The 45720-nt window shown below is 62.1% G+C and carries 42 protein-coding genes, 2 tRNA genes and 1 pseudogene; 23 read left to right on the forward strand and 22 right to left on the reverse strand.

The annotated features are described in order from the left end of the window. Together Q0X85_RS01340 and Q0X85_RS01345 are read right to left on the reverse strand one after the other, a co-directional pair. Nucleotides 1-1717, reverse strand: a 1717-nt coding sequence (locus Q0X85_RS01340; RefSeq protein WP_297767968.1) for a VWD domain-containing protein, incomplete at its 3' end; no start/stop codon positions are given. Between the two features lie 155 nt (nt 1718-1872). Then, nucleotides 1873-5634, reverse strand: a complete 3762-nt coding sequence (locus Q0X85_RS01345; RefSeq protein ID WP_297767970.1) for a VWD domain-containing protein — start codon at nt 5632-5634, stop codon at nt 1873-1875. 501 nt (nt 5635-6135) lie between these two features. Here Q0X85_RS01345 and Q0X85_RS01350 point away from each other — a divergent pair. Next, entirely contained in the window at nt 6136-7080 is a 945-nt protein-coding gene (locus Q0X85_RS01350; protein WP_297767972.1) for an ABC transporter substrate-binding protein, read from the forward strand. A 93-nt stretch (nt 7081-7173) separates the two neighbouring features. Here the strand turns inward: Q0X85_RS01350 and Q0X85_RS01355 are convergent, their stop codons facing one another. From Q0X85_RS01355 to argH, 5 genes are read right to left on the reverse strand one after another with little or no spacing between them, the layout of a single operon-like run. Beyond that, entirely contained in the window at nt 7174-9786 is a 2613-nt protein-coding gene (locus tag Q0X85_RS01355) for a TIGR02302 family protein (protein ID WP_297767977.1), read from the reverse strand. Nucleotides 9787-9823: 37 nt separating this feature from the next. After that, on the reverse strand, nt 9824-11089 hold the full coding sequence (lysA, locus tag Q0X85_RS01360; protein WP_297767980.1) for a diaminopimelate decarboxylase: 1266 nt from the start codon (nt 11087-11089) through the stop codon (nt 9824-9826). A gap of 49 nt (nt 11090-11138) precedes the next feature. Next, nucleotides 11139-11447 (reverse strand): DUF2834 domain-containing protein, encoded by a 309-nt coding sequence (locus tag Q0X85_RS01365; protein WP_297767982.1) that lies wholly within the window; start codon nt 11445-11447, stop codon nt 11139-11141. Next, nucleotides 11444-11629: an argininosuccinate lyase gene (locus Q0X85_RS01370; protein WP_297767984.1), complete on the reverse strand. Its 186-nt coding sequence runs from the start codon at nt 11627-11629 to the stop codon at nt 11444-11446. The genes Q0X85_RS01365 and Q0X85_RS01370 overlap by 4 nt, the downstream gene beginning before the upstream one ends. Further along, the gene (argH, locus tag Q0X85_RS01375; protein WP_297767987.1) at nt 11626-13017 is read right to left on the reverse strand and encodes an argininosuccinate lyase; all 1392 of its coding nucleotides are present in this window, start codon (nt 13015-13017) and stop codon (nt 11626-11628) included. Before argH ends, Q0X85_RS01370 begins: the two co-directional genes overlap by 4 nt. A gap of 24 nt (nt 13018-13041) precedes the next feature. Between argH and Q0X85_RS01380 the strand changes: the two genes are divergently transcribed. The 7 genes from Q0X85_RS01380 to yihA all read left to right on the forward strand — a co-directional run bounded on the left by Q0X85_RS01380 (nt 13042) and on the right by yihA (nt 19269). Then, nucleotides 13042-13608, forward strand: a complete 567-nt coding sequence (locus tag Q0X85_RS01380; protein ID WP_297767990.1) for a TlpA disulfide reductase family protein — start codon at nt 13042-13044, stop codon at nt 13606-13608. A 125-nt stretch (nt 13609-13733) separates the two neighbouring features. Further along, a complete protein-coding gene (locus tag Q0X85_RS01385) occupies nt 13734-14291 on the forward strand; it encodes a Panacea domain-containing protein (RefSeq protein WP_297767993.1) in 558 nt (185 codons plus the stop codon). 250 nt (nt 14292-14541) lie between these two features. After that, nucleotides 14542-14664 carry a hypothetical protein gene (locus tag Q0X85_RS01390; RefSeq protein ID WP_297767996.1) on the forward strand — a complete coding sequence of 41 codons (123 nt, stop codon included), beginning with the start codon at nt 14542-14544 and terminating at the stop codon, nt 14662-14664. 198 nt (nt 14665-14862) lie between these two features. Then, on the forward strand, nt 14863-15732 hold the full coding sequence (gene ttcA / locus Q0X85_RS01395) for a tRNA 2-thiocytidine(32) synthetase TtcA (RefSeq protein ID WP_297767999.1): 870 nt from the start codon (nt 14863-14865) through the stop codon (nt 15730-15732). A 308-nt stretch (nt 15733-16040) separates the two neighbouring features. Beyond that, the gene (gene yidC / locus Q0X85_RS01400; protein ID WP_297768000.1) at nt 16041-17876 is read left to right on the forward strand and encodes a membrane protein insertase YidC; all 1836 of its coding nucleotides are present in this window, start codon (nt 16041-16043) and stop codon (nt 17874-17876) included. After that, complete coding sequence (locus Q0X85_RS01405; protein ID WP_297768003.1) at nt 17876-18619, forward strand: MOSC domain-containing protein; 744 nt, start codon at nt 17876-17878, stop codon at nt 18617-18619. Before yidC ends, Q0X85_RS01405 begins: the two co-directional genes overlap by 1 nt. Beyond that, nucleotides 18619-19269 carry a ribosome biogenesis GTP-binding protein YihA/YsxC gene (gene yihA / locus Q0X85_RS01410; RefSeq protein WP_297768005.1) on the forward strand — a complete coding sequence of 217 codons (651 nt, stop codon included), beginning with the start codon at nt 18619-18621 and terminating at the stop codon, nt 19267-19269. Before Q0X85_RS01405 ends, yihA begins: the two co-directional genes overlap by 1 nt. A gap of 51 nt (nt 19270-19320) precedes the next feature. Here the strand turns inward: yihA and Q0X85_RS01415 are convergent, their stop codons facing one another. Further along, the gene (locus Q0X85_RS01415; protein ID WP_297768007.1) at nt 19321-19974 is read right to left on the reverse strand and encodes a peroxiredoxin; all 654 of its coding nucleotides are present in this window, start codon (nt 19972-19974) and stop codon (nt 19321-19323) included. A gap of 133 nt (nt 19975-20107) precedes the next feature. On the opposite strand from Q0X85_RS01415, the gene Q0X85_RS01420 reads away from it, so the two are divergent. From Q0X85_RS01420 to Q0X85_RS01435, 4 genes are read left to right on the forward strand one after another with little or no spacing between them, the layout of a single operon-like run. Further along, nucleotides 20108-21550 carry an aldehyde dehydrogenase family protein gene (locus tag Q0X85_RS01420; protein WP_297768009.1) on the forward strand — a complete coding sequence of 481 codons (1443 nt, stop codon included), beginning with the start codon at nt 20108-20110 and terminating at the stop codon, nt 21548-21550. 4 nt (nt 21551-21554) lie between these two features. Next, complete coding sequence (locus tag Q0X85_RS01425) at nt 21555-22313, forward strand: glycosyltransferase family 25 protein (protein ID WP_297768012.1); 759 nt, start codon at nt 21555-21557, stop codon at nt 22311-22313. After that, nucleotides 22310-23152 (forward strand): alpha-1,2-fucosyltransferase, encoded by an 843-nt coding sequence (locus tag Q0X85_RS01430; RefSeq protein ID WP_297768016.1) that lies wholly within the window; start codon nt 22310-22312, stop codon nt 23150-23152. Before Q0X85_RS01425 ends, Q0X85_RS01430 begins: the two co-directional genes overlap by 4 nt. Nucleotides 23153-23198: 46 nt before the next feature. After that, on the forward strand, nt 23199-24245 hold the full coding sequence (locus Q0X85_RS01435; RefSeq protein ID WP_297768018.1) for a phosphotransferase: 1047 nt from the start codon (nt 23199-23201) through the stop codon (nt 24243-24245). A 122-nt stretch (nt 24246-24367) separates the two neighbouring features. Here the strand turns inward: Q0X85_RS01435 and Q0X85_RS01440 are convergent. Both Q0X85_RS01440 and Q0X85_RS01445 read right to left on the reverse strand, forming a co-directional pair. Then, nucleotides 24368-24454, reverse strand: a tRNA-Leu gene (locus Q0X85_RS01440). Nucleotides 24455-24556: 102 nt separating this feature from the next. Next, nucleotides 24557-25882 (reverse strand): peptidoglycan-binding domain-containing protein, encoded by a 1326-nt coding sequence (locus Q0X85_RS01445; RefSeq protein WP_297768021.1) that lies wholly within the window; start codon nt 25880-25882, stop codon nt 24557-24559. 69 nt (nt 25883-25951) lie between these two features. Here Q0X85_RS01445 and lipB point away from each other — a divergent pair, with 69 nt between their 5' ends. Both lipB and Q0X85_RS01455 read left to right on the forward strand, forming a co-directional pair. Beyond that, nucleotides 25952-26635, forward strand: a complete 684-nt coding sequence (lipB, locus tag Q0X85_RS01450) for a lipoyl(octanoyl) transferase LipB (RefSeq protein ID WP_297768023.1) — start codon at nt 25952-25954, stop codon at nt 26633-26635. A 96-nt stretch (nt 26636-26731) separates the two neighbouring features. Beyond that, nucleotides 26732-27121, forward strand: coding sequence for a c-type cytochrome (locus Q0X85_RS01455; RefSeq protein WP_297768026.1), 390 nt, complete (start codon nt 26732-26734; stop codon nt 27119-27121). Nucleotides 27122-27194: 73 nt separating this feature from the next. On the opposite strand, the gene arsB is transcribed toward Q0X85_RS01455, so the two are convergent. Genes arsB through Q0X85_RS01475 form a run of 4 tightly spaced genes read right to left on the reverse strand, consistent with a single transcriptional unit; the run spans nt 27195 to nt 31310 of the window. Continuing rightward, nucleotides 27195-28202: an ACR3 family arsenite efflux transporter gene (arsB, locus tag Q0X85_RS01460; protein ID WP_297768028.1), complete on the reverse strand. Its 1008-nt coding sequence runs from the start codon at nt 28200-28202 to the stop codon at nt 27195-27197. Further along, nucleotides 28199-29467, reverse strand: coding sequence for an organoarsenical effux MFS transporter ArsJ (arsJ, locus tag Q0X85_RS01465; protein WP_297768031.1), 1269 nt, complete (start codon nt 29465-29467; stop codon nt 28199-28201). The genes arsB and arsJ overlap by 4 nt, the downstream gene beginning before the upstream one ends. Beyond that, nucleotides 29464-30462 carry an ArsJ-associated glyceraldehyde-3-phosphate dehydrogenase gene (locus Q0X85_RS01470; RefSeq protein ID WP_297768032.1) on the reverse strand — a complete coding sequence of 333 codons (999 nt, stop codon included), beginning with the start codon at nt 30460-30462 and terminating at the stop codon, nt 29464-29466. Before Q0X85_RS01470 ends, arsJ begins: the two co-directional genes overlap by 4 nt. After that, nucleotides 30459-31310, reverse strand: coding sequence for a helix-turn-helix domain-containing protein (locus Q0X85_RS01475; protein ID WP_297768035.1), 852 nt, complete (start codon nt 31308-31310; stop codon nt 30459-30461). The genes Q0X85_RS01470 and Q0X85_RS01475 overlap by 4 nt, the downstream gene beginning before the upstream one ends. A 182-nt stretch (nt 31311-31492) precedes the next feature. Between Q0X85_RS01475 and Q0X85_RS01480 the strand changes: the two genes are divergently transcribed. Together Q0X85_RS01480 and Q0X85_RS01485 are read left to right on the forward strand one after the other, a co-directional pair. Further along, complete coding sequence (locus Q0X85_RS01480) at nt 31493-31822, forward strand: BrnA antitoxin family protein (RefSeq protein ID WP_297768038.1); 330 nt, start codon at nt 31493-31495, stop codon at nt 31820-31822. A gap of 248 nt (nt 31823-32070) precedes the next feature. Continuing rightward, nucleotides 32071-32448 carry a DUF4189 domain-containing protein gene (locus Q0X85_RS01485; RefSeq protein ID WP_297768040.1) on the forward strand — a complete coding sequence of 126 codons (378 nt, stop codon included), beginning with the start codon at nt 32071-32073 and terminating at the stop codon, nt 32446-32448. A gap of 628 nt (nt 32449-33076) precedes the next feature. Here the strand turns inward: Q0X85_RS01485 and Q0X85_RS01490 are convergent. The 4 genes from Q0X85_RS01490 to ettA form a co-directional block, all read right to left on the reverse strand. Beyond that, nucleotides 33077-33652: a super-infection exclusion protein B gene (locus Q0X85_RS01490; protein WP_297768043.1), complete on the reverse strand. Its 576-nt coding sequence runs from the start codon at nt 33650-33652 to the stop codon at nt 33077-33079. A gap of 102 nt (nt 33653-33754) precedes the next feature. Further along, on the reverse strand, nt 33755-33973 hold the full coding sequence (locus Q0X85_RS01495; protein WP_297768046.1) for a CopG family antitoxin: 219 nt from the start codon (nt 33971-33973) through the stop codon (nt 33755-33757). Further along, complete coding sequence (locus Q0X85_RS01500) at nt 33960-34265, reverse strand: BrnT family toxin (protein ID WP_297768049.1); 306 nt, start codon at nt 34263-34265, stop codon at nt 33960-33962. The genes Q0X85_RS01495 and Q0X85_RS01500 overlap by 14 nt, the downstream gene beginning before the upstream one ends. Nucleotides 34266-34278: 13 nt before the next feature. Continuing rightward, entirely contained in the window at nt 34279-35934 is a 1656-nt protein-coding gene (gene ettA, locus Q0X85_RS01505) for an energy-dependent translational throttle protein EttA (protein WP_297768051.1), read from the reverse strand. 262 nt (nt 35935-36196) lie between these two features. Here ettA and Q0X85_RS01510 point away from each other — a divergent pair, with 262 nt between their 5' ends. Together Q0X85_RS01510 and dacB are read left to right on the forward strand one after the other, a co-directional pair. Further along, a complete protein-coding gene (locus Q0X85_RS01510) occupies nt 36197-36811 on the forward strand; it encodes a nicotinate-nucleotide adenylyltransferase (protein ID WP_297768054.1) in 615 nt (204 codons plus the stop codon). Nucleotides 36812-36868: 57 nt separating this feature from the next. Next, nucleotides 36869-38365: a D-alanyl-D-alanine carboxypeptidase/D-alanyl-D-alanine-endopeptidase gene (gene dacB, locus Q0X85_RS01515; RefSeq protein ID WP_297768057.1), complete on the forward strand. Its 1497-nt coding sequence runs from the start codon at nt 36869-36871 to the stop codon at nt 38363-38365. Between the two features lie 60 nt (nt 38366-38425). Here the strand turns inward: dacB and Q0X85_RS01520 are convergent, their stop codons facing one another. After that, nucleotides 38426-38899: a CoA-binding protein gene (locus tag Q0X85_RS01520; protein WP_297768059.1), complete on the reverse strand. Its 474-nt coding sequence runs from the start codon at nt 38897-38899 to the stop codon at nt 38426-38428. Nucleotides 38900-39100: 201 nt separating this feature from the next. Next, nucleotides 39101-39406 carry a hypothetical protein gene (locus tag Q0X85_RS01525; RefSeq protein ID WP_297768061.1) on the reverse strand — a complete coding sequence of 102 codons (306 nt, stop codon included), beginning with the start codon at nt 39404-39406 and terminating at the stop codon, nt 39101-39103. A 115-nt stretch (nt 39407-39521) separates the two neighbouring features. Between Q0X85_RS01525 and Q0X85_RS01530 the strand changes: the two genes are divergently transcribed. Next, entirely contained in the window at nt 39522-40421 is a 900-nt protein-coding gene (locus Q0X85_RS01530) for a hypothetical protein (protein ID WP_297768062.1), read from the forward strand. On the opposite strand, the gene rlmB is transcribed toward Q0X85_RS01530, so the two are convergent. Further along, entirely contained in the window at nt 40403-41179 is a 777-nt protein-coding gene (rlmB, locus tag Q0X85_RS01535) for a 23S rRNA (guanosine(2251)-2'-O)-methyltransferase RlmB (RefSeq protein WP_297768065.1), read from the reverse strand. The two genes, Q0X85_RS01530 and rlmB, sit on opposite strands and share 19 nt — an antisense overlap. 135 nt (nt 41180-41314) lie before the next feature. Here rlmB and Q0X85_RS01540 point away from each other — a divergent pair. Continuing rightward, nucleotides 41315-41398 (forward strand) — tRNA-Tyr (locus tag Q0X85_RS01540). A gap of 81 nt (nt 41399-41479) precedes the next feature. Continuing rightward, nucleotides 41480-42484, forward strand: a complete 1005-nt coding sequence (locus Q0X85_RS01545; protein WP_297768067.1) for a hypothetical protein — start codon at nt 41480-41482, stop codon at nt 42482-42484. A gap of 92 nt (nt 42485-42576) precedes the next feature. On the opposite strand, the gene Q0X85_RS01550 is transcribed toward Q0X85_RS01545, so the two are convergent. Next, nucleotides 42577-42990 (reverse strand): VOC family protein, encoded by a 414-nt coding sequence (locus Q0X85_RS01550; RefSeq protein WP_297768069.1) that lies wholly within the window; start codon nt 42988-42990, stop codon nt 42577-42579. 84 nt (nt 42991-43074) lie between these two features. Here Q0X85_RS01550 and Q0X85_RS01555 point away from each other — a divergent pair, with 84 nt between their 5' ends. Both Q0X85_RS01555 and Q0X85_RS01560 read left to right on the forward strand, forming a co-directional pair. Beyond that, nucleotides 43075-44355: an O-acetylhomoserine aminocarboxypropyltransferase/cysteine synthase family protein gene (locus tag Q0X85_RS01555; protein WP_297768071.1), complete on the forward strand. Its 1281-nt coding sequence runs from the start codon at nt 43075-43077 to the stop codon at nt 44353-44355. Between the two features lie 118 nt (nt 44356-44473). Next, nucleotides 44474-45720 (forward strand): annotated as a pseudogene (locus Q0X85_RS01560) (hypothetical protein); the annotation flags it as partial.

Here is a 45720-nt window from a genome sequence, read left to right on the forward strand (position 1 = left end):
CATCGTTGCCATCGCCGCCATTAACCACGTCGCTGCCAAAGCTCGCGCCCATGGTGTCAGCGCCGGTGCCGCCATCGAGCGTGTCATCGCCGGGCCCGCCATTGACCACGTCATTGCCCGCGCCGCCATCCATGAGGTCGTTGTCAAGGCCGCCGCCCATGAAGTCGTCACCCTCGCCGCCGTTCATGGTGTCATCGCCGGGACCGCCGCCCATGCTGTCATTGCCGGCATCACCGTTGACCTGATCGTTGCCCTCAGCACCGCCCATGTTGTCATCGCCGTCGCCGCCGCTCAGCACATCATTGCCCGCAAGGCCAAAGATCCCGTCATCCCCACCAAGGCCGTCGAGAACGTCATCCCCTGAATTACCGGTCAGCAAATCGGCCTGCTCAGTGCCCAGATCGGTGACGGGAACATCAAGCGCCGAGGCAATAAACCCGGAATCGTTGGTCAGGGCAAAGTCGAGAACCGCATTTTCGAAGGACTCGCTGTCTTCCTGCAGCCCAGCGTCCAGAGCCGCCTGCCGCGCGGATGCGAGCACATCGGGGTCCAATGTGTCGAGAGAGACGATCTCACCGGGGAAATCCGCCTGATAGAAGCCGTCCGGGCTTTCACCTGAGTCATAACTGAAAAGGCTATCCCCAAAATTGGTGACACGCCAATCGTCGCGGAACCCGCCATAGAGCTCCTCGAACACCAGCGGCTGCGCGAGGACCGTACCATCGGCGCGTGCAATGTCATTGTCGGGGTTGCCGTCGCCGTCGCCAAGCAATCCTTCCAGTGCGCCACGCAATTCTGAATTCAGGCGCACATCGATGTCTAGGCGGCCATCACGCACCCGGACGACCACCTGACTGTCGCCGTCTCCCACCTCGCCATCAGCGCCGGGATAGACGATGGTGTAGCTGTCACCTTGCCGAAAGATGCGCCCGTTGCCCACGTCGAGCGCGTCGCCATCGTCAAGGGCAACCGCATTGCCATCGACATGAAGCGGTTGGGCGTCTGCCGAGTCGATCATCACGGGCGAGCCGTCGACGCTGGTGGCGATCGCCTGGTTCACGCTGACGTTCTCGCCGACAGGCACCATCCGTGATTGCAATTCAAAGCCCTGATCGTCGGTCGAACGAAGCAGGACAAATTCACCGGCGGCCTGAAAGTCGTAATTGGCCCCGTCGAGCGTCCTCAGATGCGGATCACCCGAGACCCAGGCTGGCGGGATATCGAAAGAAAACGCCGGCAGGCCGCCGATGAAATCTTCAATGATATCGGGAAACTGGATATCCGGCCCGTCCATCTGGAAAGCGTCGAACAGGAGCGTCTCCTCAGGAACGCCATCCAGCAGGCTTCGGATGGTGTCAAATCCTTGAGTGACAAAGCTGGTGTCACCATCGGCGATGGATTGTAGCACCGAAATCGACTGATCAATGGCTTCATCGACGGTCACACCATCAGGCAAAGTATCGGCGGTGATGCTCGCTTCGAGTTGTGTCCGCACATCGGGAATCACGCTCTGGAGAAAGCTGAAATCCGTGGCCAGCAGGTTCTGCTCAGCCGTATCAAGGATACCCAGGTACTCACCCACCGTGATACCTTCAGGATCGACCAAAAAAGCCGAGGTTATTTCCTGCTCCCCCAGAAACCCGGCAGTAGAGGCCAAAAGCCCGTTTATTGCAGTGAAATCTTCGATGCTCGTGATGTCAAACGCGTCAGGAAACATGATCGCTCCATTTTGATATTCTGAGTTTGATCGCTGTTGAAAAAATTCCCGGTCGGCACCCGTTAATAGACGGGATCACAGGCCGGACAGCGTGGCACATACTCAACACGGGGCACCAATCGGTGCCCCGTGTTTTCTTGAAGTGGCGGATTGCGTCACCCGATGAACGAGAAGTCATCCAGCGTCAGATCCGCCGCGGCGACGCCCTCGACCAGCACGAGGTGCCCGTCGATATCCATCTGCGCGCCGCCCTCGACATCGGTGATGTTCAGTGCGTCGAGGAAGCCCGACAGACCGTTGCCGCCGTTGTCGATATTTGCCTCGCCGGTTTCGAGGTTGGTGGTCCGGATCAGGAAGCTGTCGGTGCCGTCCTCAAAGTCGGTGATGACATCGTTATCGCCGTCCTTGAAGAAGTTGAAGACGAACACATCCGCGCCATCGCCGCCGGTCATATCGTCATCGCCGTCACCGCCGTTGATAGAGTCGTCGCCCGCGCCGCCGTCGATGGTGTCGTCACGGCCGCCACCGGCGAGGAAGTCGTTGCCGTCACCGCCGAGGATGTCGTCGTTGCCTTCGCCGCCGCCAACGCTGTCATCACCAGCGCCTGCGTCGATCGTATCCTGACCCGTTCCGCCGCCGATGTCGTCATTGCCGTCACCGCCATTGACCTCGTCCGCACCGATGTTGGCGCCCATGGTGTCATTGCCTGCGCCGCCATCGAGCGTATCGTTGCCGGACGAGGAATTGACCACATCGTTGCCGTCACCGCCATCCATGAGGTCGTCGTCAAGCCCGCCGCCCATGAAGTCGTCGCCCTCGCCGCCGTTCATGGTGTCATTGCCGGGACCGCCGCCAAGGTTGTCATTGCCGGCATCGCCATTGACAAGGTCATTGCCTTCGGCCCCGCCCATGTTGTCATCGCCGTCGCCGCCGCTCAACGCGTCATCGCCCTCGAGGCCAAAGACGCCGTCGTCACCGCCAAGGCCCTGGATGGTATCATCCCCGTTCGAGCCGACGAGATTATTGGCCTCATCATCTGCGACCGGAGCATCGTCATCGGTGATGGTCGTGCTGGCACTTGAGCCGACAATGGCGACCGTATCGCGCGCTGCACCCTCGACGTCGATCGTGACACTGATGGTTTCGTCCTGCTCAAACTCTTCGTCGCCTGTAATGACGACAGAGACGTTCTGAGAGGTTTCGCCATCAGCAAAGGACACCGTCACCGGATCGAGCGAGGACGACACGTCATCGGCGTCGGCAGTGCCGCCAAATGCGACTTCGACATCAAGCTCACCAGACGCATCGCCGATCCGGTAGATTTCGAAGAGTGCTGTCCGCTCTCCGCTATCGCCTTCATTGATGGCCTGCGACGCGGCGGTCACACCGATGGTCGCCCCAAGCGCGGGCGTGTTCTGCGGTGCCGTTTCCTCTGTCGGGGTTGCCGCGAGCTGCGTCGCACTGGTCGCAAAGCTCGAGTTGGAGGTCAGCGCCACGTCGAGGATCGCAGCTTCGCGCAGGATCGGATCGGTCAGCCCCGAGGCGTCCACGATCGCCGTTGCATTGGCCAGAACCTGCGGCGGAAGGTCGTCAAGCGTGAGGATCACCCGCGGGAAGCTGTCATCCTGGAAATCAGCCGTCGTTTCACCCTCGGCGCGATCAAACAGCGCAGTGTCATCCGTGATCCGCCAGCTGTCCGCGTACTCGCCATAGAGCACGTCGAAATCCACCGGTTGGGTCAGCACATTCCCCTCACGTGTCGCGAGATCATTGCTGGTGTCGCCGTCGGCGTTGCCCAGAAGACCATGCACCGAACCACCCTCGCGGTCCTCGTTGAGGAAGGCGCAGACGTTCATATAGCCATCGAACAGACCCACCTTGATTTGCTCGCCTGATGGCATCACGACCGTATATTCGTCAGTCTCACCGTCAAAGAAGATCTGACCGTCACCCACATCGACCGGGCCGTCGAGTGTATTGATCTCGGTCGGCTCGCCATCAATTGTCAGCACCGGATCGCCGGCCACATCAATCTGAACGCGGCTGCCATCGACATCCATCGCCATGACTGTGATGACCGAGACCGCATCGTTGATCGGCTCGGTGCGCACCTGCACGTTGATCGGGTCGCCAGATGTCGACTCAAGCAAGGTGAACTCACCCACCGCCTGGAAATCATAGCCAAGGCCATCGAGCGTGGTCAGGTGAGGATCACCAAAGATGTCGGCCTCGACCGGGGGTGGCGGCGGCGCACGCACGATGTCGTCATCGATGATCGTGCCCGTCGCGAACTCGGCCCCGGAAAACAGCGCCTCGACCGAAACACTCGGATCAGAAGCAATCGCGTCGATGATTTCAACGGCGAACGTCTCGTCAAGCTCAGGCACGTCGTCACCGGCGACCGAGAATGTCACTGTTGCACTCGGCGCGCCCGCATTGATGGTGGTCATGTCCACCGTGGGCAGGTTGACCGCCATGTCCGCGTTGTCGGCTGTCGAGAAGAGATCGAAGAAGGCCTCGACGTCAACATCAACATCGACATCCATATTGCCGAACCGGTTCACATCGAACGAGATATCGACAGAGCCCGAGTCGCCTTCGAGCACGCTGGCATCACTGATCGTCAGATAAACCGGCGCAGGGTCCGGGTCCTTCACGTCGATGGTCACGGTCGCCGTATCGGTCAGGATGCCGTCACTGATCGAATAGGTGAAACTGTCGGTCGCGTCCTGCCCCTCGGGCAAGGCGTCAAACGCCCCGTTCGGATCGTAGAAGAACGAGCCATTTGCGCCAAGGGTGATCTCTGCGCCGGAGGGCAAAAGCAGAGTGTCGCCCACATTGACCGGGCTGGTGCCCTCGAACCCGACAACCGATATAACGTCGAGCGGGTCGGGATCACTGTCATTGATAAGCACACTGGGTGTCAGGATCAGGCTGTCCCGGTCGGTGGTGAAACCGGGTGCCATGTTGCCACCATCATCCACCGCAATTGGGGCATTGTTCCCCTCGGATACGATCGACGCCTGTGTCGTCAGGTTGAAACCGGCAAAGAAGATGTTGTCATCATTCGACGGGTTGAGCGTCTCGACGAGAATGAGGCGGTCACCGGTTACGAGGAAGCCGTCGCGTGCAAGGTCGTAAAGCTCGTCATCCGAACGCTGGATCTCTTCCTGCGTATCGCCGGCTGGCAGCGCGTTGGGATCTTCGGGGTTGGCCGGATCGTCGCCAAGGCCGCCGATGGTGATCAAGCCCCCATTCCCGGAGCTGCCATCGTCAAAGCCCCCTGCCGATGAGGTCAGACGCTCGCCATTGATGTCGACATTCGACTGCTGGTCAAACGACGAGTTCCCGGATTGGAAGCCAAAGCCGATGCCGAGCGACATCAGAACCTGAAGATTGTCATCGACGATCAGCGGGTCGTTGAGATTGAGGCTGAAATTATCACCATCCTGATTGGTGAAGCCGTCAAACAACGCAATGGTGCGCTCGGTCTCCTGCGGATTGGAGTAGATGACTTCAAGCGAATAGCCGTCAATGCTGCTGCCCATATTTGAGACGCTGAATGTGAATGGATCAACATCTCCGTCGCCGATGACGCCACTGACAAATTCCGTTACGTCCGCGCGATGAGCCTGTAGCGAAAACCCGCTTGTTACTCCGAGCGAGATGAATTCGTTCGGCGTCGTGATACCGTCGCCATCGTCGTTCTCCACCGTGATCGCCTGCTCACCGCTTGAGAGTGTCACCGTTGGATCGGCTGACCCGGAAAAGTCCGACGCGTGCAGGAATGCCGCTACGACCTCTGACCCCTCAGGTACGACCGCAGAGATGTCGCCTCCGTTGTCGCGGCTACCGGATGTTGCATCCAACGACCAGTTGCCCCTGCCGGAAAACGTAAAAAACGAACTCAAAGCCATGTTACTTCCCCCTAAGTTTGCCGCCCACACAAAATTGAACGACTCGCACTTGAAATGATAATTAAGTGTGTAACAAATGGAGTTTTCGCGCAAGATTCTAATTTATCTCATCTTTTATTCCCAACCTGAACACTGCGCAGCAACGACAAGCGCCCTCTCAAAGGGCACATCCACCAATGTTGCAGAACCCCAACAGAAACGTGATTGCTCTTGAACACGCCCGGCACCAAGAGGCGTTTTCTGCGTAAGCTCCAAGCCTGTCTGATGGCATCGCCAAATTACGGACGCTTTTGGTACCGCGGAGCCGTCGATCAGGCATAGCCTGAACTGCGCTCACCTACGAATAAAGATGCGGTGCCGGCGGTATATGCTATCCTCAGCGATGAATCGGGAGGCCACCCCACATCACTCATGTCAGCTATTTCAACACGGCCTATCCCGATCAGCCCGCTTTACGCTTTCAGAGGGCCGATTGCCCTCTCTTTGACCAAGGAGTTTGATATGAAATCAACCTGTTGCGCGCTCGCTCTTTGCGCGTTAGCCCTGCCGGCCACGGCCGCTGACCTGGGCAAGACCGAAGAGCCTATAAAGCTCGCACTTACGGAACAGACCGGCTCTCGGATCACGGCGCATGTCGCGGCCGAAATGCTCAAGGCTGCCGGATACACTGTCGAGTTTGTGGCGGCTGACGAACTTTCGGTATTTCGCCAGATGGACCGAGGTAATATCGACGCCAATCTGGAAGTCTGGCCCGCCAATGCCGCGCCCTCGTTCAATGATCTGGTCAACGAGCGCAAGATCATCGAGTTGGGCGAGCTTGGGGTCGCGCCTGTCGAGGGGCTGGCCTATCCAGCGCACATGGAGACTACCTGTCCGGGACTGCCGGCACTGGACGCTCTGCGCGATTGTGCGGCATCCTTTGCCACGGACGGCGGCATGCCGCTTCTGACCGATTATCCGGTCGAGTGGGAAGGGCCCGGCGCAGATCTGGTGAGCGCCCTCGCGCTGCCGTTCGACGCGGCACCGGCCACATCGGAACAGGCACTGGTTGACACACTGGTTGAGGCCAGCATCGAAGGCACACCGGCACTGGCCATGTTCTGGCAGCCGCATTGGGTCGTCGCGGCGCATGACCTGCGCTTTGTCGATCTGCCCACAGCCGAGGCCGCGTGCTACGAAGATGCCGGCTGGGGTCCGAATCCTGAGGCAATCGGAGATTGCGGATTTCCTGCTCTCACTTCTGTCAAATCGGTGGTGCATGGTTTCAAGACGCGTTGGCCAGCCGCCTATTTTCTGCTGGAGGATTTCCAGATCAGCAATGAAACGCAGGCCGCCTTGATGGTCGCGGTGGAGCGCGACGGACGCCCGGTCGCCGATGTCGCGGCAGAGTGGGCTGCGGAAAACGAAGACAGGTGGCGGCCGCTCATCGAGCGCGTGATCAACTGACGGCAATCGCGCCTCCGATGAAAAAGGAAACGCCCCGGAAAGTTTTCCGGGGCGGGACATAGCGCAGACCGTTCTCGTAAAGCCGATTCCCGATCAGAACCTGTCCAGCAATCTTTCCAGATAATCCAGTTCCACATCGGGCCGCTCGCCCTCACCCGAGCGCCGCCGGATCTCATCCAGCAAATCGCGGGCCCGGCGATAGACGTCCTCGCCCTGCAAGAGGTTCTCCTGCGTGCCCGCACGGCGGCCCTGACCGGCTTCGCGACCCAATGGGTCGGCCTGCGCCTGTCCTGGCGCGCCCTCCTGATCGCCTTGCCCGCCCGGATTCTGCTGATTGGCCATTGCTTCACCCATGTTGCGCATCCCCTCGCGCAGCGCCTCCATGGCATCGGCCTGATCATCAATGGCCCCGGCCAGATCGTCGTTGCGCAAGGCCTCTTCGGCCCCTTGCATCGAGCGTTCGGCCCGTTCCAGCGCCTCGCGCGCGGCCTCTCCGGCCTCGCCGCCCAGCCCCGGCAGGCCCTGCCGCTGCCGCTCCAGCTCGCGGCGCAGAGCCTCTTGCCGGTCGGCCAGGTCGCCTTCGGCACCTTGCCCGCCCTGACCGTCTTCGGCGCGCTCCTGACCTTCGCCGCCCTGACCCTGCTGCTGACCACCCTGGCCCGGCTGGCCGTCATGGCTCTGACCGCGGCCCTCGCCGCCGCTCTGGCCCTCATTGCCCTGCGACTGGCCGGATTGCGCGCCGGGATTGAACTGTTCCTGAAGGTCGCGGAACGCCTGATCCGACAGGCCCTGTTGCTCGCGCAGCGTCTCGGAGAGGCCCTCCATCGCCTGTTGTCCCGGTGACTGGCCCTGCTGGCCCTGGCCTTGGGTGACCTGCATGTTCTCCATCATCTGCTGGAACTCTTCCAGCGCCTGCTGCGCCTCGGCAAAGCGGCCCTGTTCCATCAGCTCCTGGATGCGGTCCATCATGTCCTGCAGATCCTGGCTGTTCATCTGCATCATGTTCTCGGCGCTCTGCTGGTCGCCGCTATTCTCGGGGTCGTCGCGCTGCGCCTGCTGCATCTTCTGGCGCAGGTAATCCTGCGTGGCGTCGCGCAAGTCCTGCATCAGGCGGGCGATTTCTTCCTCGCTGGCCCCGTTTTTCATCGCCTCGCTGAGCCGTTCCTGCGCGGCGCGCATCCGCTCCAGTGCATCGCCCACATCGCCATCTTCCAAGAGCACGCCCAGATCCCACAGCGCCTGCGCGATCTCGTCGCGCTCATTGCCGTTAAGCCCGCCGCCGCTGTCGGTCATTGCCTCAAGCTGCCGCAGGATCACCCGCAGCCGCAGATAGGCCTGTTCCGAGCGGAAAAGCCCCTCGCGCGGCTTGTAGGACACCGCCCGCAGCACCTGCGACACGCGCGTCGCATTTTCGCGCGACCACAGCAGATCGCGCCGTTGTTCGATAACTGCCGCCGCCATCGGGTTGAAAAACCGCCGCGCGGGCAGGTCCATCTCGACAGGCTCCGACAGCCCCTCCTGCCCCGCCGCATCCTCGACCCGCAGCCGCAGCGTCACCGGCAGATGCGCCCAGGGGTGCTCGGAAAGGTTCTCGATCAGCGTCTCGGTAAATTCGCTCCGGTCGCCCGCCAGCGGCATCGGCAGATCGAGCCGGATGGGCTGGCGCGGCTCGGGCTCCGTGGAAAGGCCGTAGCGCCGGTCGATGCGGTCCATGTCCAGTTCAAAGACAGCGCCCCCGGCCACCACGCCATAATCGTCGCGTGCCTCGAAGGGCTGGCTCATCTGGCCGTCAAAAGCGGTCTTTGCCTCGCCCTCCAGCACCCGAACGTCCGGCGCGGCATCGGTGATCGCCTCGATCTGCCAGCTGCGGCCACCGGGGCCATCGATGCGCATTTCGCCATCCTGCGCGATGGTGAATTCCTGTTCCGCCCCGGTCGCGGGCGGAACGTCACCGGCGCGGCCCGACACGGTCTCGCTCAGGCTGAGCGCGCCCGCCTCACCGTAAAATCGCAGGGTGATCTGGCTGCCCTCGGGCACGCGGATTTGCCCCGCCTGATCGGCCAGATAAAGGCTCGGCAAGCCGGTATAGGCGGGCGGTTCGATCCAGCCCTCCCATGTCGGGCCAGAGGCGAGCGCCGCGCCATTGCCCGCACCGGGCACCATCTCGGCCACCGAGCCCGCGCGCCAGACAGAGCCGAATAGCAGCGCCACCACCAACCCCAGCAGCGCCACATAGCGCAGGCCGAACGGGTCCTGCCGCGACAGACGCAGATCAGGCTCGACAGTCTTGGCTTCGGCCGCCCGCGCGGCCATCCGCTCTTGGTGCGCGCGCCAGAGCGCCTGTGATCCTGCATCCTGCGATCCCACCGCCTGCGTGTCGGCCAGTGCCGCCAAGGGCCGCCCCGGCAATGTCGCATCAAGCCGCGCCAGCGCCTCGCCCCGGGTCGGGAAGCGGAACCGCGACGCACCGCGCAACGCGAAGACGACCAGCGCCAGACCGCCCAGCATCAGCCCGGTCCACACCGCCTCGACGCTCAACATGTCCTGCACGCCCAGCATGACCAGCGCCGCCGCCCCCGCCGACAGGCTCCAGACCGGCCAGAACGCCTGCACCAGCCGCTCGGCGATCAGCCCGGCCCAGGTCAGCAGCAAGGGCCGCCGCAGCCGCGCCATCATGGTATTCAGGGGGTTTCGCGTCTGTGCCATCTGCCGCGCCTCTCCTCGGCCCGACGCGCGCATCGCGTCAGAGCCATTCAGGGATGGTATCGCGATTTATCATTTCGTCAAAGGTCGGGCGTGCTCGGATCACGGCAAAGTCACGCCCATGCACCAGAACCTCGGGGATCAGGGGGCGGGTATTGTACTCACTCGACATCACCGCGCCATAGGCGCCGGCACTGCGGAACGCCACCAGGTCGCCCTCGGCCAAGGGCGGCATCATGCGCCCCTTGGCAAAGGTATCCCCTGATTCGCAGACCGGGCCGACCACGTCATAGGCGGTTTGCTCGACGCCGGGGGCCGGTTCCACCACGGGAACGATATCGTGATGCGCGTCATACATGGCCGGTCGGATCAGATCGTTCATCGCCGCGTCGAGGATCAGGAAATCGCGGCCCTCGCCCTCTTTCACATAGATCACCTCGCTGACCAGAATTCCGGCATTCCCGGCCACCAGCCGCCCCGGTTCGATCTCGATCTCGCAGCCGAGATGACCCAATGTCTCGCGAATCAGCGCGCCATATTCCGTGGGCAGAGGCGGCGCCTCGTTCGAGCGGGTATAGGGAATGCCCAAACCGCCCCCCAGATCGAGACGGCGAATGTCATGCCCCTCGGCGCGCAACTGCTCGGTGAGGTCCGCCACCTTCCGATAGGCTTGGCGGAACGGTTCCAACTCGGTCAGTTGGCTGCCGATATGCACGTCGATGCCGATCACCTCCAGCCCCGGCAGGGCGGCGGCCTCGGCATAGACGGCGCGGGCGCGTGAAATCGGGATGCCGAACTTGTTCTCGCTCTTGCCGGTAGCGATCTTGGCATGGGTCTTGGCATCCACATCCGGATTGACCCGCACGGTGATCGGGACCACCACCCCGAGGCGCACCGCCACCTCGCTCAGCGCGCGCATCTCGGGCTCGCTCTCGACGTTGAACTGACGGATGCCGCCCTCAAGCGCCAGACGCATCTCGTCCCGGGTCTTGCCGACGCCGGAAAAGACGATGCGCTCGCCCGGCACGCCCGCCGCACGGGCGCGCATGTATTCGCCGCCCGAGACCACATCCATCCCCGCGCCAAGCCCTGCCAGCGTGCGCAGGATCGCCTGATTGCTCGCTGCCTTCATGGCGTAGCACACCAGATGATCCATGCCGTCCAGCGCTTCGTCGAACAGCCGGAAATGCCGCGTCAGCGTCGCGGTGGAATAGCAATAGAACGGCGTGCCCACCGCGCGGGCAATCTCCGAGAGCGGCACATCCTCGGCGTGCAACACGCCGTCACGATAGAGAAAATGATCCACGTGCTGTCCCGCCCCGTTTCATCGTTCCAAAAATACTCAAATCCGGCCCTCAGACCTCTCGCGACATGCGCAGGAAGAGGTAGAGCGGCAAGCCGCAGCTGACCCCGATGCAGAAGGTCGCGGGGATCGCGGTCAGCCCCACCCAGTGCCGGTGTCTTACCACCTCGACCAGCACCCAGACCGTCAGCGCCACCGCCGCGATGGTCAGATCCCAGACCAGGCCCGAACTTGCCGCGTTGGCATGCCAGGCCTCGACCATGCCGCCAACGTCAAAGCCGTTCTCGCTGAACCAGGCGAGAAAGTAATACATCGGGTGGATCGCCCCCCAGAGGGCGAGCGCGGCAAAGAGCCATCTCATAGGCCCACGCCCACGCCGATATTGACGCCGCCGACGCGGACCCCTGTGCCGACGCGCGCATGTACGCCGCCTGTCCCCGCGCTCACCGTGGTATTGACCGACGGGCGCACCGGAGGGCCGTCCACGCCACATCCTGCCAATACCGCAAGACCCAGAAGGCCCGCTGCCATTCGCTTCATCATCCCAGACGCTCCTTCCAACGGGCCACCTGCGCGCGCACCTGTTCGGGGGCGGTGCCGCCATAGCTCATCCGCGAGGCCACCGAATTATGCACGCCCAGCACATCATAGACCGACGCATTGATTTCGCCATGCACCTCTTGCATCTCGTCAAGGCTGAGGTCGGGCAGGTCGCAGCCCCTGGCCTCGGCGCGGGCCACCAGACTGCCGGTGACGTGATGCGCCTCGCGGAATGGCATATCGAGCACCCGCACCAGCCAGTCGGCCAGATCTGTCGCGGTTGAGAAGCCCGACCCGGCGGCGGCCTCCAGATTGGCCTTTTGGGCGGCCATGTCGAGCACCATGCCTTCCATCGCGGCGAGCGCCAGCATCAGGTTGTCGGCGGCATCGAAAACCTGCTCCTTGTCCTCCTGCATGTCCTTGGAATAAGCCAAGGGCAACCCCTTCATCACCATCATCAGCGCCACGTTGGCGCCGAAAATGCGCCCCACCTTGGCGCGAATGAGCTCCGCTGCATCCGGGTTTTTCTTTTGCGGCATGATGCTCGACCCGGTGGAAAACCGGTCCGACAGGGCGACAAAGCGAAACTGCGCCGAGGACCAGATCACCAACTCCTCGGCAAAGCGGCTGAGGTGCATGGCGCAGATGCTCGCCACGCCGAGAAACTCCAGCGCGAAATCCCGGTCGCTGACGGCATCGAGGGAATTGGCACAGGGCCGGTCAAAGCCCAACGCCTGCGCCGTCATCTCGCGGTCAATCGGAAAGCTGGTTCCGGCCAGCGCCGCCGCGCCCAGGGGGCATTCGTTCATCCGCGCGCGGGCATCGCGCACCCGGCTCAGGTCGCGCCCGAACATCTCGACATAGGCCATCATGTGATGGCCCCAGGTCACCGGCTGCGCGGTCTGCAGGTGGGTGAAGCCCGGCATCACCCAATCCGCCCCCGCCTCAGCCTGTGCGACCAGCGCGCGCATCAGCGCCACCAGCGCGCCATCGGCGGCATCCAGTTGATCGCGCACCCAGAGGCGGAAATCGGTCGCCACCTGATCGTTGCGGCTCCGGCCCGTGTGCAGCCGTCCGGCGGCGGGGCCCACGATCTCCTTCAGCCGCGCCTCGACATTCATGTGGATGTCTTCGAGGGCCGCGGAAAAGGTGAAATCCCCGCCGTCGATTTCTGACAAGACCGTGAGAAGCCCTTCCCTCATCGCCTCGGCATCCTTATCACTGACAATACCCGTGGCGGCCAGCATGGCGGCATGGGCACGCGACCCGGCGATATCCTGCGCCGCCATCCGCTTGTCGAATGAGATCGAGGCATTAATTGCCTCCATGATCGCATCCGGCCCGGCGACAAAGCGGCCGCCCCACATCTGGTTCGAGGTCGTGTCAGTCATGTCTTTTGCCCTTCGGAGGGATTTATGAAAACCATTCGTCAGATCGTCCTTTATATGGCCCTCGCCCTCGGTGCAAACGCCGCCGTGGCCGATACCGCAGCGCTCAACGCGTTACGCGAGGGGGACATGAAGAAACTGATGTTCCATTCCGCGCCCAAGCCCGCGCCGCAGGTGGAGTTCGAGCGTGAGGACGGCTCCACCGCCACGCTCGCCGAGTATCAGGGCAAGCATGTCGTGCTCAATTTCTGGGCCACATGGTGCGCGCCCTGCCGGGTGGAAATGCCGATGCTGTCGAACCTGCAAACCCAAATGGGCGGCGAGGACTTTGCCGTCGTCACCATCGCCACCGGCCGCAACCCGCCCCCGGCGATGAAGGCGTTCTTTGACGAGATCGGGGTCGACAACCTGCCCCTCCACCGCGACCCCAAAAGCGCATTGGCGCGTCAAATGGGCGTCTTCGGCCTGCCCATCACGGTGATCCTCGACCCGCAAGGAAACGAGACCGCCCGCCTGCAAGGCGACGCCCATTGGGACAGCGAGAGCGCGAAGGCGATTATCGGGGCGCTGATTGATGGGGGTGGCGGGAGTTGAGTGGGAGAGGCCACAGTCACCATTCACTTTTTAAGGACTTATTGGCAGTATTGCAGCCAAGTGCATATATAGGTGCAGTATAGGGGCCATTAGACATGCAAAACACTGTCTCAGAATATGTTCACATGAAGCCGAACGTAGATCGCATTTTGGCTGCGCTGTGTCACGTGATCAAGGAAGCCAGAGACCGGAAGCGTGACGTTTCCCAATACGACCTTGTAAAGACGTTGTTTTTGGCCGACAGATCGCACCTTAATGAGTGGGGACGGCCCATCACCTATGATAATTACACGGCCATGAAACACGGGCCTGTGCCGTCGCTGGCCTATGATCTTTTGAAAGCCAATGTTAAGTCGCTTCGTGATCACAAGATCAGTCAGCTTCCATGGAAAGCGGTCCATGCAGGTGGAAGCAAAAAACACTTCTTTCCACTTAAAGAGACAGTGAACGAAGAAAACTATCTGTCCCTAAGCGACATTGAAGCGCTTGACGATGCACTAGGGATGGTGTTGAGCCTTGGCTTTAGTCAGATACGCAGGCTTACACACGAAGATCAGGCCTACATTGATGCTTGGCGCGAAGATGGCGGCAAAGCTGCATACGACATGAAACTCGGTTTACTCTTTGATGAGCCAAACTTCGAGCAAGCAGAAATTCTAGCTGAATATTCCCCGTATGTTTAAAGCTGGAGATGTGGTTCGTTTTCACAGTCCCACGGCTGGAAAGGAAAAGTTTCACCTCTGCCTCGGAAAGGATGAGAACGGTCCACTTCTAGCGTTTCTTTTTCTCAATTCGAAACCGGGGTTTCGCGGTGATTGTATAATGGAAGATGGACAAATCCCGGGGCTCCCCACCTCGCCGACGGGGTATACAGTAGTATCATTTTCAGCGGTTGTTCGAATGGGAAACCGGCGGTTAGAGACATTTGGAGCAATGAAAACCGGCGCCATCGATGGGCATATCGCTGGCGAACTTGCGGCTTTTGCCGGAACAACGGGCGTTCTAACATCAGCCGAGAAAAAACTCGTCGTGTCAGCACTTGAAAGCCTTTTCTGAGAACCGGTGAGTTCACCTATGCCTACTCCACTCTACCCACCCCCCGAATATGACATTCAGCGCCCGAGTTGTACATCTGCCCCCCGCGCCGCCGCACGCGTCGCCCCCCACCGCACGCCCAATCCTTACCCCACCGCACGCTTGACAGGCCCTATCAGCGCCCTTGCCTGCCTCCCGCAAAACCCCTAAAGCCAGCCCATGCTTGACGAGACCGACGATATCCATCCGCTCTTTCACGGGGCCCCCGCCAACACCGAGTTTCGCAAGCTGCGCAAGCGCATCGTGCGGCACACGCGCGAGGCGGTGGAGCAGTACGGCATGGTCGAGCCGGGCGGCAAATGGCTGGTCTGTCTCTCGGGCGGCAAGGACAGTTATACGCTCTTGGCCGTGCTGCATGAGCTGCAATGGCGCGGCCTCTTGCCGGTGGAGTTGCTGGCCTGCAATCTCGATCAGGGGCAGCCCGGCTTTCCCGCCACCGTCCTGCCCGAGTTCCTGAAAGAGCGTGGCGTGCCGCACCGGATCGAGTATCAGGACACCTATTCCATCGTCGTCGACAAGGTGCCGCAGGGGCGCACCTATTGCGCGCTTTGCTCGCGGCTGCGCCGGGGCAACCTCTACCGCATCGCGCGCCAGGAGGGGTGCACGGCGGTGGTTCTGGGCCATCACCGCGACGATATTCTGGAAACCTTCTTCATGAACCTCTTTCACGGCGGGCGGCTGGCGACGATGCCGCCCAAGCTGGTGAACGAAGAGGGCGATCTCTTCCTCTACCGCCCCCTCGCCCATGTCGCCGAGGCCGATTGCGAGCGCTTCGCGCGGGCGATGAATTACCCGATCATCCCCTGCGATCTGTGCGGGTCTCAGGACGGGTTGCAGCGCCAGCAGGTCAAGCAGATCCTCGACGGTTGGGAGGCCAATTCACCGGGTCGCCGTCAGGTGATGTTCCGCGCGCTGATGAACGCGCGGCCCTCGCATCTGCTCGACCCGAAGCTGTTCGATTTCGCGGGGTTGAGCACGGAGCCCGTAAAATCCGACGGAATTCCCGAAGGCTTGCCCAAACTCCGTTAATCCCTTGACGATAGGCTGACTGACAGATTGCGGGTTTTCGTCAGGGCGAAACACAGGTCTGTCAGAGGGCGATCGCGGACCGCAGGCAATTGCATTCATGTCAGCAGCGGCCCTCGCGATGCTCCGGCTCGGTCTGGATTGCGGCGCCTCAAGACAGGCTGGTCTCGCCCTCCCGGTTCGGGGTCTCGTCGGGCCACGACTGCGATGAATCCCCGCGCATCCACACCAAAACCCCGGTTTCCGCTTGACCTTTGGGCCTGCACTCTGTTGAACCGCCCTGAATTGCAACAGACGGATGGCCATCGGCGATGGATGATCAGAACAAGAACCTAATCCTGGCAACGGCGCTCAGTTTCCTCGTGATCCTGGTCTGGTTCGTCATGTTTCCGCCACCGGAGGCGCCGCCGGTCGATCCCAACGCGCCCGCGCAGAGCGTCTCCGAGGGGACGACAGCCCCGGTCGCTGGCACGACCGAGGGCGAAAGCGCTGACGCCACCACATCAGGCCAGACCGCAACACCTGCGACAGAACCGGATGCGCCTCGCCTCGAAATTGACACGCCCAGCCTGCAAGGCACGATCTCTTTGCAGGGGGGACGAATCGACGACCTCTTCCTGAAAAACTACCGCGAGACGATCGACCCGGCGTCTGATATCGTCCAGTTGCTCGCGCCGGTCGGAAGCGACACGCCCTATTACGCGCTGTATGGCTGGGCGCCTGGCGCCGGCCTGACTAGCGAAAGCGTTCCGGGCGCGAACACGCTGTGGGACATCGAGAGCGGCGAGGTGCTCACGCCGACCTCTCCTGTCACCCTTGTCTGGGACAATGGAAACGGCCTTGTGTTTCGCCGCGAGCTCAGCGTTGACGAGGATTTCATGTTCTCTGTCAACCAGTCGGTTGAAAACACCACTGGATCCGCTGTCAGCCTCGCCCCATATGGCATTCTCGCCCGCCATGGTCTGCCCGAAGATCTGAAGAATTTCTTTATCCTCCACGAGGGCATCGTTGGCATGGCCGACGGCACCCTGTCCGAGATCGACTATGACGATGTGCAGGATTACGAATTCAACCCGCGAGAAGGCGCGCCGGCCGCGGTCACACAGGTCAGCGAAACCGGCTGGATCGGATTTACCGACCACTACTGGATGACAACGCTGATACCGGAATCTGACGCACCCTTCAAATCGGTCAGCAAATACGATCCGCAACGCGGCATCTATCAAACTGAAACGGTTCAATCGACCCAAACCGTCGAACCGGGACAGACGGTTGCATCGAAAAGTCGACTGTTTGCGGGGGCCAAGGAATGGGCAGCGATCCGAGGCTATCAAAATGAGCAGGGTGTAGACCGGTTTCTGGACTCAATCGACTGGGGTTGGTTCTTCTTCCTGACCAAGCCGATCTTCGCGGTGCTGCACTGGTTGAACGCCATGATCGGCAATATGGGCTGGGCCATCATAGGCCTGACGCTGCTGATCAAGGCGCTGGTGCTGCCGCTGGCCTATAAATCCTACGTCTCGATGGCGAAGATGAAAGAGCTTCAGCCGGAGATGGAGAAGATCAAGGAAAGCGCCGGTGACGATCGGCAGAAGCTACAGCAGGAGATGATGGCGCTCTACAAGAAGGAAAAGGTCAACCCGGCCTCGGGCTGTCTGCCGATCCTGTTGCAGATCCCGATCTTCTTCTCGCTCTACAAGGTGATCTTCGTCACGCTGGAACTGCGGCACGCGCCGTGGATCGGCTGGATCAACGACCTGTCGGCGCCGGATCCGTCGTCGCTCTACAATCTCTGGGGCATCTTCCCCTGGGCGGCACCGGAGCCGGGCTCGGTCCTCGCGTTGATCTTTATCGGCATCCTTCCGCTTTGCCTTGGCGTGTCGATGTGGCTGCAGCAAAAGCTCAACCCGTCGCCCACCGATCCGACACAGAAGATGATCTTTGCGTGGATGCCCTGGGTGTTCATGTTCATGTTGGGCAGCTTTGCCAGCGGCCTTGTGGTCTACTGGATCGCGAACAACGTGATTACCTTTACGCAGCAATACCTGATCATGCGCAGCCAAGGCTACAAACCCGATGTGTTTGGCAACATCGTGTCAAGCTTCAAGCGCGACAAGACAGCGCCCGACACCGGCAAGAAGAAGTAATGGCACAGGTCAGCGCTCTCTGGCGACACCCCATCAAGGGGCACGGGCGCGAGGCGCTGACAAGAGCGATCCTGACCAAGGGCGAGGCGATGCCTTGGGACAGGCGTTGGGCCGTGGCACACGAGAGGGCACGGCTGACCGAGGGAGAGTGGGCGCCCTCTGCCAATTTCTCTATCGGGTCCAAGGTCGCCGCGCTGATGGCGATCAACGCGACCGTGAACGAAGCGCAGCGCACCCTGACCCTCACCCATCCCGAGCGCCCCGATCTGACCTTCGATCCGGATACCGAACAGCAAGCGTTTCTCGATTGGGTGCGCCCGCTCATGCCTGTGAACCGCGCGCAATCGGTGCGGCTTTATCGGCTCGACGGGCGGGGCCTGACCGATACGGACTACCCGTCGGTCAGCCTGCTGAACCTTGCCTCGAACGCTGATCTCGCAAGCAGAATGGACGCTGAAATCTCGCCGCTGCGGTGGCGCTGCAATATCCATCTGGAAGGCCTCGCCCCATGGAGCGAATTCGACCTTATCGACAAGACGGTGCGGATTGGCGATGCGGAATTGCGCATACGCGAACCGATCAAGCGCTGTATGGCGACCACTGCCAATCCCGAAACGGGCGCACGCGATCTCGACACGCTCGGCGCGCTCAACGCGAACTGGAACCATCAAGATTTTGGCATCTATGCCGAAGTCACAAAGACCGGCACGATCAGTGCAGGTGACAGAATAGAGGTCTTGTGATGCAACTGCCATTTCCCGTTGCGGATGCGCCTGACCACGCGACCTCAGAGTTTGGTCGCAAGCTCTTCGCGGGCCCTGTGGATTTTGTCAAAGGGGTCGTGGCCATGTCCGGCCTGCCGGACGCCGATCGTCTCGAAGTCTGTTTTGCTGGCCGGTCGAACGTCGGAAAATCGACCCTGATCAACGCGCTCACAGGACGCAAGGCGCTCGCGCGCGCCTCGAACACGCCCGGGCGCACGCAAGAAATCAACTATTTCACCTTGGGAGAGAGCCGCTACCTCGTCGATTTGCCCGGCTATGGTTTCGCCAATGCGCCGCTCGACGTCGTGCAGAAGTGGCAGGCCTTGCTAAAGCAGTACCTGTCCGGTCGCCAAACCCTGAGGCGGGCGTTTGTTCTGGTCGATGCACGGCATGGTATCAAGCCGGTTGACGAAGAGATCATGTCTCTTCTTGACAGCGCGGCGGTCACGTTTCAATGCGTCCTGACCAAGACCGACAAGATCAAGACAGACGAACGCGACAAGGTGCTCGATCAGGTCCGCGCGCGGCTTGCCCCGCATCCGGCAGCCTTTCCCGAATTGATCGTGACATCCAGCGAAAAGGGTGAAGGTATCGCGACCTTGCGCGCCACCATCGCCACGCTGGAATAAGCCCCCCGCCCCAAAGGACGGGAGGCTATTGGCGAAATCTCCGAGCTCGTCTCAGACCTTGAGGCTGGTCTTGCGCAAGTAAGGAAGCACTTTGTCGAAGCTACCGAACTTGGCCTCGGCATCCGCATCACTGAGCGAGGCGGGGATGATCACATCCTGCCCGACAGCCCAGTCCGCCGGCGTTGCAACGCCATGTTTCGCGGTGGTCTGAAGCGCATCGAGTGCGCGCAGGACCTCGGCGAAATTGCGGCCAACGGTCATCGGATAGGTCATGTTCAGCTTCAATTGCTTGTCCGGTCCGATGATAAAGACCGAGCGTACGGTGGCGCTGTCATTGGGCGTGCGGCCATCGGGCAGATAGGCCTCGGCCGGCAGCATGTCGAAGGCTTTCGACACCTCGAGCCCGTCATCCGCGATAATCGGAAAGCCGGGCGCAGACCCGCAGACGGTTTCGATATCACCCTTCCATTTGCGGTGATCCTCGACGCCATCGACCGAGACACCGATCACCTTGCAGCCGCGCCTTTCCCATTCGTCATTCAGCCGCGCCACCGCTCCGAACTCGGTGGTGCAGACAGGCGTGAAATCTTTGGGGTGAGAGAATAGAATAGCCCAGCTGTCACCGATCCAGTCATGCAGTGAAATCTTGCCCAGATCCGTCTCGACCGTGAGATCCGGAATAACATCATTGATACGAAGTCCCATTGCAGGATCCTTTCCAAGTTGTTGCAGCATCTCGTTGAGATTTGATCAAATCCCCACGTGACGCCCGATTTCCAACCTTGCAGGTCGGCATCGCCCCTGACACAGTGCCGCCAAATCATCGGAGGTCAACACCATGATCGATAAACGTCAGTTCTACATCAATGGCGATTGGGTCAACCCCCAAGCCGCGAAAGATCACACCGTCATCAACCCATCGACCGAAGAGCCCTGCGCCGTGATCTCGATGGGCGGTCAGGCCGATACCGATGCCGCTGTCGCGGCTGCCAAGGCGGCGTTCCCGGCATGGATGACAACGCCAGCGGCAGAACGCATTGCCTATGCAGAGAAAATCCTCGACGTCTACAAGACGCGCAGTGAGGATCTGGCTCAGGCGATCAGTCTCGAAATGGGTGCGCCTATCGACATGTCCCGCGAACAGCAGGTCGGCGCGGGGATCTGGCACATTTCCAACTTCATCAAGGCCGCGCGAGAGTTTCAGTTTGACGCGCCTCTGGGCGATCATGCGCCCAATGACCGTATCATTCACGAGGCAGTGGGTGTCGTCGGCATGATCACACCGTGGAACTGGCCGATGAACCAGATCACGCTCAAGGTGATCGCAGGCTTGGTCGCGGGGTGCACGATGGTCTTGAAACCGTCCGAAGAATCGCCGCTCAATGCCGTCATTTTCGCCGAGATCATAGATGCGGCGGGCTTGCCCAAGGGCATTTTCAACCTCGTCAATGGCGATGGCGCGGGGGTCGGCAGCCAACTCACAGCTCATCCCGATGTGGACATGATCAGCTTTACCGGCTCGTCGCGTGCAGGGCGGCTTATCTCGAAATCAGCCGCCGACACGCTCAAGCGCGTGAGCCTTGAGTTGGGCGGCAAGGGTGCCAACCTGATCTTTGCAGATGCCGACGAAAAGTCGGTCAAACGCGGTGTCATCCGCTGCATGAACAACACTGGACAATCGTGCAATGCACCGACCCGTATGCTGGTACAGCGCGAGATCTACGATCAAGCTATCGAGATTGCCGCAGAAACCGCGAACACAATCGCCGTAGGCCCGGCGCACGAGCAAGGGCGGCATATCGGACCGGTCGTCAACGAGGTGCAGTTCAACAAGATCCAGGATCTTATCCAGCAGGGGATCGACGAAGGCGCGCGGCTGGTTGCAGGTGGCACAGGACGGCCCGAAGGCTTCAACAAGGGGTTTTATGTCCGCCCCACGGTTTTTGCCGATGTCACCAATGACATGACGATAGCCCGCGAGGAGATTTTTGGACCGGTCCTGTCGATCATCCCCTTCGACACCGAAGAAGACAGCATCGCGATCACCAATGACACCCCTTATGGTCTCACCAATTACGTTCAAACAGGCGATCCGGCACGGGCCAACCGGTTGGCTCGCGCACTTCGTTCGGGCATGGTCGAGATGAACGGGCAATCGCGCGGCGCGGGCTCGCCCTTTGGCGGGATGAAGCAATCGGGCCATGGGCGCGAAGGCGGCAAATGGGGCATAGAGGACTTTCTTGAGGTCAAGGCCGTCTCGGGCTGGACACCGGACGCCTGAGCATATGGGCGGGCGCGCGTTCGTTCTTCATTTGCTGCGCGCCTCCGCGCGGCGGGAAAACGCACGCTCCATTCTTGAAACCTGCGGGCTGGATGGCGAAATCTGGCCCGCAGTCGACGGTGCCGGTCTATCCTCGACCGAACTTGCCTCCTGCGTCGGCGCAGGGCTCCTTGCGCCGGACTATCCATTCGCGCTCAAGACCGGAGAGATCGGCTGCTTTCTCAGCCATCGTCAGATATGGGCGGAAATCGTCCGGCGGAAGCTGGATTACGGGTTGATCCTCGAAGACGACGCCACGCTGGACCCGGTTTTTTTTGCCCTGGCGCGTGATCTCGCCCGGAGCAATATCGCGCACCTTGGCTACATACAGTTCCAGACACGGCCGAACAAAGGGCCGGCACGGCTGATTGACATGAACGGGGCTTGCGTCCTCAGCCTGCCGCGCGTGGGCGGGCTACGCACCACGGCGCAAATGGTCAGCCAAAATGCCGCAGCACATCTCCTGCGCCTCACCGAGAGTTTTGACCGCCCCGTCGATACTTTCGTGCAGAGCCATTGGCATACGGGCCTACGGCCCGCCACGATCCTGCCATCAGGGGTCAGGGATATCGCCGAACATCTGGATGGGTCGACCATTCAGGGAAGCTCGCGCAAAACGCCGCTGGCGAGGCTTGCGCGCGAATGGGCACGGCTTGGTTTTCGCCGGGGCGTGGCGCGCGCCTCTCGCCATAGCGCGGCCCCCGAAGAGGGGGGGCTTGCATGATCACGACACGTCTTTTTGGCGGAGCGGGCAATCAGCTGTTTCAATATGCGGCAGGGCGCGCGCTCGCGGATCATCTGGGCACTGAGCTTTGTCTCGACAGCCGTTACCTGTCAGACATGCGCGCCGACTGCTTCGGGCATTTCGCGCATGCGCGGCTGGCGCACCCGCATCATCTGCCTCCTGCCAAGGCCGACGGTGTGCTGCGCTATGGGCTGTGGCGCCTCTTTGGCCGTAATCCGCGGTTCCATCGTGAATCCGGCCTGGGGTTTAACCCAGAGTTCTTCTGCTGCCCAGACAGCACCTATCTGCATGGCTATTGGCAATCCGAACGCTATTTCACCCGCATCCGCAATCGCCTGCGCAGCGATCTGGTCTTTACCACGCCGCTCGACCCCGCCAATGCAGCAATGGCCGCACAAATCGATGCGACCCCCTGCGCCATCTCGGTACATGTGCGACGCGGCGATTATCTGGCCTCAGGCAGCTATGCCGCCTGCCCACCGTCGTATTACGAGGCGGCAATAACGAAGATCGCACAAACGACCACAAACCCGCTGACCTGCTATATCTTTTCAAATGACCCGCAATGGGCCCGCGACAACCTCAATCTTGTGCAAGATCAGATCGTTGTTGATATCAACGACGAGAGCAACGGTATTTTCGACCTGCATCTCATGTCTCGCTGCGCCCATCACGTGATCGCGAATTCGACATTCTCGTGGTGGGGCGCATGGCTCAACGCCAAGCCGGACAAGCAGATCGTCGCACCTGAAAACTGGTTCGGGACAGGGAAGCTCTCCAATCCAGACCTCATCCCGGAGGGGTGGGTTCGGCTTTGAGGCGGTGATCTTTCCCAAGTGGCCAAAACACACTAAACGCGATCTCATGAGCGACAGCCCCGATCTCGCGAAAGCTGAATTCCTGCCCGGCACGGTCCACAAACGAGACGTGTTTTCGGAGACTGTCTCCGGCCGATTGAGGGGCTACCCCGATTTTCCGGTGGTGCTGCGCAAGCTGGACGGCGTGCCGGTGTACGCGCGGCCTATTGCATGGTGGTTGGCGCGCAAGGAAGTGCGTGGACTGCGCGCGGTGAAGGGGATCGAGGGTTGTCCCTTGCTTATCCGCGTGCAGAACACCGGCCTCTTGCGCAGTTGGACCAAGGGCACCCCCCTGCATCTAGCCAAACCGCGTGATCCGGCATGGTACCGCGATGCACGCAGGCTCTTGCGCGAGATGCGGCGGGCGGGGGTCACGCATAACGACATTGCCAAACCACAGAACTGGCTGATGACACCCGAAGGTCTGGCGGCGGTGATCGATTTCCAACTGGCCTCGACACATCGTCGGCGCGGTATCGTCTTTCGCCTGATGGCGCGCGAGGATCTGAGACACCTTCTCAAGCAGAAGCGAGCGTATGCGCCGCATCTGCTAACACCCTCTGAGACCCGCTTGCTTGCACGCAAGTCCCTTCCTGCCCGCCTGTGGATGGCAACCGGAAAGCGTGCGTACAATTTTGTGACCCGCCGCCTGATGAACTGGTCAGATGGAGAAGGCACAGAGGACCGCGCCGAACGCGAGGGCCCGGCGCTGCGCAAGGCATTGTTGGCGCATCCGCAAGTGCGTGACGTTGCCATCTGCACCTTTGCCCTGCCCGCCCACGGTGTCGGGCTCTACGCGTTTGTCGAGACGTCGCTTGGTACCGCAGCGCTTGCCAAGCTGGCGCCGCAGCCCGGCCCCGATCTCCTGCAGCCGGTCAAATGCTTGCCGCGCCATGCGGATGGGACACCGCGCCTCGATGTGCTTGATCTGATTGCCGCCAACCGGCTAGACGAATTGCAGGAATTGAATGCGCGGGAGCCAGACCTTGAGGGTGTCATACGGCCAATTCTCGCCCACCGGCTGAACCTGACCGACCGGGTGTTGCGACGCTAGTTCACCGACCTTTTAATCGGACATTCCGGCCTTGAGGTGCCGCTGACTCAAGTCATGCCAGCCCGCCACCCAACATGGCCCCGCATGTGCGGAAACGCTCTCTCGTCAGGATGTCTGGATGATGGTGCGGTCGAGAAGACTCGAACTTCCACGGGTGTTACCCCACAGCGACCTCAACGCTGCGCGTCTACCAATTCCGCCACGACCGCACGTGATCAGGTAGGTGCGCGCCGTATATGCAAACTTGTGGGGATTGTGAAGGGGCAAAACACGCTGCCCCTCCGGTTTTTACAGCCCTGTCTCAAACGACCTCAATCGAGGGAGAACGTCGGCAATGTCGAAGCTGGTTGTACGGTTTCCTGTGACGGTGCAGCGTTTGCCCCACGCGATTGAAACACTGCCTTGCGAAGAAGCGCATTTCGCGAACTATCACCGGGCGCGAACACGGCCTGCGCGCCGTTTTCCACCGCGTTTACCGCACCCTCATACCATGTCACGGCAAGATCGGCACGGCGTGTCGTGCCAAAGCCCTCGTTGAGATGATGCCCCATCAACTCGCCATATGCCTCTTCACCAAGAGCCGTCAGCAGCAGGCCGGATCCAAGCGCCACGTTCATGTTGTCGATTCGATAACCGACCGACAGGCAAATCTTTGCCGTACCCGCCAGTTGCGCGGGCGATTGGCCGGATTGCAGAACGAAACCGCGCACGTCCTGAATGACGTCGCTCCGCTCGCTCAGTGACAACGCGGATACGTAGTCACGCATCGCGGGCCCGAACGCACGGCATTGTTCCTCAAGCTGCTCAGGCGTCACGCCATTGAGCGACGCGGCCATCGTCTCGCCCTCGGCAATCGCATAGGTCCGCGCAAGACAAAACTGCTCATTCAGAGCAAAGCGGGCGTCCGACAGCGAGGCCTCGGTGACAAACCCGCCATTGGAGTTGGTAATGAGGCTGACCTGATTGCAATGCGACGCAAGCGACGGGCCATCACCGCCAGAGGCCATGAAATTGGGCAATGCGCCGGCGCTCTGCGGTACTTTCGCCGCTTCGGGCACAGCTGCCATCACAGGCGACGTTCTCTGTGTCTGTGCAGCGGGTGCGGGTGCAGCGGTATAGGCCGGCACGCCCGCCGCCTCGTCCCGATAGGCGTGCAAGAGGCCGCGTGTCCCTTGGCCACGCTGCGCGACCAGTTGTGCGGTTACCGCCCCGCTGCTCTGCGCGCGATAATACGAGCTGATCAGGAACTGCCGCTCGTATTCGGCAAGATACCCCGTGGCCGGATACCCCATGTGGGCCTGAAACTGCGAGGTGGCATTGCGCGTGTTCCGGCCGCGCACCCCATCGGGCGAGCCCGCAGGGAAGCCAAAATAATTGAGCGCGGTCTGCTCTTCACGTACCTGTTGACGCGCCACGGAATTGCTGGGCGCACGGTATGTTCGTTTGGGTGTAGAGCGGGTCACCGTAGTGCTGCGCTTTCGCTCTCGCGCTTTCGCGCTCTCATTGACGATGATGCCGCTGACCGCGCCGCCGACAATACCACCGACCAGCCCATCGGCAAAATCGGCCGCAGCCCGGCCTCCCGGCAGGGCCACGGATGCGGCCAACGCTAATATAAGAATTCGCTTTGAAACCATTTCGCATCTCCCTTAATTCATCGTGGTATCATATCATATATTTTCGCGAACCTTGCATCGAGTCCAGCCTTGACCCCCGAAACCCTCATCACGAGCGACCATAACGGCATTGAGTGGCATCTCTCCGCCGGAATCGTGACCTACCCCGAGGCCATCACGGCGATGGAGGACCGGGTTGCGCGAATCGCAAACGGCACCGCGCCAGAGGCGATATGGCTGTTGGAACACCCTGCGCTCTATACTGCGGGCACCTCGGCCAAACCCGCCGACCTGACCGACCCCGACCGATTTCCGGTTTTCGAGGCACGGCGCGGCGGACAATACACCTATCATGGCCCAGGTCAGCGCGTAGTATATGTCATGCTCGACGTCGGACGGCGCGGGCGGGACGTGCGCCGGTTCGTTCAGCAACTCGAAACCTGGGTGATCGCCACACTGGACACCTTTAACGTGAAGGGAGAAATCCGCGAAGGACGCGTGGGCGTCTGGGTCACGCGGGAAGACAAGCCGCTGACTGCAACCGGGCAAAAGCCCGAAGACAAGATCGCCGCCATAGGCATTCGCCTCCGAAAATGGGTCAGCTTCCATGGCATCTCGATCAATGTCGAACCGAACCTTGAGCATTTCACCGGTATCGTACCCTGCGGCATCACTGAGCATGGTGTCACCAGCCTTGTCGACCTGGGTTTGCCAGTGACAATGACCGACCTCGATATCGCCTTGCGGGATACGTTCTCGCGAACATTTGTATGAGGCAAACCTGCCTGCGACCAAAATAGGAGGTTGCAAGCGAAAACCGCCGGGCTATGGTTACCCTCAACACGCAACCAAACGCCAATGAGGTAGCTAATGAAGTCCCTGATTACAGCAACCGCCACGTTTGTGGCGCTCGCACTGCCCGCTTTTGCCGCGGGTGACGCCGCAAAAGGCGAGAAAGAATTCAACAAGTGTAAAGCATGCCACATGATCGCCTCGGACGACGAGACAATCGTGCGTGGCGGTCGGACCGGCCCAAACCTGTATGGTGTGATCGGTCGCACGATGGGCAGTGTTGAGGATTTCCGTTACTCTGACGGGTTGAAAGCCAAGGCAGAAGCTGGCGAAGTCTGGGACCAAGCGAAGTTGGCGGAATATGTCACCGATCCCAATGAATTCCTCGGCAGCCGGTCCAAGATGACGTTCAAACTGCGCAAAGGTTCCGAGGACGTGGCAGCCTATCTGGCGACATTCTCGGAGTAAGAGCGGCACGCTCATTCGATCCAAAGGGTCCGGCGTCAGCGACGTACGGGCCCTTTTTGCCTTAACTGCGCCGTCAGGCGAACCGCGCACGCGTCCGGTTGGCGAAGGCCACGAGCGACAACATCACCGGCACCTCGACCAGCACACCCACCACCGTCGCCAGCGCCGCGCCGGAATTGAGCCCGAACAGCGAGATCGCCACTGCGACCGCGAGTTCGAAGAAATTTGACGTGCCGATCAGCGCGCAGGGGGCGGCGATGCGGTGTGGCACCTTGAGCATCCACGCCGCCGCATAGGCCAGTACGAAGATGCCGTAGGACTGCACGAGGATGGGTGCCGCGATCAGCCCGATCACCATGGGCCGGTCGAGGATCACCTGCCCCTGAAGGCCGAAGAGGATCACCACCGTCGCGATCAGACCGATCACCGACCACGGCTTGACCCGCGCCTGAAAGGCCGCGATGCGGGCCTCGGATGCCAGCCTGCGCCGGGTCCAGATGCCTGCCGCCAAGGGCAGCGCCACGAAGAGCAGGACCGAGAGCAGCAGCGTTTCCCACGGCACGGTGATGTCGGTCACACCGAGGAGGAACGCCACGATCGGCGCGAAGGCAAAGACCATCACCACGTCGTTCACGCTGACCTGCAACAGGGTATAGCTCTCGTCGCCCTTGGTGAGTTGCGACCACACGAAGACCATCGCCGTGCAGGGGGCCGCGCCCAGCAGGATCAGCCCGGCGATATATTGCTGCGCGTCAGCGGGCGCGATGAAATCGGCGAAGATACCCTCGAAGAACAGCACCGCGAGGGCGGCCATGGTGAAGGGTTTGATCAGCCAGTTGACCGCCAGCGTGATGCCGAGGCCGCGCGGCTGCCGCAGCACGTCACGCAGGCTGGAAGGATCGACGCCGACCATCATCGGGTAGACCATCGCCCAGATCAGCACCGCCACCACGAGATTGACGCGCGCCACTTCGGCCGCCGCAATGGCATTGACCAGCCCCGGGATCGTGTTGCCGATGGCGATGCCCGCGATCATCGCGAGGGCGACCCAGAGGGTGAGGTACCGCTCGAATGTGCTCATGTTGGTGTCTCCGATCCTTGGGTCGCATCGAGCCGCCCGGATGCGAGGGCCGAGGCGGCGATCATCGCGCTTGCCGTGCCCAGCATAAGGGGCAAACCGCCCGCCTGATAGGTCAGCCCCGAGAGCACCGTGCCCAGAAGCCGCCCGCCTGCATTGGCCATGTAGTAGAAGCCTACGTCCATTGTCACGCGCTCGGCTTGGGTGAAGGCGAGGATCAGGTAGGAATGCAGCGCCGAATTGACGGCGAAGATGGCCCCGAAGGCCAAGAGCCCGGCAATCAGCGTCACCGTCAGCCATGTCTGCGGCCCACCCGCCAGCAGCGCCACGGCGGTCAGGGCCACCGGCACCACGAGCAAGGCCAGGGCCCAGCCCCGCGCCGCGCGAATGAGATCGCCCTCGGGGCGGGAGGCCGCGCGCATCAGGCGCGGCGCGCTTGCCTGCACCGCGCCGTACAGGATGATCCAGCCCGCCATGAATGTGCCGATCATGAAGAACGCGGCGCGATTGCCCGCCTCGGACCCGTCCGAGAGCACGCTGTAGAAATAGACCGGGATGCCCACCACGAACCACACGTCGCGCGCGCCAAACAGGAACACGCGCGCCGCCGAGAGCCAGTTGACGTTGGCGGATTTCGAGAAGACCTCGGAAAACTTTGCCCCCTTGCGGCCCGTCGGCAGACCCGGCGGCATGGCGAGAGCCACGACCACGAGGATCAGGGCCAGCACCCCCGCCATAGCCCAGACCGCGCCTGTGAAACCGATCCCGGCGAGGAGCGCCGCGCCCAGCAGGAAGCCCAGCCCCTTGATCGCGTTCTTGGAGCCGGTGAGCGCCGCGACCCAGCGGAACAGCCCGCCGTCGCCGGTCGGGGCGAGCAGCTTGACGGCGGATTTCGAGGACATCTTGGCCAGATCCTTGGCCACGCCGGAGGCCCCCTGCACCACCATCACGTAAGCGACCGAGAGCGCGACGGTCCAGGCAGGATCAAGCTGCGCGAGGGCAATGAGGGCCAGCACCTGAAGACCAAGCCCGGCATAAAGCGTCGAGGTCAACCCGAAGCGCGCCGCGATCCAGCCCGCAGACAGGTTGGTGACCATGCCCGCAATCTCGTAGAGCACGAACAGATAGGCCAATTGTACCGGGGTGAACCCGAGCGTGTGAAAGTGCAAGAGCACCAGCATCCTGAGCGCGCCATCGGTCAGCATGAAGGCCCAATAGGCCGCCGTGACGGCGATATAGGCACTGAGGCCCTCGGGACGTGCCGTCAAACCGTGGCCCCCACCATCAGCGCTACATCGACGAGGCGATGCGCATAGCCCATCTCGTTGTCATACCACGCATAGACCTTCACCTGCGTGCCATTGATAACCATCGTGGAGGGCGCATCGACGATGCCGGAGCGGGTGTCGTTGGTGTAATCGGCGCTGACAAGGGGCCGCGTTTCATAGCCGAGGATGCCGGCAAGCGGCCCGTCGGCGGCGGCCTGAAAGAGGGCGTTGACCTCCTCCGCGCTGGTCTCGCGGTCCATCTCGAACACGCAATCGGTGATCGAGGCGTTGAGCAGCGGCACGCGCACGGCGTGGCCGTTCAAGCGACCCGTTAGCTCAGGATAGATCAGCGTGATCGCCGTGGCGCTGCCCGTGGTGGTGGGGATCAGCGAATTGAGCGCCGAGCGCGCGCGACGCAGGTCCTTGGCGGGGCGATCGACGATGGTTTGCGTGTTGGTCACGTCATGGATCGTGGTGATCGAGCCGTGCTTGATGCCAATCGCCTCATGCAGCACCTTGACCACCGGGGCGAGGCAATTGGTGGTGCAGCTTGCCGCCGTGACGATGCGGTGGCGGGCAGGCTCATAGATATCGTGATTGACACCGTAGACGATATTGGCGGCGTCGCCGTCCTTGACCGGGGCGGAGACGACCACCTTTTTCACGCCCGCGTCGAAATAGGGGGCCAGCTTGGCCTCGGTTTTGAAGACGCCGGTGCAGTCGATCACCACATCGACACCCTCCAGCGGCAGGTCGCTCAGATCGCGTGTGCCGATGAAGGGCAGGCGCGTGCCGTCGATGGTGACGCTGCCCGCGTCATGCGCAAACACCGCATCCCACCGGCCGTGCACCGTGTCAAACTCCAGCAAATGGGCGTGCATTTCGGCATCGCCCACGGCGTCGTTGATCCACGCGATCTGCGCACCGCGCTCCAGCAGCGGCTTGAGGATCAGCTTGCCGATCCGCCCCAGACCGTTGATTGCATAAACCGTCATGCCTCGGCCTCATCCGCCGCGCGGCCGATCTCGTCCACCGCGGCTTGCAGGCTGACCCGGTCCAGCGTCTCGACCGGCAGCGCGGCGAAGGCGGTGATCCGGTTCTTGAGCGCGCCGTATGCCTGTTGGAAGGCGAGGCTTTTCTGCGCGTCGGTGCCGGTGGCCAGCACCGGGTCGGGGGTGCCCCAATGGGCGCTGACGGGTTGTCCGGCCCAGGCCGGGCAATCCTCGTTGGCGGCGCGGTCGCAGACGGTGAAGACAAAATCCATCACCGGGGCGCCCGGCGCGGTGAACTCGTCCACGTGCTTGGCGCGCAGAGCAGAGACATCATGCCCCTTGGATTTCAGCACCTCGAGCGCGAAGGGGTTGAGCTCGGAAAACGGCCGCGTGCCGGCGGAATGGACGGTGAACCGGTCGCCCGCCATGTCGCGCAGGATGGTCTCGGCAAAGATAGAGCGGGCAGAGTTGCCCACGCAGATGAACAGCGCGTTGTATGTCTTGTCGGCCATGTCCGGGCCTCCTTGCAAGGTGGGGGGCAGGGTAGAAGCGGGGGCGCAGATATCGGGCCGCCCGCGACAGCAATCGTTGAGCAGATAATCAAAGGTGCGACGCACCTCTGTCATGTTCATGGAGTACCTGAGCGACGTGCCGTTGCGCTCTTGCGAGACCAGCCCGGCGCGCATCAGCGCGCTGAGATAGGCCGAGAGGGTCGACGGCTTGAGGCTGAGCGCCTCGGCCAGCTCGCCCGCCGGAACCCGGTCGGGATAGCGCCGCATCAGGAGCCGGAACAGTTCCAGCCGCTGCGGATGGCCGAGGGTGGCGAGCCTGTCGGGAATCTTTTTTTCCATATTTCGTGAATATATGAATTAGAACGATGCAACAAGTGAAGATTTTGTGACGCCGGGGCGGGAAAATCGCCCCTGCGTTGCGCCGGTTTGGCGTCGGTATCGCGTCGGTGCGGGCGCGCGCCGGCCCAAGGCGATATTAACCCGGTGCGCCGAGGGTGACCCAACGCAACCGGAGACCCCGCATGGCCCGTATGACCAAGACCGAACGCCTCGCCCGCGATACGCTGATGCGGGACCTCATCCACCTCAGCCGCGACGGCTGGATCGACGCCACGCTCGCCGAGGCGGTGCCCGATGCGTGGCACACGCTGGAGGCCGATATCGACGTCGAGGAACCGCGCGAGAAGGTAACGCTCTATCTCGACCGGTCGGTAGCGCGGTTCTATCGCGGCATGGGGCGCGGCTATCACGCGCGGATCAACCGGCTGCTGCGGACATGGGCGCAAATGAAGATCGCCGGCGAGGTGCGGCTGGATGCGTATCTGGCGAAGCGGGTGACGGGGGAGGAGTAGCGCGGGGTGGATGTGGTCGGTGGGCACCGGCCCTACCCCAAGCCACCGGACCACCGCGCGGAGCGCGTCACTGAACCTATTCTGCGATGACATTCGCGAGTCTCTTTGGCGTCCGACCTTCGCAAGCAAATCGGCTTGAAATCCACGGGCTCTACAGGGCCACTCCAGACCGGGCTTGTGGGTTCAGCCTTGAAAAGGCGGGCAAGATCGGCCAGCATTAACTAATTTCAATTAGAAAGTATCCGTTCATGCATACCCGACATATAGCCCAGCTCAATTTCGCGGCCCTCGCAACCACCCTGATCACCGCTGCCGGTCCTGCTGCCGCCTGCAAATACGGCACCTGCTGGAACGCGGTCGCGGCGGGCTCCAACGGCGCGGCGGGCTACGCCGCCGATCAGGCCACTGCGCCCCGCGCATCCGAACTTGCCGCTCGCGCCTGTGGCCCGAACTGCGCAGCGGTCGAAGTGTTCAATGGCGGCTGTGGCGCACTTGCCACCTCTCGCAACGGCACCGCGCATCTGGGCCTTGGCGCGAGCCGGGAAGAAGCGCGTACCAGCGCCATGGACAAATGCAGCAGCCTTGGCGCGTTCTGCACCTTTCGCGTTGGCATCTGTTCGCGATGAGCGCCGCGTCGTGCGGGCAACGGAATTTTAAAGCACTGTCCGTCTGTCTGGACCGAAGGTGCTCGACACAGAGGTGAAATCCTCGTTGGGCGCGCTGGCCGTTCATTCGGATGGTGCGAAGAATCCCGCGAGTTCGTCCTGGATGCAGCAAGCGTACGACATTCTTATTCGTAGCTTACGTGGACATCAGAAGGTCGGCTCTGGCTTGAATAGGTCAAGCGGGTGCTGCGCATAGCTTGTTCGGTATAGGTCATCCTCGGGCTTGACCCAAGGATCTGGTTGGCGAGAGATCCTCGGGTCAAGCCCGAGGATGACGGGGAGGTGGGGTCGCGTTGCTTAGCAGCGCTGCAGACAGGAGAGCAAACGCCCCGCCGCGCGATGGCCGACGCGCGCGGGGGCGATCCGACGGATGCGCATGTCACTTTATCTCAGCCACATCCGCGTGACCTTCATACGGTGCACCCAGTCTCACCAAATCGCCGCCGCGTGGGGGCGCGTCGGCGATCGCGCGGCGGGCCTGCGGCCCTTGGTTCCGCGCGGGGGACGAGCTGGCAAGGCCATTGATAAATACTGTAGGTAAGCTCGTACTCTTAACTTGCCACACTATTCAGCGTTCCGAGCCTGATGTTCACCATACTCTCCAGTCCGTCGCGCGTATAAATGTATCCCTTATTTGTTCGTCCCAGTTGTACTGGTCTAAAAACTCTTTGGGAAATCGATCTTTGCCTTCTTGCCTTACGATATCAAAGATGTCGTCAAAAATTTGAAAATGCATTTCAACGGCGCTTTGGATTCCCGAAATGTGATGAATGCATCCCTTCGCCTTCAAAGACATAATAATAACGCTATTTGGCGTTGCCTTGAATGCTCTAATTCCAGCTTGAGTGCAGTAGTAAAGTACGCATAACTCTCCGAAATTGAGATCCAGAAAAACCTCTTTAATTCGGCTTCTTCGCTTTAATTTAAAAAAATGTCGGCGTACCAGCTGCGAAAGAAATTGTAGAAAATGCAACACCAAATTAGCAAAAGACAAAATGCCAATTACTGTCAGGGCACCGGCATTTTCGATAATAATGGAAGGCAGCTGCAGATCGAGTTTTTGGTAGGGAACAAGTAGCAAGATTAATGAAGAGACGCACAAGAATACAGATAATCGTACGTCTCTGATTAGATCAGCTAAATCTCTCACCCAGCCAAACGTCATTTGAAAAATGGCCCCCTCACCTCACAAACTTCTTATACTTCGCCCGCTTCCGCTTCAGCGCGCCTCGGGTCGAGGCGACGCGCACGGCCTTTTCGCCGTCCCTCACACCGCCTTCTCGATGGCTTCGCGCACCAATCGCTGATAGGGGATACCGCGCTCTTTTGCCCGTGCCTTGAGCGCGGACACGAGGGCTTCGGGCACGCGCATGGTGATGCGGGCGGTTTTGGGCAGGCGTTCCCAATCGAGCGGCTGGAACTGTGAAAAGTCCAAGTCGGACAGGTCTTGGTCGAGGAAGGCTTCGGCCTCCTCATCCGTCGTCATTTCCGGCACCAAGCGTTTTTTCATATTTGACCACCTCTCTTGCGTGCATGTATCGCGCGCTGATCGGGCGCAGCCGCCCGTCGCGCCAACAGAAAGCGACGAAGACAGGGCGGCCCTCGTTAGTGCGGCTTATGGCGATGAAGCGTTGTTCCTCGCCGGAATGCCGCGCGTCGGGGGCCACCCGCGCGCCATGTGTCAGGGCAAATTCGATCTGCGCAATGCTCAGGCCGTGTTTCTGACACTTGGCGCGGTTGCCATCATCCCAGTCAAATGTATGTACATTCGTGCGCACAATCAAGAGGTGGCTATCGAACAAACTTCTTGTGCTTCACCCGCTTGGGCTCCAAGGCGTCCGGCCCCAACCGGCGTTTCTTGTCTTCCTCGTAGGCCGTGAAATCGCCCTCGAACCATTCCACATGCGCCTCGCCCTCGAAGGCGAGGATGTGGGTGCAGATGCGGTCCAGAAAGAAGCGGTCGTGGGAGATCACCACGGCGCAGCCGGCGAAATCCATCAGCGCGTCTTCGAGCGCGCGCAGCGTTTCGACGTCGAGGTCGTTGGTCGGCTCGTCGAGCAGGAGCACGTTTCCGCCCTCTTTCAAGAGCCGCGCCATGTGGACGCGGTTGCGCTCGCCGCCCGAGAGCAGCGAGACCTTTTTCTGCTGGTCGCCGCCCTTGAAATTGAACGCCCCGCAATAGGCGCGGGAGTTGATCTGGGCGTCGCCCAGCACGATCACCTCGGCGCCGCCGGAGATTGCCTCCCAGACGTTGTCTTCGGGTTTGAGGTCGTCGCGCGACTGGTCGACATAGCTCAGCTCGACCGTATCGCCATACTCGATCGTTCCGGCGTCGGGCGCTTCCTGCCCGGTCAGCATCTTGAAGAGCGTCGATTTACCGGCGCCGTTGGGGCCGATCACGCCGACGATGCCACCGGGCGGCAGGGAAAAGCTCAGGTCCTCGATCAGGAGCTTGTCGCCCATATGCTTCTTGAGCCCGTCCACCTCGATCACCTTGGCCCCGAGGCGCGGACCATTGGGAATGACGATCTGCGCACGCCCGACCCGCTCGCGCTCTGACTGGCCGGCCAGCTCGTTATAGGCGTTGATCCGGGCCTTTTGCTTGGCCTGGCGCGCCTTGGCGCCCTGCCGCATCCATTCCAACTCGCGTTCCAGCGTCTTTTGCTTGGATTTGTCTTCCTTGGCCTCGCGCTCCAGCCGCTTGGCCTTTTGCTCGACCCACGCAGAGTAGTTGCCCTCGTAGGGGATGCCCCGGCCACGGTCGAGCTCCAGAATCCAGCTGGTGATATTGTCGAGGAAATAGCGGTCGTGGGTGACGATCAGGATCGTGCCCTTGTAGTCGATGAGGTGCTGTTGCAGCCAGGCGATGGTCTCGGCGTCGAGGTGGTTGGTCGGCTCGTCGAGCAGGAGCATGTCGGGCGCTTCGAGAAGCAGCTTGCACAGGGCGACCCGCCGCCGCTCTCCGCCTGACAGGGTGGCGACATCCGCCGCATCCGGCGGGCAGCGCAGCGCCTCCATCGAGATATCGACCTGCGCATCCAGATCCCAAAGGTTCTGGCTGTCGATCTCGTCCTGCAACTGCGCCATTTCGTCGGCGGTCTCGTCGGAGTAGTTCATCGCCAATTCGTTGAAGCGGTCGAGCTTGGCCTTTTTGGCGGCCACACCGAGCATGACGTTCTCGCGCACGTTCAGCGTCTCATCCAGATGCGGCTCCTGCGGGAGATAGCCGACGCGGGCGCCTTCTGCGGCCCAGGCCTCGCCGGTGAAATCGGTGTCGAGCCCGGCCATGATCTTCATCAGGGTGGACTTACCCGCGCCGTTCACGCCCACGACGCCGATCTTGACGCCGGGCAGAAAGCTCAGGTGGATATTCTCAAAGCATTTCTTGCCGCCCGGGTAGGCCTTGGAGACGCCCTGCATGTGGTAGACATATTGATAGGCTGCCATGAACGTGGCCCTCCGCTGCGATTGGGTGATCTATAATCCAGGCCGGGTGATACCTGTCGTATCGCGCGGGGGCAATGGCTAGCGCGTATACAGACACTGGGTGGCGCATCTTTCAAGACCGGCCGATCGCAACCCTCCCGCCGCCATCTGCCAGTCATTCTGACCGGACACCTCTTGAGGGTGGGCGACGCTACGGGCATGGCCCCATCGCCACGGCATGTTTTCGCTTTACACCCGGCGCCTCGCTGGCAATGAAAGAGCGATGACAGACACATTGCCCCTTGTCCGCCCCGGTCAGGTGATCGGCCTGCTGGGCGGATCGTTCGATCCGCCGCATGCGGGTCATCTGCATATCAGCCGAGAGGCGCTGAAACGCTTTGGGCTGGACTGGCTGTGGTGGCTGGTCAGCCCCGGCAACCCGTTGAAATCCAATGGTCCTGCGCCGTTGGAAGCGCGCATGTCGGCGGCCTGTGCGTTGGTCGATCATCCGCGCATTCATGTCACCGATATCGAGGCGCGGATCAATACACGCCACACTGCGGCCACGTTGCAAATCCTGCGCGCGCGCTGTCCCGGTGTGCGCTTTGTCTGGTTGATGGGGGCGGACAATCTGGCGCAGTTCCATCTCTGGCAGGACTGGCGGGCGATTCTGGATACGGTGCCGGTGGGTGTGCTGGCACGGCCCGGTCAGCGCATTTCGGCGCGCCTTTCGCCGGCGGCGCGGATCTATGGGCCGGCCCGCATCCCGGCGCGCGAGAGCCACAGGCTCGGCCACGCGACAGCCCCGGCGTGGTGTTTTGTCAATGTACCGATGACCGACATCTCTTCGACCGGGTTGCGCGCGCGTGGCAGGTGGCACGGTACCACGCAAAACTAGCCGACAGGGCCCGAAAACGCGATTGCATGCGCCCCTTGCCTGCGATTTACTCAGGGCATGACACATCGGTTCTCACGACGTTTCTTTCTGGGCACGACGCTTGCCGCGCTCGGCCATGGTGCGTGGGCCGGCGCCCCCGCCATTTCAGTGCGCCCGGTGGCCCGCCCCCAAGGCGGCGCCGCTGCCGCCCGGCTGGCGCCGAGTGCCGAGGCCCTGATCTCGAAGGCGAATCTGTCGGGGCGCGTGGGATATGCCGTCGCCGATGCGCGCACGGGGCGGGTGCTGGAGGAAGGCGAAGGCAATGTCGGGCTGCCCCCCGCCAGCGTCACCAAGGCGGTGACGGCGCTCTATGCGCTTGACGCGCTTGGACCGGATCACCGTTTTCAGACCCGGCTCATCGCCACCGGCCCGGTCGAAGGCGGCGTGCTCAAGGGGGATCTTATCCTTGCGGGCGGTGGCGACCCGAGCCTTGACACCAATGCGCTCGCCGGTCTTGCCAGCGGTCTGGCCAAGACCGGACTGCGCGAGATCCGTGGCGCGTTTCATGTCTGGGGCGGCGCGGTCCCGTTTGCGCGCGCCATCGACGAACGGCAACCCGAGCATGCAGGCTATAACCCGGCGCTTTCGGGGCTCAACCTCAACTATAACCGCGTGCATTTCGAGTGGAAGCGATCCGGCGGAACGTACCGCATCAGCATGGACGCCCGATCCAACCGCTACCGCCCCGATGTGACCGTGGCGCGCATGCGGATCGCCGACCGGTCCATGCCGGTCTATTCCTACCGCGACGCGGGCAGCCATGACGACTGGACGGTTGCGAGCGGCGCCTTGGGCAATGGCGGGGCGCGCTGGCTACCTGTGCGCAAGCCGGAGCTCTATGCCGGCGAGGTGTTTGCCACCTTTGCCCGGTCGCATGGCATCAAGACCGGCCCGATCAGGACCATCAACGACTTGCCCGACGGGACGGTGCTCGTGACCCATGCGAGCGCACCGCTGTCGACCATCCTGCGGGACATGCTGAAATATTCGACCAACCTGACCGCCGAGATGGTCGGGCTTGCCGCCAGCGCGCGCCGACAGGGCGCGCCGATGACGCTGAAACAATCCGCGCGCGAAATGTCACGATGGTCGGCCAGCACTCTGGGCATGTCAGGCACGGAGCTGATGGATCATTCCGGACTGAACGACCGGTCTCGCATGGCGGCGCGCGCCATGGCGCAGGCGCTTGCGCGGGCGCATCGTGCGGGGCTGTTGCGGCCGTTGCTGCGGGATGTCGATTTGCGTGACGCGCAAGGCCGGGTCGACCGCAATCACCCGCTGAAGGTGGCCGCCAAGACAGGCACGCTCTATTTCGTGAGCGCACTTGCGGGCTATGCCACCACCCCCGGCGGGGCCGAGCTGGCCTTTGCGATCTTTACCGCGAGCGACAGCCTGCGTGCCCGGGTTGACCCGTCAAGGGATGAACGCCCAGCCGGTGCAAGGGGCTGGAATCGCCGCTCCAAACAGTTGCAGCAGGCACTCATCGAACGGTGGGGTGCGGTTTACGACGGCTGAGCCACGCCCGCCCGGTCAGACGGTCGGGCACAATGGACAATTCCGGATGTCCGGGGCGATTCAGAGCCTTGAGGAAATCACGCCGGTGTTGAAGCCGCCCATGCGCAGCTCTCCGTAAAGGCGCTGATATTCGATCTTGGGGCAGTGGTTCATCACGACATCCAATCCGCGCGCCCGCGCCGTGGCCGCGGCCTCGGGATGCTCCACGCCGATCTGCATCCAGATCGTCTTGAGGCCCGACAGACTCTCAAGCGCTTCGTCCACAATCGGCGGCACATGCTCGGAGCGGCGAAAGATATCGACCATGTCGACCGGGCCGTCGATTTCGGACAATGAGGCCACCACCGTCTGACCAAAGAGCGTCTTGCCCGCGTGACCCGGGTTGACCGGGACGACATCGTATTTCTTGAGGGTCAGGTATCGCGCCACGTAATAGCTGGGGCGGACCGGGTTCATGGACACGCCGACCACCGCCACGCGCCGCGTGCGGGTCAGAATACTGCGAAGGTGAGAATCACTGTAATGCTCGCTCATGCGGCGCAATCAATCACGAACGGAGAAAAGAAAAAAGCGCCCAAGACAATGCTTGGGCGCCAGTCGCGGAACGAGGGACAGTGATAGGAAGCAACGGTGTTCCGTTCCGCTGCCTCTGGGACAGATGTAGGTCCGATTCTCATAATAAAAAGAGATTGTAATATAGCTGTGACTGTAATTTGAGCGCGCCCGGCCGCCCGTTCAATCGAATATGTCCTCGACCACATCCCATATTTCCTCGGCCAGGCGGCGACCGAGCCCCTTGCGCCGCTTTTTGGGCCTGCTCTGGCGTTTGGCCGCGGGATCGGGGCCATACTCCTGACGGGGCAGCGTCATCGGGCGGGCCTTTGGGCGGCTCGGCTGCGCCGCTCCGTTACGCTTGGGCAGCGCCTTCATCTCGTGCAGGGGCGCGCCGCACTTGGCGCAGGCCAGTTCATGCCGCCCCCGATCCAGCACGAGGGTCGTGCGGGCACCACAATAACAGCAGGTTGCAATCTTTTGTCCCATGCGCCTCATATCGGGCAGATTTGCCCGTTTTCCAACCCTGCGCGCGTCAAAACCTTCGCCACCCCGCCCCATTGCATGCTAGGGTTGAAGGATTGCATTGCACAGGATTTTTCCGATGACCGACGCTGATACACCCGATTCCACGCCGCGCCCCCGCGACCTGCCATTCGATATTGACCTGCGTCGTCTCAACAAGGGCGTTGGCTATGTGGCCCTCGGCCTTCCGGTCGCGCTCGGTCTGGTTTCGCTGTTGACCAACACTTGCTTCAATGCCTCGATCAGCCACTATTATTTCAGTCGCATCGGCGGCGATATCCTCGTCGGGGCGCTGAGTTTTATCGGGCTGCTGCTCATATTCTTCTATAGCTTCCGCGCGCCCGGGCGCGAGGGATGTCTGGGCTGGCACTGGTATGATGTCGCGCTGTTGAAGCTGGCGGGCATGGCCGCGGTGATCGTGGCCTTTGTGCCCACGACCGGCTCGGGGTGCACCTATGACGGCGAGGTGGCGCGCGTGTTGTTGACCGGCGCCGCTGGCTCCGAGGGGTTTCACCCGCCGGGCGGCACGGTGGACGGCACGATCAGCTATGATTTCTGGGCCAGCTTTGCGGCCATCGGCGCAGAGGTGCCCATGCTGCTCAAGATGGCGCATTTCGGGGCGGCCGGGGTCATGTTCCTGATTCTGGGGTATTTCTCGATGTCGGTCTTTACCCGCGACAATTCTACCACGTCATTTGCCGCCGGCAACCGCAAGGACCGGCGCAATGCGTGGTATCGCGCGCTCGGTCGGGTGATTCTTGCCGTGGTGGGCGTGCTGGCGATCAAGGCCGCCGCACTCGAGCTGGTCCTGCCGCAGTCAATGGCCGAAAGCATCGCGGCCTTCTGGGACAGTCTGCGGCTGACCTTTGTCTTTGAGGCGCTCGGGCTGATGGCGTTTGGCCTGAGCTGGATGATCAAGGGGCGGTTTATCCCGGCGTTCGAGGATGCCGCCGCCAAGCCTCAGCCGCGCGCGGCATAGAGGGCGACAGCTGCGGCATTGGACACGTTGAGCGAGCCGAAATCACTGGCGAACCCGATCCGGACCAGCCCGTCACAGACCTCGCGCGTGCGCGCCCGCAAGCCCGGCCCCTCGGCGCCGAGCACAAGCGCGACGGGCCGGTCGCGTTTTTCCGCAAGGGCCGTCTCGATGCTCTCCTGTGCCTCTCCTGCGAGCCCAAGGACCAAATAGCCCATCGCCTGCAACTCTCCGATCGCATCGGCCAGATTGCGCACCCGCAGGTAGGGCTGCCGCTCCAATGCGCCGCTCGCGGTCTTGGCCAGGGCGCCGGTCTCGGGCGCGGCGTGGTGGCGCGGGGCGATGACCGCGCGTGCGCCGAACACCTCTGCAGACCGCAGGATCGCCCCCACATTGTGCGGATCGGTCACACGGTCCAGCAGCACGACGCGCGGCGCCGAGTGACCATCGCCCAGACAGACATCGCGCAGCGGCCCCCAATCCAGCGGCTTGACCTCGAGCGCGGCCCCCTGATGCACCGAGCCGGGATCGAGCGGCGCACTGAATTTGCGTGGGTCGGCCTCTTCGGGGGTGACCCCGCTGGCGGCAATCGCCTCGGCCAGCTTGTCCGCAGCGTTCTTGGTCACGATCAGGCGCAGCTTTTCGCGTCTGGGATTTTCCAGCGCATCGCGGACCGCATGCAGGCCAAAGAGCCACAGCGTCTCTGCCGCCGCCGCCCGCTTGGCCTGTTCCTTGTCGATCACCCAACGGGGTTTTTTCATGCGCCTCGGACCCTTCTTTTTCAGGCCGGGACAATGCGCCGGGCGGGCATCCTGTGCAAGCGATTTTCCGGTTGACGCACGCGCATGCCAATTGTAATCAGCCCCCCACGTCCGGCACTGAGCGGCGGGACACGTGGGCGACAGGCCGCAAGGTGTGGCAGGGGACTGTAACTCCCTCGCGGAGACGCACGCTAGGTTCGATTCCTAGGTCGCCCACCACTTTCCCTCCGACAGATTGTTTCCTCTTCTTTGCCCGGCCCGATGGCCGTATACTGCGCGACGAATGGGCAGGGGCAAACCATGGCAGAGACCACGGCGCGGCAGGAAAATTTCAACGTCATGATCGTCGGTCAGGGTGGCCGGCTGCAATACGAGGCGCTGATCTTTGCGGCCTCGCTGCAGGCGATGTCCCCGGGGTTTGCCGGGCGGCTCTTTGTGGCCGAGCCGCAACCCGGCGCGCTCTGGCCCAATGATCCGCGGATCAGGGGCGAGGACACGCGCGCGCTGCTGGCCGAGCTGGGCGCCGAGGTCCTGCCCTTCGAGAGCCGTCATTTCGGCGCGCGGTATCCCTATGGCAACAAGATCGAGGCGCTGCTGGCGCTGCCCGAGGACGAGCCGTTTGTGTTTTTTGACACAGACACGCTGATCACTGGCGATCTGGCCTCGGTGCCGTTCGATTTCGCGCGCCCGATGGCCTCTTTGCGCTGCACCGGGACATGGCCCACACCAGAGCTTTACGGTCCGGGATATGCAGATATCTGGCGCTCGCTTTATGACAAGTTTGGCCTCGATTTCGAAAGCTCCATCGACCCGAGCCAGCCTGACGAATACTGGAAACGCTATCTCTACTTCAACGCGGGCTTTTTCTTTTATCGCTGCCCGCGCGAGTTCGGGCAGCGGTTTCTGGACTACGCGCTCGCGATCCGGGATGACGCACCGCCGGAACTTGTGTGCCAGACGCTGGACCCCTGGCTGGATCAGGTCGCGCTGCCGCTGGTCATACATGCCTTGGGCGGGGGGCGAGATACCCTGCCGCCGGGGCTGATCGACGGCGCGATCACCTGTCACTACCGGCTGTTACCGATGCTCTATGCCCGAGAGGCGGATCACGTGATCGAGACGCTCGAAGAGGTCACCGCGCCCAACCGGATCAAGAAAGTGCTGAAGTCGCATGACGCGGCCAAGCGGACGATCTATCAGGGGCGCGGCCAAAAGGTGCGCGCGCTCTTTGATCAGGATGATCTGCCGCGCCGCGAACAGGCCATCCGCAACACGATCAAGCGTAACGGATTCTGGATGCGGTAGGGGGTGTGAGGGTGTTTTGGCCTGGAGTTGCCGTTGCCGCTACACCCGTGCGCGGAATCAAGGCCGAAGGCCGCCGCGCATCGCCGGGCCCTTCACGCCGCGAAAACCGCGCCCATGTCGGCAAACCCCTTCAATTCCACCGGGTTGCCCGAGGGGTCGCGAAAGAACATCGTCCATTGCTCGCCCGGCTCGCCCTCAAAACGCACGGAGGGCGGGATCACGAAGTCGACCTCTGCCGCCGTCAGCCGATCCGCCACCGCGCGCCAATCCGCCAGTGGCAGGACCACGCCGAAATGCGGCATCGGCACCATGTGATCGCCGACCTTGCCCGTGGGTTTCGTCTCCAGCGGGGGGCCGATATGCAGCGATAGCTGATGCCCGAAGAAGTCGAAATCGACCCATGTCTCGGTCGAACGTCCCTCGATTCCGCCCAGAAGCCCGCCGTAGAACGCACGTGCGGCGTCCAGATCGGTCACGTTGATTGCCAAATGAAAGGGATGCGCCATATCCTGTCTCCTCATGCCCGTTGCATGGCACCTAGCGATGCCGTAACCCGGTTTGCAAGGATTTCCCAAGGGAGGAGCAATAAAATGAGTTATGGTTTTGACACCCTGCAGATTCATGCGGGCGCACGGCCTGACCCGGCAACCGGCGCGCGTCAGGTGCCGATCTATCAGACAACGGCCTATGTGTTTCGCGATGCCGATCACGCCGCCGCACTCTTTAACCTGCAAGAGGTGGGATATATCTATTCGCGGCTGACCAACCCGACGGTCGCGGCCCTGCAGGAACGCGTTGCCACCCTCGAAGGCGGTGCCGGTGCGGTCTGCTGCTCGTCCGGGCATGCGGCGCAGATCATGGCGCTTTTCCCGCTGATGGGACCGGGGCGTAACGTGGTTGTCTCGACCCGGCTCTACGGTGGCTCGATCACGCAGTTCAGCCAAACAATCAAGCGGTTTGGCTGGTCGGCCAAGTTTGTCGATATCGACGACGCCGACGCGATCAATGCCGCGATTGACGACGACACACGGGCGATCTTTTGTGAATCCATCGCCAATCCGGGCGGGCATATCGCCGATCTGGATGCCGTGGCGGCGATTGCGGACAAGGCGGGGCTGCCGCTGATCGTCGACAACACCTCGGCCACGCCGTATCTGTGCCGCCCTATCGAGCATGGCGCGACGCTGGTGGTGCACTCGATGACCAAGTTTCTGACCGGCAACGGCACGGTGACAGGCGGCGTGGTCGTCGATTCGGGCAATTTCAACTGGTCGGCCTCGGACAAGTTTCCGTCCCTGTCAGAGCCGGAACCCGCCTATCACGGGCTCAAGTTTCACGAGACCTTCGGCCCGCTGGCGTTCACCTTTCATGGCATCGCCATCGGACTGCGCGACCTGGGCATGACGCTCAATCCGCAGGCTGCGCATTATACGCTGATGGGGATCGAAACCCTCAGCTTGCGGATGCAGCGCCATGTCGAGAACGCTGAGAAAGTGGCGGGCTGGCTTGAGGGGCATCCGGCCGTCGAGGGGGTGACCTATGCGGGGCTCAAATCGTCGCCGTGGCATGACCGGGTGGCGCAGATGTGCCCCAACGGCGCGGGCGGCCTCTTTACCGTCACGCTCAAGGGCGGCTATGACGCCTGCATGACGCTGGTCGACAGCCTTGAGCTGTTCAGCCACGTGGCCAATCTGGGCGATACGCGGTCGCTGATCATCCACTCGGCCTCGACCACCCACCGGCAGCTGACGCCGGAGCAGCAAACCGCCGCCGGTGCCGCGCCCAACGTGGTGCGTATTTCCATCGGGATCGAGAATGCGGACGATCTGATCGCCGATCTCGATCAGGCACTGGCCAAGGCCGGAGGCTGAGCAATGTCCTTTCGCCGAGGTCAGCCAGACGGTTGGCCTCGGCGGCAAGCTGCTATAGACTTGCGGTCATGCCACCAAAGACTCCCGCTTGCGCCGGACGAGTGTTAGAGCGTTAGACATGAAACCGAATTTCGCCCTCTCCCTGTCCTTTGAAGGCATCGGCCTTTTGCATCGCGCGGGCAGCGCGGGCTGGCATCTGGTGGGTGAAGTCGCGCTCGACGCCGACGATCTTGCAGGTGACCTCTCGCGGCTGCGCGCCAAGGCGACAGCACTCGATCCGTCCGGTCTCGCGACCAAACTCGTAATCCCCGATGAGCAGATCAAATATCTCGATCTGCCAGCCGCCAGCGTGCAGGACGGTGATTACGACCGCGCCGCCGCCGAGGCGCTGGAGGGTGCGACCCCCTATCATATCGACGATCTGGTCTATGACTGGAGCGTGGACAAGGGCCGGTTCTATATCGCCGCGCTCGCGAGCGAGACGCTGGATGAGGCCGAAGCCTTTGCCGTTGAGCATCAGTTCAACCCGGTCAGCTTTGTCGCGCGGCCCGAAACCGACGGGTTCGCGGGCGAGCCGTTTTTCGGTGCCGCCGCGCAAGCGACAGGTGTGGATCGGGACGACGCCCCGGTACAGATCATCGGTCGGGCCCATATGCCGGAGGTGCCGCCAACGGACGATACGGCACCCGTCGTGGCACCGCCCGAAGATCAGGACAGCCCGAAGCCCGAGCCCAAGGGGCCGCCCTCAGAGCCACCGGCTGACCCGGCCCCGGCGCCCGGCGCCGATACGTCCGCGCTCACGTTTGCCAGCATGCGCGCGGATCGCGCAGTGCCGGCTGACGGCGCGCCACGGCTGTCGGGTGCGGCGCGCTTTACCCCGGCGCCCGATGCGACCCCCGAGGCCGAGCAGACAAGCCCCGACAACGGCACCGAGATCACCGGTGCGACCGACGCCGCCCTGACCGAGCTGGCCGCCGCCAGCCTCGCCCCGGACCCGGCGCAAGAGGAGGAGGCGCGCGCGCGCTCCGGCCTTTTCTCGCGTCGTGACAGCCCCGCCGCGGACCCGACATCTGAGAGCCCGGCCACGGCCATAGCTGCCCCGGTCTCCGAGGCGCAGCGCATGACCATTTTCGGGGCCCGCGATCAACAGGCAACGCGGGGCAAGCCGCGCTTTTTGGGCCTGATCCTGACGGCAGTCCTGCTCTTGTTCCTTGTCGGCGTGGCCGCGTTTGCAACGATCTTTGTCGAAGATGGCATTTCCGGACTGTTTCGCAGGTCAGAGCCCCAGATCGCGGTCACCCCGTCGGTGGAGCCAAGCCCGGCCCCAACCGACCCCGCGCCCGACCCTGCGCCCGCGCCGGATGC

The organism is uncultured Roseovarius sp. (assembly GCF_947259555.1).
Classification (GTDB): Bacteria; Pseudomonadota; Alphaproteobacteria; order Rhodobacterales; family Rhodobacteraceae; genus Roseovarius.

Bases quoted from the DNA above. Each gene is read 5' to 3' on its own strand.
- Q0X85_RS01345 (WP_297767970.1), bottom strand. From the start codon at position 5,634: ATGGCTTTGAGTTCGTTTTTTACGTTTTCCGGCAGGGGCAACTGGTCG.
- Q0X85_RS01350 (WP_297767972.1), top strand. From the start codon at position 6,136: ATGAAATCAACCTGTTGCGCGCTCGCTCTTTGCGCGTTAGCCCTGCCG.
- Q0X85_RS01355 (WP_297767977.1), bottom strand. From the start codon at position 9,786: ATGGCACAGACGCGAAACCCCCTGAATACCATGATGGCGCGGCTGCGG.
- Q0X85_RS01365 (WP_297767982.1), bottom strand. From the start codon at position 11,447: ATGAGATGGCTCTTTGCCGCGCTCGCCCTCTGGGGGGCGATCCACCCG.
- Q0X85_RS01370 (WP_297767984.1), bottom strand. From the start codon at position 11,629: ATGATGAAGCGAATGGCAGCGGGCCTTCTGGGTCTTGCGGTATTGGCA.
- argH (WP_297767987.1), bottom strand. From the start codon at position 13,017: ATGACTGACACGACCTCGAACCAGATGTGGGGCGGCCGCTTTGTCGCC.
- Q0X85_RS01380 (WP_297767990.1), top strand. From the start codon at position 13,042: ATGAAAACCATTCGTCAGATCGTCCTTTATATGGCCCTCGCCCTCGGT.
- Q0X85_RS01385 (WP_297767993.1), top strand. From the start codon at position 13,734: ATGAAGCCGAACGTAGATCGCATTTTGGCTGCGCTGTGTCACGTGATC.
- Q0X85_RS01390 (WP_297767996.1), top strand. From the start codon at position 14,542: ATGAAAACCGGCGCCATCGATGGGCATATCGCTGGCGAACTTGCGGCT.
- ttcA (WP_297767999.1), top strand. From the start codon at position 14,863: ATGCTTGACGAGACCGACGATATCCATCCGCTCTTTCACGGGGCCCCC.
- yidC (WP_297768000.1), top strand. From the start codon at position 16,041: ATGGATGATCAGAACAAGAACCTAATCCTGGCAACGGCGCTCAGTTTC.
- Q0X85_RS01405 (WP_297768003.1), top strand. From the start codon at position 17,876: ATGGCACAGGTCAGCGCTCTCTGGCGACACCCCATCAAGGGGCACGGG.
- yihA (WP_297768005.1), top strand. From the start codon at position 18,619: ATGCAACTGCCATTTCCCGTTGCGGATGCGCCTGACCACGCGACCTCA.
- Q0X85_RS01415 (WP_297768007.1), bottom strand. From the start codon at position 19,974: ATGGGACTTCGTATCAATGATGTTATTCCGGATCTCACGGTCGAGACG.
- Q0X85_RS01420 (WP_297768009.1), top strand. From the start codon at position 20,108: ATGATCGATAAACGTCAGTTCTACATCAATGGCGATTGGGTCAACCCC.
- Q0X85_RS01425 (WP_297768012.1), top strand. From the start codon at position 21,555: ATGGGCGGGCGCGCGTTCGTTCTTCATTTGCTGCGCGCCTCCGCGCGG.
- Q0X85_RS01430 (WP_297768016.1), top strand. From the start codon at position 22,310: ATGATCACGACACGTCTTTTTGGCGGAGCGGGCAATCAGCTGTTTCAA.
- Q0X85_RS01435 (WP_297768018.1), top strand. From the start codon at position 23,199: ATGAGCGACAGCCCCGATCTCGCGAAAGCTGAATTCCTGCCCGGCACG.
- Q0X85_RS01445 (WP_297768021.1), bottom strand. From the start codon at position 25,882: ATGGTTTCAAAGCGAATTCTTATATTAGCGTTGGCCGCATCCGTGGCC.
- Q0X85_RS01455 (WP_297768026.1), top strand. From the start codon at position 26,732: ATGAAGTCCCTGATTACAGCAACCGCCACGTTTGTGGCGCTCGCACTG.
- arsB (WP_297768028.1), bottom strand. From the start codon at position 28,202: ATGAGCACATTCGAGCGGTACCTCACCCTCTGGGTCGCCCTCGCGATG.
- Q0X85_RS01470 (WP_297768032.1), bottom strand. From the start codon at position 30,462: ATGACGGTTTATGCAATCAACGGTCTGGGGCGGATCGGCAAGCTGATC.
- Q0X85_RS01475 (WP_297768035.1), bottom strand. From the start codon at position 31,310: ATGGAAAAAAAGATTCCCGACAGGCTCGCCACCCTCGGCCATCCGCAG.
- Q0X85_RS01480 (WP_297768038.1), top strand. From the start codon at position 31,493: ATGGCCCGTATGACCAAGACCGAACGCCTCGCCCGCGATACGCTGATG.
- Q0X85_RS01485 (WP_297768040.1), top strand. From the start codon at position 32,071: ATGCATACCCGACATATAGCCCAGCTCAATTTCGCGGCCCTCGCAACC.
- Q0X85_RS01490 (WP_297768043.1), bottom strand. From the start codon at position 33,652: ATGACGTTTGGCTGGGTGAGAGATTTAGCTGATCTAATCAGAGACGTA.
- Q0X85_RS01495 (WP_297768046.1), bottom strand. From the start codon at position 33,973: ATGACGACGGATGAGGAGGCCGAAGCCTTCCTCGACCAAGACCTGTCC.
- ettA (WP_297768051.1), bottom strand. From the start codon at position 35,934: ATGGCAGCCTATCAATATGTCTACCACATGCAGGGCGTCTCCAAGGCC.
- Q0X85_RS01510 (WP_297768054.1), top strand. From the start codon at position 36,197: ATGACAGACACATTGCCCCTTGTCCGCCCCGGTCAGGTGATCGGCCTG.
- dacB (WP_297768057.1), top strand. From the start codon at position 36,869: ATGACACATCGGTTCTCACGACGTTTCTTTCTGGGCACGACGCTTGCC.
- Q0X85_RS01520 (WP_297768059.1), bottom strand. From the start codon at position 38,899: ATGAGCGAGCATTACAGTGATTCTCACCTTCGCAGTATTCTGACCCGC.
- Q0X85_RS01525 (WP_297768061.1), bottom strand. From the start codon at position 39,406: ATGGGACAAAAGATTGCAACCTGCTGTTATTGTGGTGCCCGCACGACC.
- Q0X85_RS01530 (WP_297768062.1), top strand. From the start codon at position 39,522: ATGACCGACGCTGATACACCCGATTCCACGCCGCGCCCCCGCGACCTG.
- rlmB (WP_297768065.1), bottom strand. From the start codon at position 41,179: ATGAAAAAACCCCGTTGGGTGATCGACAAGGAACAGGCCAAGCGGGCG.
- Q0X85_RS01545 (WP_297768067.1), top strand. From the start codon at position 41,480: ATGGCAGAGACCACGGCGCGGCAGGAAAATTTCAACGTCATGATCGTC.
- Q0X85_RS01550 (WP_297768069.1), bottom strand. From the start codon at position 42,990: ATGGCGCATCCCTTTCATTTGGCAATCAACGTGACCGATCTGGACGCC.
- Q0X85_RS01555 (WP_297768071.1), top strand. From the start codon at position 43,075: ATGAGTTATGGTTTTGACACCCTGCAGATTCATGCGGGCGCACGGCCT.